The following is a 47,225-nucleotide window of genomic DNA, read 5'->3' as shown; positions in this document are numbered from 1 at the left end:
TATATGCGAGGGGGTGCGGTGTATCCCCTCAATGAATTGAGGGGGATTACAGCCCACTCGCGCTCCCCCGTTTTTCTAAAAGCCTAGCTGACGTCGCCTGCGATCTTTGTGCTAGCGACGCAAAAGCAAAACCCGCTCGCTTTGCTCTCAAAAGAGCTTCGAGATCATCTCTTCTCGCCGAGCCTGTTCTTGATGATCGTGCGCAGGCTATCGGCGGTGGTCATCTGATACGGAATCTCTTTGCCATCGATGAAGACGGTGGGCGTTCCCACGACGCCGAGCGACCTTCCGCGTTGCATGTCAGCCATGATGCGTGCGTTGACGATCTGCCCGTCCATGTCGCGCCGGAAACGTTCCACGTCGAGGCGTAGCGTGCGCGCATACTCGGCGAAAATGGCGCGTGCGTCGTCGGCCTCGGCCCAGCGCGGCTGCGCGTCGTAGAGCAGATCGTGCATCTCCCAAAAACGTCCCTGCATGCCAGCAGCTTCGGCTGCGCGCGCCGCATCGAGAGCGTTCTTGTGCATGGAAGTCAGCGGGAAGTTGCGATAGACGATCTTCAACCGGTCGCCGAATTCCGGCGCGATGCGTTTGACTTCCTTGGTCAACGCGGCACAGGATGGACACTGAAAATCGGCGAATTCTTCGAGCACCACCGAGGCTTGCGCGCCGCCGCGAAAATGGGGTGGATCGGCTCCCGGCGCGATCTCACGTGCCATGGGCGATGCGCTTGCAGCCGGTTCGGCTTTGGATACGGCGGCCATCTGCTCAGTTCGCGAGCGGAACAGAACGATTCCTCCGCCCACAGCGGCGAGCAACACCGCCGCGATGATGATGAACGGCAGTTCTTTTCGTCGGCTCATCTTCGGTCTTGCGTCAAGCGCCCACGCTCATAAGACCTTGAGCGACGTATCATGAGCGGAGCGATTGACTCATCGGGACAAGATTAACCGTTCCCGCGACGGAGTGCAATCCGCCCGTTTTGATGTTGAAGCCGATTCGACGTTCCGGTATAAAAGCCCCGAAGGGTTCGGAACCGGTGTTTCACTTGCGGCACGAGGTTTGACCGACTCCAGATGAACGAGATCTCGCACATCGGTGCATCGGATGCCGGAACGTTCTACGACCGGATCGCGCGTCTATATGATTTGACCTTCAAGGTCAACGGCTACCGCCGGTCGATCGAACGCTTTCTGCTCGCAAATCCGCTCCCGCTTCCACACAACGCGCGCATTCTTGACGCCGGATGCGGCACAGGATTGCTCACCCTCTCGCTGCTGCGCGTGCTCCATCGCCCGGCGCGCATTGCGGCTGTGGACCTTTCGGCCTCATCGCTCAACGCAGCGCGGCGGGCGGTCGCGCAACAACGCGCTTTTCGCCGCCACACGGTGGAGTTCTTCCAAGCGAACATCCTGTCGCTGCCTTTCGCCCACGGATCGTTTGATCTCATCGTCACCAGCGGCGCGCTCGAATACGTCCCGTTGGACGACGGGTTGCGCGAGCTAGCGCGCGTCCTCGCGCCAGGCGGCTATCTGGTCCACTTACCCGTGCGGCCATCTCCAGCGAGCAAACTCCTCGAACTCATCTTTCGCTTTCGCGCTCATCCATTCGACGAGATCATCGCCGCTACCAACCGTCACTTTCGCATCCTGCTCAACCATCGCTTCGCACCGTTCGAACCGATCGGCTGGACCAAGATCGCCATCCTCGCGCAGAAATCATGACGTCCGCCGCACCGAGATCAAACAACAGCGTGAATTGCTGGTTGTCTTCGTTTGGTTTATAAAAGCCAGTTCGTGGAGAACATATCCAAAGAAGGACTGACGCGCGGCATACGCCGTTGGGACCTCGTCGCCATCGCCATCAACGCGATCATCGGCGCAGGGATATTCGGCCTGCCGGCGAAAGTCTTCTCCCTCATCGGAGCATACAGCATCGTGGCGTTTGCCGTCTGCGCGCTGGTCGTCGCGCTCATCGTCCTCTGCTTTGCCGAAGTCGGGAGCCGCTTCGACGCGACTGGCGGGCCATATCTTTACGCGCGCGAGGCGTTCGGACCGACGGTTGGCTTTGAGGTCGGGTGGTTACTCTGGCTCGTGCGCGTAACGGCCTTCGCGGCAAACTGCAACCTGCTGGTCCAGTATGCGAGCTATTTCTGGCCGCCGGTCGGCTCCGGTGCATGGCGCGCCGCTCTGATCACCGGCGTCGTCCTTCTGCTCACGGTCGTCAATCTGCTCGGCGTGCGCGAGACGACGCTGGTCAGCAACCTTTTCACGATCGGCAAACTCATTCCGCTCCTGATCCTGGTCGCCGTCGGACTCTTCTTCATCGCGCCGGAGAACTACTCGTTCGATGCGCTTCCTGACTACAGCGCCTTTTCGACCTCGGTGCTGCTGCTCATCTACGCTTTCACGGGGTTCGAGATGGCCGTTATTCCGGCGGGCGAAGCGCGTCATCCGCAACGCGACATCCCCTTCGCCGTGCTCGTTGCAATCGCCATCGTCGCCGTGCTCTTCATCCTCATCCAAACGGTCTGCATCGGAACGCTGCCCGAACTGGCCGAGTCGGAAAGGCCGCTTGCCGATGCCGGCAGTCGCTTTCTGGGAGCGGCGGGCGGCGCGCTGATCTCCGCTGGCGCGATCACCTCCATCATCGGCAATCTAAACGTCGTTCTGCTCGCTGGATCGCGTATGCCGTTCGCCATGGCCGAACGCGATCAACTCCCGCGCGTGTTGGCTGCGACGCACCACAGGTTTCGCACGCCGCACGTCTCGATCCTCGTGACGGCAACAGTAGTGCTCGCGTTAACGCTTTCGGGGACGTTCATCTACGCCTTGACGGTCAGCGCGATCACGCGACTGGTGATCTATGCCGCAACGTGCGCTGCGCTGCCGGTCTTTCGCCAGCGCGAGGACGAGCTTCGCACGTCTGGATTTCGCGCTCCCGCCGGCACGTTGGTCACCGCCCTCGCGCTCGGACTGATCCTGTGGCTGCTCGCCAACAGCACGTGGCGCGAGGCGCGCGATGCGACGATTGCCGCCCTTTTGGGCCTCTTAATCTATTTCATCCACAGAAAGGTGAGAAGGACAAGGCGAGATTCTCATTCACAAAGCGACGGGGGAGAGTCAACATCCTCTTCCGCAAAGCGGTGAAACAGAGCCTCAACGCTCGGCGCTGTAAACGATGCGCCCATCGACGATGGTCAACAAGACGCGCGTCTTTTCGATCTCGCTGGGATCGATGCGAAAGATGTCCTGCGACAACATGACCATGTCAGCCAGCATGCCGGGCGCGATTCGTCCTTTCTCCTTTTCAGCGAACTCTGCATAGGCTGAGCCAACCGTGTAAGCCCGCACTGCCTCTTCCACCGTGATCTTTTGTTCAGGCACCCAGCCGTTCGGGTTCTTGCCGTCGAGCGTGCGGCGCGTCACCGCCGCGTAGACGCCGAGCAAGGGGTTGAGCGGCGCAACGGTCCAATCGGAGCCGAAGGCGAGCGTCGCGTTCGCGTCGAGCAGCGCACGAAAAGCGTAGGTCGTTTTGATCCGTTCCGGCCCGATCCGCTTTTCGGCCCAGCGGCCATCATCAATGGCGTGATAGGGTTGCATGGAAGCGATGACGCCAGCGCGCGCAAAACGCGGGATGTCTTGCGGTCTGATGTGCTGTGCGTGTTCGATGCGAAAACGCCGATCGCGCTCGCCGTTTTCGCGCGCAACTCGTTCGTAGATCGAAAGTATTTCGTGATTGGCCCGATCGCCGATGGCGTGAATCATCACTTGCAATCCCGCACGGTCAGCGCCGCGCACGCGCTCCAACATGCGTGGCATCTCGTCGCTGGCCAGCCCGCGCGTGTTCGGCGCGTCTTTGTACGGCTCGAAGAAGAGCGCCGTCGTCGAACCCAGACTTCCATCGGCGAACCCTTTGAGGCCACCGATGCGCAACATCGCCGAACCGAAAGCGGCGCGCACGCCGACCGCTCGCAACCTCTCCCATTGTGGCAGAGGTGAAACGGCGTAGATGCGCGTCTTCAACTCGCCGCGTTCGAGCAGAACTTGGTAAACGCCCACATCCGCGCCGGCGGAGACGTCTTGCACGCTGGTGACGCCGAGACTCGCTGCATGCTCGGTGGCGCGGCGCGCCGCTTCGAGTTTCTCCTCAAAACTCGGCTCCGGCATGATGCGATAGACGTAGCTCATCGCCGCATCCTTCAGGATCCCCGTCGGCTCGCCCGTTTTCGGATCGCGCACGATCTCGCCGCCTGGCGGATCGGGCGTCTGGCGCGTGATGCCAGCCAGCTTCAAAACGTAACTGTTGGCGAGCGCCATGTGCCCATCCAAACGATTGACGAAAACGGGCCGATCCTTGGTGAAAGGGTCGATCAACTCCTTGGTCGGAAGCGGCGCGCCGGGCCAACGTTCGTGATCCCAATCGCCGCCGGTGATCCAACGCCCCGACGGAAGCTTTTCCGAGTATCGTCGGATGCGCTCGGCAAATTCTTGTGGGCTATCGGCGTCGCGCAGATCGACGCTCGAGAGCTGAAACCCGCCGCTCATGAAGTGAACGTGCGCGTCATTGAAGCCGGGAAGGATCAACCGCCCGCCCGCATCGATTGCGCGCGTCGCTGGCCCGATGAGCCGTTTTATCTCTGCGTCGGAGCCAACGGCGACGATGCGGTTGCCGATGACGGCGACCGCTTCGGCCTCAGGGCGCCGTTCATCCATGGTACGAACCCGCGCGTTTGTGATCACCAGATCGGCCATGACGCCTTGACCTTCGCCTTGCGTCACAGCGGACGCCACAAGACAGACCGCGAAGAAGAACTTCAACCACATTCTCATCGGATCGAATTCGAAGCGAAGTTTAACATCTCACCGCGCATATACGCCAACCTTCGAGATCGAACGAGCAGGCTCCGGCGACGATTGATGTCAGAGCGTTCCCCTCGCCGACCTTCACTTCAAGCGACGAAACAACCGAAAGCCGTAAGCCTCCAAGCTTAAGGTGGGCAACCCCATTGGGCGCTTTGCGGAGGCGGGGTCCGGCGTGATCTCCGCGAACGAAGCGCCTTCGGCGACTTCCACTAAACCTAGAAAAGGACGGTTCGAGAGGTTGATGGCAACCAACAATTCTTCCTTGTCGCCGCGTCGCAAAAAGGTGACGATGCGCGCCTCATCCGAGTTGGCCAGCCAGACCAGTTCGCCGTGTCGCAAGGCCGTGTGCTGGCGTCGCAACGCGATCATGCTTTTGTAGAAGCGTGGGAATTCGGGCCGACGCTCCGCAATGGCCCAAAAGATCGGTTGTTTCTCGAAGAGCGCCGGCGCGCCCGATTCGGTCGTATCGCCAACTTCCATGCCGTTGTAGATCATCGGCACGCCGTCGAGCGTAAAGACCAGCGCCGACGCAGCCAGCGCCCCGCGTTCGCCGAAACGGGCGATGGCGCGCCGTTCGTCATGATTGTCAGAGAAGCGCATGTGCAGCGCGCCGCGAGGGAAACGCGCGCGCTCCTCTTCCCATGTCGCGCGCAAGGCGGTCGCTGGCGCGCGCCCCATCAACACGTCCGTCAGAGCGTTGTGCAGCGGCCAAGAGTAGTCCAGATCGAAAGCTTTGACCAAAAGGTCAGGCGAGTGCCATTCGGCCAGCATCACGATATCGGGCTTGATCTTCTCCAATTCAGCGCGTGCCATTTCCCAGAAATCGGTTGGCACCATGCCGGCGACGTCGCAGCGGTAACCGTCGATGTCGAACGCGCGCACCCAATAGCGCAGAACATCCAACATATAGGCACGCAAGCGCGGGTTGTTGTAATCGAGATCGGCGACGTCGGCCCAATCGGGAACCGGCGGGATGATGCGCCCTTGCGCATCGCGCGTGTAGAAATCTGGGTTCTTCATCATCACGCTGTCCCAAGCCGTATGATTGGCGACCATATCGAGGATGACGCGCATGCCATGCCGATGCGCTTCCGCAACCAGAAGCTTCAGGTCGTCCGCCGTACCGTAATCCGGATTGATCGCGTAGTAATCGCGCACGGCATAGGGGCTGCCGATGGTCCCCTTTTTCCGCTCTTGCCCGATGGGATGAATCGGCATCAACCACAGGATGGTCACCCCGAGCGATTGCAGCCGGTCGAGTTGCGTGATGATGGCGCGAAAATTCCCTTCGGGCGAAAAGGCCCGCGGAAAGATCTCATAGATGACCCCGTCGCGCACCCAGTCGCGCACTGGGCGCGCTTGCTCCTTGGACCAATCACGCGCAGCCCCTTGCTGCGCGCATTTCGCCGGGCGCAACGAGGCGGTTAGTGCTGCGATCAAAGCGAGCGCGAAACAGAACGTTTTCCTCGTCATTCTTCTTTGATCCTCGCTTCGTATTCCACAACGCCGCCGTTGCATTGAGTCCTTTATCGTCTTTCGTCTTCTCTGTTTCTCCGCGACGCAAATGCTTTCCGCTCGCCTTTGGCACTACCGATCGCGGCCGATTCCGCGCGTCTTAACGCTCACGTAGATCGGTGCCGCCATCGACCAACCCCGTGCTCGGCACGGGCTGCGCCGCTTCTGGCAGAGTCAACGGTTCCGTTTCGTCGGCCTGCAGGACCGCCGTCGCAGGGATGCGCGCTGGCACCTCTTTCACGCGCACAACGCAGAGCGCCGCGGCGACCAGACAGGTCGCGCCGAAAATCACCATGTAGAGTGGCGTATTCGGATTGTCCGCGCCGAACGTCGCCCGAATCAACGGACCGAAAGTGAGCGCCTGGAGTATCTCCGGGATGACGATGAAGAAATTGAAGATGCCCATGTACACGCCCATGCGTGCTGGCGGCAACGCTCCGGCCAGAATCGCGTAGGGCAGCGACAAAATGGAAGCCCAAGCGATGCCGACGCCGACCATGGATAGCATCAACAGCCACGGGTCGCTGATGAAATAGACCGAATAGAGTCCCGCCGCACCGCACAACAAGGCCAGCGCATGTACCGCCCGACGGCCCATCGCGCGGGCCAGTTTGGGCAACACAAAGGCGATGGCGAAACAAGTGATCGAATAGATCGAAAAGGTCAAGTTGCCCCACTCCTGCCCCTGAGTGTAAGCGGGCGAGCGCGCGTCGGTTGCGCCAAAGACGTGGCGCGCCACTGCCGGCACGTAGAACAGCCACATGCTGAACAGGCCTAACCACGTGAAGAACTGGACCACGGCGAGCTGCCGCATGGTCGGCGGCATTTCGCGCATGGCCGAGAAGATTTCGCTGAAATAAGCGGCCACGCCACGCTTTTCGCGGCGCCGACGTTCGAACTCGGCCATGTCTTCAGGCGGATACTCGTTCGTTGTCGCAACGGTCCACAAAACGGCGAGCAAGAAGACGACCGCGCCGATTTGGAAAGCGTATTTGACGGTGAGCGGAATACCGCTTTCGGTCGTGCCCACAATGCCCCACCGGCTGAAGAGAAAGGGGAGCGCGCCAGCAAACGTCGCGCCGAGGCCGATGAAGAAGCTTTGCATGACGAAACCAGCGGTGCGTTGCTCTTCGGGCAGCTTATCAGCGACGAACGCGCGAAAAGGTTCCATCGAGACGTTGATCGAAGCGTCGAGGATCCAAAGCAAGCCAGCGGCCATCCAGAGCGTCGAGGAGTCCGGCATGATAAAGAGCGCAGCGCTTGCCAAAATCGCGCCGACGAGAAAGTACGGGCGCCGACGTCCTAAACGGTTCCACGTGCGGTCGCTCATCGCCCCGATGATAGGTTGTACGACCAATCCGGTCATGGGCGCAGCCAGCCAAAGGAAAGGGATGCGGTCCGGATCAGCGCCGAGCTTTTCATAGATAGCGCTCATGTTGCCGAGCTGCAGTCCCCAACCGAACTGGATGCCGAAGAAGCCGAAGCTCATGTTCCAAATCTGCCAGAAACTCAAACGCGGTTTCTCCATCACTTCTTCGCTCCTCCTCACTTTGGTTGCGCAACGAAGATGCTCGCTGCACGCGCCGGAATGACGACACGGAACCTTCCGCCCGAAACGATCACATCTGGCGCAACGCCCAGTCGGTCACGTAAGCGCACGCCCTCTTCGATCCCAGCCTGTCGCGCGTCAAACTCAATGGTGGCTGGTTTCGCGTCGTTGTTGAAGACGACGACGACGGACGCTTGTGGCGTCGCGCGCGCATAAGCGTACTGCTGATCGGCGACGTAAAGGTTGATCAAACGCCCACGCCGCAACGGTTCCAATTCAGCGCGCAGACTTAACAGCCGTTGCACATGATCGAACGCTTCGTTCTCTTCGGGCGTGCGCCCCTGGCGCGTGAAAGCGTCGCGCTCGTCGCCTGGAAAGCCGCCCGGGAAATCGCGTCGGTTATCGGGATCGCCGCCGCCGCGCATGGCGATCTCGTCGCCGTAGTAAAGCTGCGGGATGCCGCGCGTCGTCAGGATAAAAGTCTGCGCCAGCTTCAACCCGGCCACCGTCGCTCCGGATTCATTCATGAAGCGCGGCATATCGTGATTACCGAAAAAGACGACGAGCATGCTAGGGTCGACGTAAAGGTGGTCGCGCGCCAACATCTGGGCCAGTTCCTTGATCGGTTTGCCTTCGGCAAAAGCGCGACGCAGCGGGAACAGGAGCGGAAAATCGAAAAGGGCATCGATCTTGGAATCGATCCCGTCGAAACGCGCCGCGCCGCCTTGAAAGAAGGAGACCAGCGCCGGATCCCCATCGTAAAGCTCGCCGACCACTGTAAAGCGCGGATATTCGCGTTTGATGGCCGTCATCCAACGGTTCCAGAAGGCGCGCGGCACGTAGGGTAAAGTGTCTTGGCGTATGCCGTCGATGCCGGTCATGCCAATCCACCAAAGCGTGTTTTGAATGATGTAGCGCGCCACCTCCTCATCGTTCTGATTGAGGTCGGGCAGGATGTCGATGAACCACCCTTCCAGCGTCGGGCGTTGCATCTGCGGCGCGGCGTTCGGGTCCTGCAACGTCCAAGCTTGAAATGGATTGACGAGGTGCTGCGCTTCGGTTCCGTTGTACCATGTCGGCGTCGGCGAATCTTTCACCCATGGATGGTATGGGCCAGTGTGGTTAGCGACTTGGTCCTGTATGACCTTGATGCCGAGGGCGTGGGCGCGCTCGACCAATTCGCGCAAGTCGGCCATGTTCCCGAAATGCTCTTCGACGCCGTAGAAATCGACCGCGCCGTAACCGTGATAGTCCGTGATCGGCGCTTTCGGCTCGCCCGGACGATCCGGATACTGCTCGCGCTCGTTCAACCGATCGTTGTTGTCATACCACGGATTGAGCCAGATCGCAGTGACGCCGAGTTCCTTGAGATACGGCAGACGGTCGATGATGCCGCGAAAATCCCCGCCGTGATAATAACGCGCGCGCCGCCGGTCATATAGGCCGCGAGATTTCGGCGGATCGTTGTTCTTCGGATCGCCATCGGCAAACCGATCGGGCATGATCAGGTATATAACGTCGTCTGGTCCAAAGCCCTGAAAGCGTCCGCGACGATCGAGCGGGGCGGAGATCTCAAACGGCACCTCGACGCTTCCTCCCGGAGCGATGATGCGCAGCGCGCGCCGACCGGGACGCGCCTCCGGCGCGACCTCGACATCGACGAAGAGATAAGTCCCCGCAGCGTTGACGCGCACCAACCCGATGAGGATGCCGCTCCCCACCGGTTCGACGCGCGCGCCCGCGAGATTGCGCCCGCGCACGAGCACGCGCACGGGATTGATCGAATGATTGGCCCACCAATTTGGCGGTTCCACCTTGAAAACTTCAGGGCGCTGGGCCAGCGCGCCAACGGCAACGACCCAGATGAAAAAAGCGACAGCGGCGATTCGCCTGAACTTATCTTCTAACATCTTCGTATGATCCGCTGAATTCCAGTCGGCGATGGGAGCGAAGAGGCGATCAATCGTTCGCCTGGCCGGTCTCCTCTTACTCTCCGTTCACTCATCAGGTCTGGGAGCGAAAGACGCAAGATCAGTCAAGCGTTCGCCCGTACAGTTCAGCCAGCTCGCGCAACCGTTCGGCGTGGCGAGTGGTGAGCGCCTCCTTTTCGTAACGCCACTGCCAGTTACCTTGCGTGCTCGCCGGCAGATTCATTCGCGCTTCGCTGCCAAGCCCGAGTACATCTTGCAACGGGACGATGGCCGTATCGGCGACGGAGGCGAACACGGCGCGGATGAAATCCCAATTGATCTCGCGCCCGTCAGTGTTCAAGTACTTCAAGCAAAAGCGTCGTTCGCGCTCGATCTGTTCAACAGTTCGCGTCGAGCCTTCGCCTGCCTTTGAGTTGAACCAGCCGACGGTGGTGTCGTTGTCGTGCGTGCCCGTGTAAACGACGACGTTGCGCACATAGTTATGCGGCAGGTCTAGGTTGCGACTGTCGCCACCGAAGGCGAACTGCAAAATGCGCATTCCGGGGAAACCGAAGCTATCGCGTAGCTCGACGACATCCGGCGTGATCACGCCCAAATCTTCAGCGATGATCGGCAGCTCGCCCAATTCGCGCGCGAGCGTTTCGAACAGCTCACGACCGGGCGCCGGCACCCACTGCCCGCGCTCGGCCGTTTTGTCTCCACCCGGAACCTCCCAACAAGCAGCGAACCCGCGAAAGTGATCGAGCCGAACGACATCGACCATCTGCAACGCCCAACGCACGCGCTCGACCCACCAGCGAAAGCCTTCAGCGCGGAGTCGCTCCCAATCATATATCGGATTGCCCCAAAGTTGCCCTGTCGCGCTGAAATAATCGGGCGGAACGCCGGCCACGACACGCGGAGCGCCGTTTTCGTCGAGCTTGAAGAGGCGCGGGTTGGCCCACACATCTGCCGAATCGTAGGCCACAAAGATCGGGATGTCGCCGATGATCCGCACGCCGCGCTGGCGGCAGTAGTCTTTGAGCGCCAACCACTGTTTGAAGAAAAGAAACTGCGCGAACTTGTGCGCCTCCACGCGATCGCGTAAGCGCACACGCGCCTCGGCCAACGCCCGTTCATCGCGCAACGCGAGACGTCGGTCCCAACGGTTCCATGCCGCTCCGCCGTGCTCGTCTTTGAGCGCGCGAAACAACGCGTAGTCGTTCAACCACGAAGCCGCCCACAAACAAAACCCGTCGAACTCTTGGCGCAGCGCGTCGGAACCGAACGTCCTGAACCGTTCGTAAACCTTTTCGAGCAAAGATCGTTTGAACTCGATGACGCGCCCGAAATCGACGCGCGTGATGGGGAACGCTGGCGCAGCGGCAATGTCACTGACTTCAAGCAGACGCTCACACACGAGCACATCGGGGCTGATGAGCAGCGTGTTTCCAGCAAAGGCCGAGAAACATTGGTAGGGGGAATCACCGTAGCCGGTCGGGCCAAGCGGCAAGACTTGCCAAAGCGTCTGCCCGCTGTCGGCGAGGAAATCAACCAGAACGCGCGCCTCCGGTCCGAGATCGCCAATGCCATAAGGCCCCGGCAAGCTGGTCGGATGAAGCAGTATGCCGCTCGCTCTCTGTTTCAAGATCACTTTTCGCCACAGAAGTTTGTTGTCAGATCAAATTTAAAGGGGCGAAGACGGCACTAACCCCCTTTGGACCAGCGCATCGCAGTTGAAACAAGGGTGTCGTCCCCGCCGACGAGGCCCGAGATCATCCTGCGCCGAGGCAAAATCTTCAACCGAGTTGCGCGTCCTCGTCAAGCTCGCCCGGCACCGATTCGTTCCCGTAGATCGAGCGGCGAGCACGGAAAGCCCGTCGCTTCCGAAACGAGCGACGCGATCCGCCAGCGCTAAACTTTCGAGAAGCCGCGCTGCACGACGCGCCGCATATGGTTTGGACGGCGCATCTTAGAGGGAACCGACCGACGCTCACATCTCATCTGACTTGTTCGGTGGACATGGGTACGCCATCGTGGAACTCGCGCGCGTCGGCGCCGCACATCTCATCGGAATCACTTGCTCGGTGGTTCTGGGTTCATTCGACCGCTTCGATGATGCTCCCGGCAGAGCCTCAGATCACTTGCTTGCCGTGGCGCGAGGACGCTTGGCCCTCAGCGTTCGCACGTGCGCGACGACGAGCGCGACATCTTCAGCGGAGAGCTTGCGTCCGAAGGCGGGCATGCGTTCTTCGCCGTTGGTGATGACCTCGGCGATACGACGGTCGCTCATCTCCCACTGCCACTCCGGATCGGTGAGATCGCTTGCTTGCAAACGCCTGCCTAACGGCGTCTCGCCACGCCCATCACTGCCGTGACAGCGCGCGCAGTTCTGAAGGTAGAGTTCCTTGCCGCGCGCCGCTTCCGGCGTTGGTTCGCACTCTTTAACTGCGCTTTCGGGTCCAGTCTTTGCGTCGTGACCTTGTTGGCTCCGGTCCAGTCGGGCGAGCGCCGCTTCGCTTAATAGCAACAAGCCGATGATAATGGCGATGACCTTGGCTCGATTCTGTTTACGCAACTCCACGCTCTTCTCCTTGGCGAACGACGAGAAGAGAGGCTCAATGAGGTTCAGTCCCGGGCCTCTCCGTCCCGCTTTCGGCCTTGATTTTTAAAGACACGCGTTGAATCTTTGTCAGTGCCCATGCGCCACCAGCGCGCCCGATTTTGCGTCCAAGTCGTGGACGTGGAACGGGACGCTTTCGAGCTTCATTTCCGCGTGGCGTCGCAAGAAGTCGGCAGCGATGTGCGTCACGCTCGGATCATCCTTGAGATCGGCGAAGGTGCGTGCGTGCTGTTGCGCCTCTTCGTTCATGCCGAGTTTGCGATAGATGAGCATCATGTTGTAGTGCGCGCCTGTGTCCTCCGGATCGATGGCGAGGATCCGCTCGTAGAATCCGCGCGCCGCCACGTAATCGCGCTTGATCTTCATCAATTCGCCCATCTGCTGCAAAGACAACCGATCGCGCGGATAGACTTCAAGCACGCGCCTTAGATCCTCTTCGGCAGCCTGCAATTCGCCTCGCTTGAGGCGGACGCGCGCTCGCTGAAACATGGCGCGCATGTTCTGCGGGTCATCGCGCAAAGCCGAGTCGATCAATTCGGCAGCTTCATCCCAACGGTCAAGCTCGATCAACGCGAGCGCCCGATTGATCTTCGCCATCGGGCGGTATTTTTCGTCCATCTCGATGACGCGCCCGAAGACTTCAGCCGCCAGCGCGAACTGCTTTTGATCGAACGCGGCGATGCCGTAGTTGTTCCAACGCCGCCAATCGGGCATGAACCCTTTGGCTTTCGGATCGGGCGTTTGCGGCTGATTCTCGCCGATGCGCAGCACTTGCTCAGCCGTCGCCATGGTCACGATCGGGTAATCGACCGATTTGCCGAGCGCGTAATCCTGATAGACGCGCGTGAAACGGCGGTAACGCACGCGCGCCGTCAATTTCACCAGCCCGCCGACCTCCTTGGGGATAGTGAAACGATATCGCGCCACATCCGAACGACCTGAATGGATCTGGTTGTTCTGCGCGATGGCGCGCGTTCGCCAGATCATGTGCTTGTCGTTAAAGGTGCCATCGGCCATCACGAGATAGGTCTTGTAGTTGTGCGCTGACTCATCCAGGTAACCATCCGGTTTGATGAAACCGGATTGGTAGAGCGTCCGTCCCGCCGCGTCCGACACCGTAAACTCAACGTATGCTTCGTAGAAGTCGCGCAGCTCGGGCGGGAATGAGTGACCGATGTTCTTGTTCGTGATGACCACATCGACGGTGATCGCGTCGCCCGGTTCGATCACGAAGCGGCTGCGATTCACTGGCGCGATGAACTGCTCTTCGCTGCTGCCGCGCGGCTGGCGCCTGATGGCGAAGATATCCACGCCGATGGCGTCGTTCTCCAAGAACCGGCGCACAGCTTCAAGCTGCTCGTTCCAGCCATAGAAATACGGGATGGCCGTGTTGGCCGCTGCCCACCGATGCGAAGCGACCGCGCCGTTTTTCGCCGACACGTCGTAGAGCTTCACCTGTTCGGGCTGCATGTGGCAAGCGCGGCAGTCCATTTTGTCGCGCACGTAGAACGGATGCGGCGACTCTTTGGAAAAAGAGGACATCTGATGTTCATCGCCGAGCGAGAAAGTGCGGATGAACTTGTAATCGTTTAATTCGCGCGGCACTTGCGATTTGTGACAAGCGGCGCAAAACCACGTTGACTTCAACACCGGACGCATCATCGCCCGCCGGTGCGACGGGATGTCGTTCAGTATATCCTGATCCGTGACGTCGAGCAGTTTGGTTCCGTCCTCGCGCACCAAAAGCGCTGGCTCGCCCATCACGTAGCCGCCGATCCCTTTGCCGTTGACCGATTGAATCGAGTGGCAGGCAATGCAGGAGACGCCCTCCTCATCGAACGGACGATCCTTGAAGACTGGATTCGACGTGAGAGCACCGGAAAAGAGCGCTGCAGGATTGTGGCACGACTCACAATGGCGCGTGAACTCAATGCCGCGCTGCGCAATGATGTCATTGACGTTCTTTTGGTAGAAGGGTTCGCGAAAAGAGTTGCGGTGGGCCGACTGCAACCACTGCGCGTGTACGTCCGTGTGACATTGCATGCAGCGCGTTGAAGAGATGAACTTTTCGGGCGGGATGAATTTGCCTGTCTCCGTGGTCGCGTTGCTCGGCGCGAAAGGGTTTGAGCCGAAGCGCCAATCGTAACTGGCCGCGACCTTGTCGTGGTGCAACGGCGCTTCGCCGCCAGCGCCGACGACGCTGCGCGTCGTCAACCAAACGAGGGCGAAGACCGCCAAAGTCACTAAACAAGCCGCCGCTTTTCTTCTGATCTCTTTGCTCTCCATGAGCCCGCTCCCGTTCAAGGTGGACAAGCAGAAACGGCTTCAAAGCGCCACGTGCGCACGCGCGAGCGCGACGGCCATGCCGACGAACGCCTACCGACGGCTCGCCTTCTTGTTGCCCGACAAAACAAAGGCACCGCGAGTGCACAGTTTTGCTCCGCGAAGCCTTTTTGTCATGCGACCGTAGCAAGACCCGCCGCTATAACTTTGGCTATAGCGCCTCAAAGTGCGCCGGATCGAGATCGCTCATCTGCGATGCGCATCATTAGTCGCAACGAACGCGAATATCAAAGCGCTCCCAAAGTCTGGATCGCTCCGGGCGCTTTCTGGCAATTTGCCCTATGGCGAAGCGCCGCTTAGCTGTTGCGTGCGGAGCTTTTCGTCGAACATGCGTTCTTGTTTCGCCTGTTTCTCCAAGGCTTCGAGCCGTTTGAACTCGTTGAGCGCGGCTTGCGCGCGCTCCATGTTCTTCAGGCGCGAGTAAGCGAGGAAGAGCTGGTAGTGCGCCTGCGTGTGCGTCGGATTGAGCGCTAGCACCGCTTCCAAGCGTCGAACCGCTTCCGGGTAGTCGCGCCGCTTGACGGCAATGCGCGCGTAGTCGTAGAGGGCGGGGACGTTCTTTGGGTCGATGGCAAGCGCCCGTTTGAGCGTTCTTTCGGCATCTTCGAGGCGGCCCTGTTCGAGATAGACGTAACCCAAGCTAGCGAGTGCGTCGAGGTGATCGGGTTGCTTGGCAACGAAGCTTTCGAGCAGTTGGCGCGCGACGTCGAAGTTGCCTGCGGCGCGATGCGCGTAGCCTCGCAAGTACTCGATGTCTTTGATGGTCGGATCGAGTTCGGCGGCGAGGTCGAAATCGGCTGCCGAAGCCACCCATTCGCCCTTGCGGTAGTGCGCGTTGGCGCGCGCGAGCACGTAAGCGGCTTGTTTCGGTTCGAGCTCGATAGCCGCCGTGTAGGCTTTGATCGCCTCTTCCCACACGCCAGCGCGGAAGTATTCGCGCCCGAGCATGTAGTGGTACTTTGAGTTGCGCGGCTCACGTTCGACGGCGTGCCGAAACTCTTCGATGGCGTTGGCGTAATCGCCCTTTGCGCTAGCGATCAGAGCCAACCTGAAATGGGTCTCCGCCGGTTTTGGATTCAAGTCGGCGGCTTCAGCTAGGTACTGCGCCGCCTCGTCGTTGCGATCCAAGTTGTAAAGGGCGATGCCGAGGTTGTAGAGCACTTCAAAGGTGCGCGGTTGAAGCTGATTGACGCGCGCGAAGAGACGAGCTGCGCGTCCATATTGCCCGTTTTGCGCGAGCGCTGTGGCGAGCGTGAAAAGAGCGCGCGGCTCGTTTCCAGCGGCACGCTCGACCAGCTCCGCAGCGGCATCGGCCTCTCGAACTCGTCCGGCGCGATAGGCGACGTTCAAAAATGCGAGCGCCAGTTGCGGATCATCCGGCGCGGCGGCGCGCGCGCGCGCAAAATGCTCCGCCGACTTGGCGAAATCTCCTGCATCGCCGTAGAGCGCCCCCAGATTGTAATGCGCTTGCAAGTGATTAGGCTCAAGGCGAAGCACGCGCTCGAACTCAGCGATGGCTTCCGCCGTCCGTCCGCGCAACGCGAGCAGGCGCCCCAAGTTGTTGCGCGCGCTCACCAGATCCGGATCGAGTTCGACGGCGCGTTTGAACTCGGCGAGCGCATCATCAGCGCGTCCCGCGCGATCGAGCACGACGCCGAGCACGTTGCGCGCAATGGCCGAACGCGGTGCCTGTCGCACGGCTTCGCGCGCGGCCCGTTCGGCGTCGCCGAGCGCGCCCCTCTCCAGCGCGTGAACGGCAGCGGTGAGCGAGCTTTGCGCCTCCGCGTTCAGTGCTCCGGACGCATCCTTTCGTTGTCCCGAAGCGACCGTCGCGAAGAGCGCGAGCGCCACAATGATTGCCTTGAACGGCAAGAGGATCGCCGCCATGCGGCGCGCTCGTTTTCGCATGTCGAAGCTTGCTTCTCGCATAAGCCTTCCGCTTCACGGCTTCGGCGCGGCTCCCGCGCGAAACTCAGCGTTCAACCGCTCTACGGTGGCAAACTCGCGCGCGGCTTCTTTATCGCGCCCGAGACGCTTAAGCGCCAACCCCAGTTGGTAGCGCGCATCGGTCCGGTCCGGGGCGAGCGCGACGGCGCTTCGCAATGGTTCCAGCGCTTCCGCTGGACGATTGGCGAGCAGCAGGGCGCGTCCGAGCGCCCATTGCGCCTCGAAGTTTTTCGGCTCGAGCGCCGTGGCGCGTCGCAGGGCGGCGATTGCATCCTCGATCTTTCCTTGTTTGACGAGGAGCGCGCCGAGTCCGAGTTGACCGTAAATGGATTGCGGTTCGCGCTGCCCGATCTCTTGATACTCACGCATGGCCGCTTCCGCATCGCCCAACGCTTCGAGCACCGTCCCGAGAAGAAAATGGGCTTCGGCGTGGCGCGGGTTGAGTCTGACGGCAGCGCGCAGGCTCCGCGCTGCTTCGGTGTAGTTGCGCATCATATATTGAACGCGCCCGAGGTAGAGGTTGGCATCGAAGCTGGCCGGATCGAGCGCCACGGCCTGCGTCAAGGATTCGAGCGCCTCGCGTTCGGCTCCGCCGCGCGAAGCGAGGATGATGCCGAGAAGCGTATGTGCCGGGGCGGCTCCCGCGTTCAGACGAAGCGCGCGCCGCGCCTCGCGTTCCGCGTCGTCGATGCGCCCGGCGTTGTAAAGCGCGAGGGCATGGAAGTAGGCCGCTTCCACCGAGTCCGCTTGACGACGCGCAAGCTCATCAAAGACCTCGACTGCTTCCTGCCACCGTTGCATTTTCAAATAAGCGAGGCCAAGATCTAACCTTACGCCGTCGAGCGTCGGATCTTGTCTGAGCGCCGTGCGAAAACCTTTCACCGCTTCCGCCAGATCACCCCGGTCGGCAGCCAACAGCGCGTTGACGTAAATGACACGCGGGTCTGACGGGCGTGCATCGAGAAGCACATCGAGTTGCGCTAAAGCTTGCGCCGTGTCGCCGAGCAGACGGTAAGCGGCGATCAGTTCGAAGCGGACCTCGTATTGTCGCGGATCGAGTTCCAGCGCGCGGCGCAGATATTTGACCGCTTCTGGCAGAAGTTTGACATCGCCCGTGCGAAGCAGAAACCTTCCCAGTTGGTAGTTGGCGACGAAGTTCTTTTCGTCCAGCTTCAACGCCGCGCGTTCGGCTTCAATCGCTTCGGCGAGCTTGCCTAGTCTCCACAAGGCGTAGCCCAGATTGGCCCAGTATTCGGCGCTCTGCGGCTGCAACGCAAGCGCACGCCGCAAATCATCGTGCGCCTCCGCGTAGCGCCCCAAGCGCATGCGCGCGAGCGCACGTTCGTTAAGCGTTTCGGCATCGTCCGGGGTGCGCGCCAGCTTGGCCGTCGCCTCGGCTTCGGTGCGTTCGGCCTTCTTCTCCGGCGAACTGAAACGTTCGACATGTGAGCGCTCCTGCTGCCCTCTCGCAAGCGCACAGCAGAGGAGAAGCGTCACCGTTGCGGCGAAGATGACACGCATCGAAAACATCGTCTAGCTCAGCGGCCTACAGATTGTAGCAGAACGCTTGCCCGAATGCCGCCCGAAATGGCACTTCCGCCGGACGGCGAGAGCGCATGACGCGCGACCGTTGCGCATCTTCGACCTACTGGTTCGGCACGTCAAGGGGGCTCTCATTTTGGACCAATGAAAACCATTCCGGTCGCTCGTCTTCAATATGACGGTTCGGCGCGCCGGGAGGTTCAGACGCCTCCGGCGCGCCGGGCTTGATTTCGGTCACAGGTTTCAGAAGAGCAATTTGGCGCGGTACTGAATGACGCGCCCGGATTGCGCATTGAACCTGATGATGCCGAAGTCGTCGTTGTTCACGTTGTTTTGCGGCACGGTGTAGTTAGCATGGTTGAAGAGGTTGAAGAACTCCATGCCGATTTGCAACTTCACCTTCTCGCTCAGCAGCGTGTTCTTGAAGACGGACATATCGGCAGTGTAGATAGCCGGGCCACGGAAGGTGTTGCGCCCCACGTTGCCGAAGAAGATCGTCGTGCCGGCAGCGTTGGTCACGCTTCGCAAAAAGCGCCGGTCGGTGGTAAAGGCCGCTGGGTTAAGCAGCCTTCCGGGCGGCACGTTGGCGAACGGGTCGCCGATAAGCGATGGCCGCACGATCTCGTTGGCCGCCACCGAATACGGGTAGCCCGTGCGCGCGTAAACGATGAAGTTGAGCTGGAATCCACCGAAGAGCTTATCGACCGCGCCACCACGATTGAAGAAGCGTTGTCCGCGACCAAACGGCAGGTCGATGATGGCATTGGCCGAAAGCAAGTGGCGAACGTCGAGCGAAGAGTTGCCGCGGTCGCTGAGCGGATCGAGCGGATTGATCGGCCCGCCGCGACTGCCGCGCTGCTCCCCAAGCCCATTAAAGATGCCGGTCGAGTTATCGATGGTGTGGCTCCAAGTGTAGGAGACCTGTCCGCCGACGTTCTGCGAGAAACGCTTCTGCAACTGGACCTGCATGCCGTCGTACCAGGATTTCGCGCCATTGGTGTAGAGCACGGCGTTGGTCAAAAACTGCCCGGCGCGATTTCGCGCTTCGGCTGAACCGCTGGTCGAAATATCCCGCGCATAAAGGAGGTTGCGCGAGCGATTGCCGACGTAACCGATGTCGAGCGAGTAGTCGCGCGCAAATTGCCACTGCAGGCTTAGCTGGTACTGGTGCACGTAGGTCGTGCGCTGCTGCGGATCGACGGCGAAGACGCCGATGAACGAAGGCAGAGTATTCGGATCAACTTGCGGCACATCGGGCGGTCCGGTCTGCAGGCTGAAAGTCGTCCGATCCGGTCCAGTGCCAGCAAACTGCTGTTGACCGAAACCAACGCTGTTCGAAAACGGTGGGTTGCGCACGCCTGGCGGATAATCCACACCATCGAGCGCGTAGAGCAACCCGTAGCCGCCGCGCAAAACGAGGTTTTTGCTCTTGTCGAGCGCGAGAGCAAAGCCAAGGCGCGGCCCGAAGTTATTCTTGTCCGTTTCCACCAAACGGTCGCCGCCGCCCGAAGCGACGACGACGCGCCGCTGTTCGATGCTGTAGAGGCTGTAGCGTCCGTCCCTTTCGGAGAAAGGCAGGAAGAGGTCGTAGCGCAAGCCGAGGTTGAGCGTCAAGCGTTCGTTGACCTTCCAGTCATCTTGCACGAATAGACCGATCTCCTGTGAACGCAAATTGAACGGACCACCGAAGATCTTACCTTTGGAGACGAACAACGCCGGCACGCCGAGCAGTATGTCAGCCTGCGCGTTGCCGCTCGTACCAAATGGGATGCCGTTGGCATCGACGTAGCATTCCCCGTTGGCGGCGCGCGATTCGGGCGGACAGTTTGGATTCGGCCCTGTGCGCGGCCGTAGCTCCGTGTTGAATGGCGGATTGTAACCGGCGAATTGGAACTGCCCCTTGAGCGCGCCAGTGCGTCCGGCATCCACTGTGTTGAGGTAGCGCAGACGAGCTTCCCCGCCGAGTTTGATCGTCTGGTCCCCTTTGATGATGGTCAGCGTATCGGCGAAGTACGGGTTCTTGCTCTTGACTTGGAAGAGCCCGCCATCGCCCGTGAATTCGTGAAAGCCCGTGCCGAAACCGCCGATCAAAGAGCCGCCCGAAGCGACCAGCGAACCATCATTAGCGTTCGGGATGCCGATGTCGCGGGCGAAAGTGGGGCTTACGCCGCACGCGCCGCCAACGCCACAGTTGAAGATGGAGATCTGAGTTTGCGTAACGCCGAAGCGGAACTCGTTGAGCAGCGTCGGGCTGAAGGTCTGCGTGCTGGTCAACACGAACTGGCGCGCGTTGCCGCGCTCTTCGCCCGCGCCGAAACCGGCGGTTGGGATATTGCCCGGAAAGAGGTTCGCGCGATTGGTCGTCAACCGTTGTTCATTGAAGCGCCCGGTGAGCGAAACTCTCTCGCTGAAACGGTGGTCGATGCGCAAACCGAAGTTGTTGATGATCTCGCGATTAGCGCGTTGCGTGAAATAGTTGCGCGCTTCGAGCGAATCGCTTGGGTTGAAGACGTTGCGCGTTGGAAGCGGAAAGGCGTTCAGGTAGTTGCGTCCGACGGTCGTTTGGCGGCTAAGCGGGATGATGCCGCCAGGGAAAGCTCTTCCTGTGCGCGGGTCACAAACCGGACCATCGTTTGGGCCATTGGTCCGTCCATCGCCGTCGCAATCGATGTTCCTGAACTCGGTGAAGTTGCCCGTGCGCGAAAGAGCCGTCGGCACGGTCGAATTGGCCGGGAAAGGCAGGTTGTTGCGCTGCCCCAAATATTCGACGAAGAAGAAGGTTCGGTCGCGCCCGCTGATGAAGACCGGACCGCCTTCGCCAAATCGCGGAAGATTGAGTGGACCGCCGAGCGTGCCGCCGAATTCGTGGATCTGTTGGACCGGTTTCTTCAGCGCATCGAGTTCGAGAACCGAAGCGCGCCGAGCCAGGGCTTCGGCAAGGCGCGTCTTCAGGACCGGATGGTAGGCGTTGAGCGCCGAATTCTGTCCGTAGTAGTAGAGGCTCCCGTGAAAATCGTTCGTGCCCGAGCGCGTCGTCACGTTGATGACAGCGCCGGAAGCGCGCCCTACGTCAGCCGGCGGAATGCTCGTCGAGACTCTGAATTCGGCAATCGCATCCGGGTTCGGAAAGATGCCGATGGTCCCGAATTGCGGTTCGTTGTTATCGACCCCATCGAGCGTGAAGTTGTTGTTGGTCGGACGTTGCCCGTTAACCGACAAAGCTGCGCTACCCGAGCGAGCAAAGCGCGACGTTTCGGTTTGTCCGTTCTCGTTGCCCTGCCCAGGGCCGCCGTTGCCCGCGCGCGGGTCGCCGTTGTTGAACGCGCGCGGGTCGCCCGCGATGCCGATGTTGATTGAACGCGACACGCCTGGCGTCAAGGTGGCCAGTTGCGTGAAGTTGCGGCCTGACAGCGGCAACTCGGTCACTTCGCGCCCGGTGATGACGCGCCCTCGCTCGCTCGATTCCGTCTGGACCAGCGGCGGTTCAGCCGTCACCGTCACCTCGCCAGCTACGCCCGCTGGCGGGAGTTGCACGTCCACCGGCAAGCGATCGCCGATCTGCAACACGATGTTCTCGCGCGTCACCGTTTGGTAGCCGGAAGCGCTGACCGTGATGCGGTAGGTTCCGATGTCGAGCAGCGGGGCCGCGTAAGTCCCATCGTCGTTTGTCGTCACTTGCCGTTCGGCGCCAGTGGCGACGTTGGTGATGGTTACGGTCGCATTGGGGATCACGCGGCCCGTTGTGTCCGTAACCGTGCCGACGATGGTCCCTCTAGTGGTCTGTGCCGGCGCCGTCAACGCCCAAGCACCGACGATCAAGCACAAAGCGACGATCTGACGAATCGACCGCCAAATGTGCAGCTTCCTCTTCTGCATAAGCGATTCTCCATTCCCCATTTTCGAAGCAACCGACATCATGCCAGCGGCTCCAGCGCCGCTCGCCAGTCTCCCTCCGTGAAGTCCTCCGGTCGTTCCTGCTGGTCCTCATCGCGTGACGAACACGGCATACCCGTGCGGCGGCGTCCAGATGGCCGTGATGCTCGCGTTTCTCCATTCCGAAGCTTTGGTCGCAAGCGCCTCCCACCACGTGCCGTTTCGGTTGGCGGCATCCACAGGCACGTTCCAATAAAAGGCCTGCATCATGACGTCGTTCTGCGCGCGCGTCGCCGAAACCACCGGCCCCATGATGAGACACACAGCGATGCATAGCCTTGCAAGGGGACGCACCAAGCCATGCCCGCGCACGTTCGTTCTATTCGCTCCGCACATGACTTCCGGCAAATTCCAACCGCTCGTTAGGCTCCTCTTAAACTGGCTAATGCAGGAGCCATAATCCATACACACACGACCAAAAGGAACCAGGCAAGTGCGACGAAACAGCTCGCTAGCGTCATCCCCATACACGCACGATCAGAAGGCATACACCTCTCTCACACATCGGTTCTTTCATCCTCCTCGAATCGATGGCCTAAAGCCTTCGACCGAAACTTTTCTGGGCGCGATTTAGGTAATGGGCGCTGACGATGAACTGCTCCCTCCCGCTGCCAAAATCCATGAAGACGACGTTCGCGCCTCTAGCTGGACAAGCGTCCGAGACATCCTCGTGGGCAAAAATGTCAGAACTTTTGTTGTTCTGACCAACGAACGAACCCGTATATATCTCAAGTTCTAGACCGGTGTCAACCCTTTTTTCCTCTCTTTTCTGTCACTTTTCTCTAAAGATTTGCGTTTCATGCGAAGTGTTCAAAGCCTTTCGATGTAGGCGAAACCAAGCAATAGACGCCTGCTCCTTGTGGCACGAGCGCCAAGGTATAACAAAAAGTAGACGCGCTGTCGGCTTCCCGCGCCCTCGGCAAAGCGTTCAAAGCGGCGCGCATGAGATGTTTTGCCCTCGCATGTGATTCGGCAGAACCTCTCGGACGTCAAGAACGCCAGATACAGACGACTCTGGAGCAACCCGAATATCACACACAGGCCTTTCAGGCATTGTCTCGTAGGCGAAGCTTCTCGTCGTTCACTCTGCGACGAGCTTTTTCGTCTCGGCGATCAGCTCGCAGTTGCGTTCGTAAGATAGACCTGTCGGATCTGTCCGGCGCGCTGGATAGACGTGACTGCGGTAAACTGTATAGGCTTCCGTGCGCAGGTGCGCAAGCATGTGATGGCCCATGCGCGTTGCGCGCTCGTGGCGAAGCGCCGAAACGTCCACGGGCGCGACGACGATTCTCTCACCCGGTCCAGGCGATGCCTCGGCAAGCACGCGCCCGTCGAAATCGACGACCTGACTTCCGCCAGGCCACGAATAAGGCGGATAGTGTCGCAGGCTCGCGCCTTGATTGGCGGCGACGACGTAGCCGATGTTCTCGATGGCACGCGCGCGGTTGATCACCGTCCACCAAGCCATCGGTTCGGTTGCGCCCCACGGATCCATGTAAGCCGAAACGCGGATGAGGATTTCCGCTCCGTTAGCGGCAAGTTGGCGAATGGTTTCAGGAAAGAGCCAATCGTAGCAGATCGCGCAGCCGATCTTACCAATGGGCGTATTTGCTACGGGAAACAGCGGCTCATCGTAGCCGTCGAGATCGTGCGGGCTGGTGTGCACTTCGTACGGGATCCACGGATTGACTTTGCGGTATTTGTAGAGGATCCCTTCCGGACCGATCAAACAAGTCGTATTGAAGACGGCGCCGGGCCATTTCGGATCGATTTCAAGCATGGAGCCGGATTGAATGTAGATGGCGTGGGCGCGCGCCGCTTCTACCAGTCGCTCGGTCTGCTCGTTCGGGATAGGCAGCGCAAGCTTCTCGCGCAGTTCAGCCAGCGTCGGGTAGATGGGGGCTGCGTGCGCGAACTCCGGAAAGACGATCAAGCGCACGGGCAAGAAAGGAGCGGCGCCGGCGACGGCGCTTTCGATCATCGCGAGCATGCGGTCGGTGTTACGCTGCATCTGGCGCCGATCGAGCGGATTCGGCATGTCGGTTTGGCAAACGGCAACGGAATAGCGTATTTGGTTCTCCATAGGTTGATCCTTGGGGAAAATAGACCCTCAGAATCTCGGACTCCAGAATGCGCTTCGCATTCTGAGAAACGTCCACGGCCTAGCATCGCCGAACGACCACACAGGCGTTATCCTTCAAGAATCCTCTTCGCGCGACTCAACACGCTCGCCAACATCACCTGCGCACGCGCGATCCGCCGAACTCACATCTTGCCAGCCCGCCCGCTCTTCATCCTCAGCCGGAGACGCGCGATTTTCAGGCGAGCTTTGAGCGCGAACTACGTTCTTTCCTCTTCACAACTTCGCCACCGTCTTTGTGACGACGCGCGTGTTGTAGCGTTCCATGTAGCGCCGATGGGCTTCGGTGTTCGGGTAACGTTCGGGCCAAGCGTACGGATAACTTTTCATGCCGTGGAACGGCAACGGCACCACTTGATCCGGGCTGGCCGAATTGATGTCCATCTCTTTGCTGAAGCCATCAGCATAGAGCAGATAGGTCCACTTCCATCCGCGCGCAAGCGGCGGCAGACGCCTAGCGTCGAACGCAAGCGCGATCTCGTCGCCCGAGCGCGAAACAACGAACATGTCATCGGTGCGGAGCAGAAGTTCGCGCACATCGCCCTCGCGCGTGTAATGTCCGGGCATCATCTTCCACGGCGAAGAGGCGGACACGCGCGCGTAATCGTAACCGAACGGCTCGCGTCCATCGGGCGAAACCTCGGCTGAAAAGCCGCGCCAACGCAGCTCGGCCCGCAACGGATCGAGATGCACCGTTTTGACGGGCGCCATCGGAGAGCTTTCGGCAACGAGCGCTTGATCCCAATAGACGCGCATGTTCGTCCGAATGCGCACTTCGTGCTCGCCCGGACGAAGCTTGTCGCCGAGTTCGACGACGATCGTCTGCGGGCGTCCAACGGGGAAGCCAAGGTCTTCGATGACGGTTCGCCATTGACCATCAGCTCGCTTCGCCTCCAACCGTGGCGGACTCAAGCTCAATCCGCGCTGCGAGGCGGCGACGTTGTCGCTCGAAAAAGCGTAATCGGTCCAGCCCGTGAGCGCGAGCGCGGTGCGACGGGTGACTCGTCCGAGGTCGAGCGTAAGCGTGTGCGGCTCGGCGTAGCCGCGAATGTCGAGCAATTTGAAGTCGTCTGGATAACGACGGTCGATGCGCTCAAGGCGGTCGCGCACATCGCATCCGTGATCGTCTGTGGCAGCCACCACCGGACGCAAGTTTTCGAGCGCATGAAGTTTATAGGGACGCGGCGGCGAAGTCATCCCTTCGTTCGGAAAGATCTCGACGTTCGCCGGATGCGCGATGGCGATCAACTGCAAACGGTCAAGGTAGAGCACTTCTTCGAGTTCGTTGGTGACGCGCAGCTCGAACAGGCCGTTGCGCGCGCGCAATTGGTCGTCGCGGATGCGCACGTACTCAACCGGATCGGGCACGTTCCACTGGCCCGGTCCCAACCAATAACCCATTTCGCCACCGCCCAAAAAATCAGTGACGAACTCGAATCGCTCGCCGTTCCAGGTGAACAGATAGGGGCATGAAGATGGCTTGCGATCTATTTCGGTGACGGTGAGCGAACGCGCGGCCACCGTCTTTGTCGGAAACTCTGTCTCCGCCTGTACGATGCCGGCAGGCCACAACACGCGCACGACGTCGGCCTCGGCGCGCGCGCCCAACCCGAAGAGCACATCGGCTGGTGCCGGAGCAGGCGTCGCCGCGTAGAGTTCCAGTTTTTGCCAGAGGCTCCCGGCGCGCATTTCGATCTTGGCCCCCACGCCGCTTCGGTTGCTCACCTTGCCGGCCAAACGAACGCGCATGGAACGCTGGCGTTCCCCGCCATCGTTGCGCAAGAAGCGTAAACGTCCGTCGGCGGCGCGCACGAGAAGGTCTTCATCGCCATCGCCATCGAGATCGCCCGTTGCGAGCGCGCGCGCCGAAGAGATCGGCACGCGCTCTTTGAACGCGCGCGCCGACAGATCATCCCAACCATCGCCGACGTTGCGCAAAAGATGGGGTCCGTCGCCGGTCCAAAAGAGGAGATCGAGAAGTCCGTCGTTGTCGTAATCGAGGAACTGTGCGGCGAGCGCACCGACAGCCGGCGCTTCCACCAAGCGAAACCGCTCGCGTCCGTCGCTGACGGCGAAGACGCCGCGTCCACTAGCGCGCCCGAAGAAAAAGTCGGTGAAACCATCCTTGTTGAAATCGCCCGCCGCCGCGCACGTGAAAGATCGTTCTGCGCCGAGACCTCGTTCTTCGCTCACATCGCGAAAAGAACCGTCGCGCTGGTTGCGAAAGAGCACGGGCGGCGCGCCCCACTGCACGAACAGCAGATCTATGTCGCGTCGGTTATCGAAATCTGTCGGCACGACCGCCACCACACGCCCGGTCGGTCCTTTGATCTTGGCCGTCTCGGAGAAATCCGTGAAGGTTCCGTCCCCGTTGTTGCGCAACAACAAGTTGGGTGCCAGCGGAAGATCATCCGGGAAGAGTTTCGCGTCGGCAGAGGCCGCCCCAAAACCGCCGATCACCAGATCCAAGTCGCCATCGTGGTCCACATCGACGAAGGCTGCGGAGAGCGACAGAAAAGAAATGGGCGGAATGCGCGCCTGTGCCGTGGTCTCGACGAACCGTCCGTTGCCTTCGTTGTGATAGAGCGAGCTTTGACCGTAGCGCAGGACGAAAAGGTCCGGGCGGCCATCGTTGTCGTAGTCGCCAGCGACGGCTCCGATGGCGACCGAATCCGCCGGCGCGCGCCCAAGTCCTGCGCGCTCCGTCACATCGACCAACCGCCCGCCGTCATTGCGCCAAAGGCGCTGTGCATCGGGCGCAAGCTCCAGCACATCCAGGTCACCGTCGCCATCGTAGTCAAACAGCGTGACGCCACCGCCCAACGAAGCGGCGATCTCGCGCAGCTTTGCTTGGTCCAAGCGATCGAACCGCCGTCCCCAAAGGGAATTTAAAACGTTCGTTGCGCGCCCCTGGCCGCTCTCTTTGGCGAACGCGACGCGCGTCGCATCGGTGAAGAGGATGCTGGGAGCTGTGCGGTCAACCAGCTCTTTTTCGGCGCCAGTCGAAGTGATGGCTTCGGCATACCGGCCCTGCTCGAGATAGGTCTGCCCGAGATTGACGCCGGCGCCGCTCTGCCTGAGCAACTGAAAGCGCTGGAGCAGACGCTGCCCTTCTTCATGTTCGCCGCGGCGCAACAAAGCCGTCGCCAGATTGTAGAGCGCCGTCGTGTTATAAGGTTCGGCTTCGAGCGCCGTGCGAAAGGCGGCGATCGCTTCGTCGTAACGTCGCTGTTGGACCAGCACTTGGCCCAGATTGACGTTGGCCCCCACATCGCGCGGGTCAAGGGCGAGCACGCGCTTGAAAGCGGCGATAGCGTCTTCTGTCCGGTTTTGTGATCGCGCGATGAGGCCCAAGATGTATTGGGGCTGTGGCGCATCGGGAGCGATCTTGGCCGCTTCTTCAGCCGCTCGGCGCGCGCCGTCGAGATCGGCGGCGTTGTAAAGCGCGATGGCCAAATTGATGCGTGCGATGTTCAAGCTTTGGTCCACTTCCAGAGCTTGCCGAAAGCGTTCCGCCGCCTGCTTGTAATCGTACTGTTCGAGCAACGCCACGCCTAGATTGTTGATCCGGTAAGCCTGCTCGCGCGCCGCAGCATCAACGCTCGCCTGCGAAACGAAACGCGACTGCTCCCGACAAAGCAGCACACCACAGGCGATCGCCCCGATGATGATCAAACGCCCGATGATTTTCATCATCTGCCTCTTCTTCTCTTCACTTCAAATACTCCAATGCCCAACACGTCCATCGAAGCCTAAAGAGCGCGCCTTGCGTCGCTTCGCAAAACAGCTTCGCGGCCCAGAGATCCCTTTGAAGACTCCAGCCTAGGACGCTTCTCGCAAGCTCAATCGCGCTGGATGCCGAGCAGCGAGCGAGCCCGTTTGTAAGGTCAACGCGCTTTGATCCTCACGTAGTGGCGTCCGCTGTAAAGTCGCACGCCATCGGCGACAGCGACCATCATCAGCGGACGCGGACGGCGCAGCCCGGTATCTTCAGCCGCGGCGACCGAAAGGAGCTGTCGCCCGCTGACGTCGAAGAGATTGAACCTCCCGTCTTCGGTGAAACCGAAACCATAAGCGCCAACATCAAGTCGTTGATCGTTGATGGTGATTCCGATGTCGGTGATCAAAAAGCCTTCGTATTTGGCGCGCACGTCCGCCGAGTAGCCTGATGTGTCGACCAGCGCGGCGATGACGTGTTGTCGCTGGCCGAAGCGCGCCGCGGCGGCGTTGCGCATCTGCGTCGGACCAGTCTGACCCTCGAAGTAGAAGCTCGACGGCACTACGCGCGCTAGCTCAGCGCTTGGCACGATCACCGGCGCTTTTTGCGCAACCGCCCCGACGGCTGAAAATGCCAGTGCAAGTCCCCATAAGATAGCCGTCCAGTCTCTTTTCATTCTCTCTCCCTCCTGCAGACGCCATCGCCAGCGCCCTTGGCGGTGCTCGGGCGCAAAGCCTTTCAGAGATTTTTTGCGACGACGCATTGAGTTGTTTGTTGGCGTACTGTACTATTTGTCCGCGCTGCTTGCAACTGTCTCCGATGGCTCTTCGGTCGATCGTTCACTGCTTCTGTTCGATGGCGCTGTTGGCCAACGCGCTCGGCGCGTCGGCGCAGACGCCACCAGCCGACCAAACGCGCACGGGCCGATCCTATGCGGCGGGCGAACCGCTCAGACGCCCGTCCGCCCCCGTTCCACAGGCACCGTCGCCCGTGCAATTTGCCGACATCACCGCGCAAAGCAGGATTGACTTCAGGCACATGGCTTCGCCAACCTCGCAAAAGTACCTGCTTGAAACCATGGGCGGCGGCGTTGCGCTGCTCGATTACGACGGCGATGGGCGCATGGACATCTTCTTCACCAACGGCGCGGCGCTTCAAGACCCAATGCCGCGCGGAGCGATGCCGGACAAACGCGAGGCGCGCTACTGGAACCGGCTCTATCGGCAGCGGCCTGACGGAACCTTCGAAGACGTCACCGAGCGCGCCGGCCTGCGCGGTGATGGTTACAGCATGGGCGTCGCCGTCGGCGACTACGACAACGATGGCGATCCGGACCTGCTGGTCACGGGTTATGAAAGAACAGCTCTTTACCGCAACAACGGCGATGGGACTTTCACCGATGTCACCAAACAGGTCGGGATCAACGCTCCGGGCTGGAGCACGAGCGCCGCATGGCTCGACTATGACCGCGACGGGCGTCTCGATCTTTTCATCGCGCGCTACATGGAGTGGGACTTCGAGCGCGGAGCGATCTACTGCGGCGAACCGCGCCCCGGCTACCGCGCCTACTGCCATCCGGACAACTTCAAAGGCGCGAGCAACCTGCTCTTTCACCAAAAAACGGATGGCACGTTTGAAGACGTGAGCGCAACGAGCAAAATATCCGTCGCCATCGGCAAAGGGCTTGGCGTAGCCGTCGCCGATTTCGACAACGACGGGTGGCCTGACATCTTCGTCGCCAACGACAGCGTTCCGCAAACGCTCTTTCGCAACCGCGGCGATGGCACTTTCGAAGACATTGGCCTTATCTCCGGCGCCGGCTACGACGAAAACGGCAAAACGTTCGCTGGCATGGGCATCGACGCCGCCGACTACGATAACGACGGTTTGATCGACGTCTTCATCACGACGTTGTCGAACGAAACTTACGCTCTTTTTCGCAACGCGGGCGATCTATCCTTCGTTTACATGACCAACATGACCAACGTCGGGCCGATCACCATGCTCTACTCCGGATGGGGGACGCGCTTTGCCGACTTCGACAATGACGGGTGGCGTGATCTATTCGTCGCACAGAGCCACGTCCTCGACACCATCGAAAAGACATCGAGCTATTTGACCTACCGCCAGTCGCCGCTGCTGATGCGTAATGTCAAAGGGCGTTTCGTCAACGTCTCGGCATCGGCGGGCGACGCTTTCAACCGCAGGTACGCCGCGCGCGGTGCCGCTTTCGGCGACCTCGATGACGATGGCGACGTGGACGTGGTCATGGTCGTGCTCGATGGCGCGCCCGTCGTGTTGCGCAATCAGGGGACAAAGAATCGTTGGGTCGGACTGCGACTGATTGGAACGCGCTCGAACCGCGATGCCAGCGGCGCGCGCGTCGTGGTAACCGATTCGGCAGGCACCCGGCAAACGTTTGACGTGAGCACGGCGGGAAGCTATCTTTCGGCCAACGATGGCCGCCTGCTCGTCGGATTGGGCGAAAATGCGCTGCAAAGCGTCGAGATCAGTTGGCCCAGCGGGCGCGTGCAAAGGGTCGAAGGGTTGACTATCAACCGCTACAACACGATTACCGAACGGTGAGGATGCTGAAGATCATGAGCGAATCGCACTTCGTTCGACGGCGCGGGCTGAATCTTTTCGTGATCCGTCGGAGCCGCCGTCTTCTAGGCGGAGCGTGCGCGGGCGCGCTTCTGTTGACTTCGATCTTGCCGACAGGGCGCGCGCAATCCAGCGCGCAACCACAAAGCACGCAAACCATGGGTGGCGTAGCCACCGGCATCGCGCGCACTTACACCTCGCGTCGCACGGTCGGCATCACCGATCCCAAAGCGCCGGTCGTCTTCGAAGAGGTAACGGCACGCACGCCGCTCGCCAAATTCCGCAACGTCTGCGGCACCCCGGCCAAAAATTACATCATCGAGACCGTCTCCGGCAGCGTTGCCATCTTCGATTACGACAACGATGGGCTGCCGGACATCTATCTATTGAACGGTTCCACCATGGACGCCATGCGCGGCAAGGAGAAACCGCCGCGGGCCGCCCTCTATCACAACCTCGGCAACTGGCGATTTGAAGATGTCACCGACAAAGCCGGCGTCGCCAACGAACGCTGGGGGATGGGACTGGCCGTTGGCGATTACAACAACGACGGTTACTTGGACATCTACGTGAGCAACTTCGGCATCTCGCGCCTCTATCGCAACAACGGCGATGGAACGTTCACGGATGTCGCTGAAAAGGTCGGCGTCGCACGCCGTGGCTGGAGTACGGGCGCGACGTGGGGTGATTACGACGGCGATGGGCGCTTGGACCTGTTCGTCCCCGGTTACGTCGAGTTCGATCTCAACAATCCGCCGCCCAGTCCCGCCGAAGCAGGCAAGCCTGGTGGCATCGCGCAGAACTTCTGTCAGTTCCGCGGCGTGCCAGTGATGTGCGGGCCTCGTGGACTGCCGGGCGAAAGCGATACGCTTTATCATCAAAAACCCGACGGAACGTTTGAGGACGTCAGCGACAAAGCGGGCGTCAACGACCCGCAGAAGTACTACGGCTTTTCATCCGTCTTCGTCCACGTCAACGAAGACGAGTGGCTCGACCTGCTGGTGGTTAACGATTCGACGCCCAAACAGCTTTACATCAACAAAGGCGACGGGACTTTCGAAGAGGTCGGTTATCCTTCCGGCATCGCTTTGAACGAGAACGGACGCGAGCAGGCCGGCATGGGCTTGGCTGTCGGCGATTACGACAACGACGGGCGCGTGGACTTCTACATCACGAACTTTTCCGACGATTCCAACACGCTCTACCACAACGACGGCGAAGGCAACTTCACCGACCTCACCTTCCAAGCCGGACTCGGCGAGCCGACCATTCCCTTTCTCGGTTGGGGCACGGCCTTCATCGACTTCGACAACGATTGTTGGAAGGACATCCTGATCGCTAATGGGCACGTCTATCCGGCGGTGGATCAATACCAGTGGGGCACGAGCTACGCGCAGCAAATGCTGCTCTTCCACAATCTCGGCACCGGACGTTTCGAGCGCGTCGGCGCGGCACCGGGCAGCGCGTTGGCAATGGCGTGGCCAGCGCGCGGCATGGCCGTTGGCGATCTAGACAATGATGGACGGCTCGATGCCGTCATCAACAACATCGACGGACCGCCGGTCATCTTGCGCAACGTTTACGACTCCAAGAACCACTGGCTCACGCTTCATCTCGTCGGCGATCCGGCGAAAAGATCGCCGCGCGATGCCATCGGTGCCATCGCTTACGTCACGGTTGGCAAGATGCGACAGCGAGCCGATGTCATTAGCGGCGCCAGCTACGCTTCGCACAACGACATGCGCCTGCATTTCGGCCTCGGCCCGACGACAAAGGTCGACAAGATCGAAATCCACTGGCCCGGCGGCGGCATCGAGACCTTTGAGAACGTCGAAGCCGATCGCATCATCACGATCGTGCAAGGCAAGGGGATCAAAAAGTAGAGGGCTTCGCGCATCGACCCATCCCGTCTGCGATCGCCAGCGACCTTCGCGCGCTCGATACGACCGCACTGACGATGCGCTTGTGACAGCGTCGAAACGGGCCTATGCTGTGGTTGTGAGCGCAAATTTACGCGCGAGCACGAGGCTGAGCGCGCCCATCAAGGTCGGCTGGTCGCCGAGCGTCGAGGGCATGATGCGCGCCGAGGGCAAGCCGCGCCGAATGCTCCGTTTGACCGGTTCTTCAAGCGCTTCAGCGATGAGCGGCCAAGCGCGCACGATGGCTCCGCCGACGACCACCACAGCCGGGCTTAAACCGACGATAAGGTTGGAGATTCCGATGCCGAGATAGTGCGCCGTTTCGGCCAACGCTTGCACGGCCGCCTCTTCGCCTGCCAACGCGCGATCGATCAGCTCATCGAAACTCATGCGTTCGCCTTTGCCGGTCGCCTTCAAGTAACGCGCAACCGCGGCGCGCCCTGAAGAGAAAGCTTCCCAACAATCGTAGTTGCCGCAGGAGCAGGCGATCGGCCCCTTTTGCCCGACGATCATGTGCCCGAACTCACCTGCCGCTCCACGTTCGCCGCGGTAGATCTGCCCATCGAAGACGATCCCGGTGCCGACGCCATCGCCGACGAAAACCAAGATGAAGTCGCGCGCATCGCTGACCTCCGGACGCCCGAACCACAATTCAGCGAGCGCTGCCGCGTTGGCATCGTTGTCGATGACGACTTGCAGGCCGGTTGCCGCAGAGACCTCCGCCGTGATCGGCCAATCGCGCCAGTTGAAATGCGGAATGTAGATGGCTCGCCCAACGTCGGGATCGACCAACCCCGGCAAACTAATGCCCACGCCGCTGATGGCCGAACTGTTACGCGCGGCCATGCGGCGCACGACGGCGACGACTTGCTTGATGAACTCGTTTCGATCCTGAATCGGATTGAGCTGCTCGCGCTCGAGAATTCGCCCAGCCAGATCGCTGGTCGCTACAGTGGTGTGCGACGGAGTCACATCGACGCCGATAGCCATCGCCCCTGCAGCGCGCAAACGCAACAACGTCGGGCGGCGACCGCCGGTCGATTTCCCCGTGCCGATCTCTTCGATCAACCCCTCGGCCTTTAGTTCTTCGACGATGGTCGAGACGGTGGAACGTTGCAGCGCCGTTTCGCGCGCGATGTCGGCGCGCGAGATCGGCTCGCGATCGCGTATGTAATTGAGGACGATCTGGCGATTGATGCCGCGAATGGTTGCGGCCCGCGCGGCTTGCGCTTTTCTCAAGTCTATTCGACGCATTTTTCGTCAAGTCACAACGATCAACGGTTTCCGTAGAACGCAATGGTTTCAATTGCAGACAATATAACCAAGGCTATAGCACAATGGCGAGCGCGCATCAAGACCGTTGGCCCGACCTGCCCCCAGCGAACGCGCTCCCGCCAGCGTTCGCTGGGTTCTAGCGGTCATGCTCGCGGTTGGGAGGTGCTGAATCGAGGGGCGCTTGGAGGCGCAAACCGTCGAGTCGTGCGGACAGCGACATCGTCTCGTAAGCGCCGTTGCGTGTTGACATCTTTCGCTCGCCGCCTTTATAGTCCGCTTCACCGAATTTGGGGAAGTTGCCATGCGCTAGGAGGTCTTGGCGATCAATGATGACTGAACCCGTTGATGATGCCCTGTTCGATCTATGGCATGAAACGACGATTCGCGTGCGCTATGCTGAAACGGATCGGATGGGCGTGGTCTACTATGCCAACTACCTCATCTGGTTCGAGATCGGCCGCACCGAGTATTGCCGCGCGCGTGGCTTCTCCTATCGCGATATGGAAGAGAACGACGACGCCTTTCTCGTTGTCGCCGAAAGTTACTGCCGCTACAAGGCGCCCGCCTACTACGACGACGAACTCATCGTGCGCACGCACATCACAGAGTTAAGACGTCGCAGCTTGCGCTTCGGTTACGAAATCGTGCGCGCCGCCGACGGTCAGATCATCGCCGAGGGAGAGACGGGGCATGTCGTCACCGATCGCGAAGGGCGCGTCCGCTCCCTCCCTGAAAACTATCGCGCGCTGCTCACTGCGCCGCCGCAGCAAGAAGCGCTGGCGGCAGCACAAGCGCGTAGCAGCGCACGTGCCGTCGCCGGGCGCGTCCCCGAAGGGAGCGCGCCGGAATAAGCCTTGCCGCATCAACCAAAACCGCAGAACGATTTTCTCCCGCGTCTCGGCACCTGGGCCAAGCGCGAGCGCGCATCCGTCCCGGCGACGCGCGCCGTGGCGATGGCATCTGAACAAGCGCTGCCTCGGAGCGATAAGCCACCGCGAGGAGTTTGGCGACCTCTGCCATGGGATAGCCCTGAGAAAGAAGCCAAAGGGCATGGCGACGTGGTTTGAGCTGGGGGACGCTTTCGTGCTTGAAGAACTGGAACAGGGTCTCAGCTGCGTCACGCTGTTCAATGTGCCAAGCGCTTCCAGCCCTTCTTACCCACTATCTTACGACTCATCCATACAAGATTGGTATGACAGGAAACTTCTCGACGCAACTGTCGACAATTTAAATAATGAAGTGTTAATCAAGGAGCGAGACCATGAGCATAAGCAAAATACTCGGTGATGGCGCAAATACGCTGGCAGCCGTGTTCGGGAGCAATGACGGTGCGGTATCTCGTCTCAACACTGTCGTGCCATTGAGTCGGACCTAAACGCTAAGCCAAATTGATTCTATCTTCGAGCATATGACTGCGTCCTTAGGTTCATCCAAACTTGATTCTGAGCGGCGCTCTCAGCAAAGAATCGCGCCACGAAACGCTCGATCGCCACGCCCGTCTCACCACTCTCCGGCTTTGATCAACTTCTTGATGCGGCGTTTGACCATTTCGCGCTTGAGTGGCGAGACGCGTTCGATGAAGAGTATGCCGTCGCAGTGGTCCGTCTCATGAAGGACGCAACGCGCGGCCAGCTCTTGTGCATCGAGTTCGAACTCACGCCCCTCCAAGTCTTGCGCGCGGACGATCGCGCGCATGGCGCGCGTTACGGGAATGTAGATGCCGGGAAACGAAAGACAGCCTTCATCACCCGTCTGCTCGCCTTCGGTCATGACGATCTGCGGGTTGATCATGACGTACCTTTGCGCAAGGTCGCGTCCGCCGGAACAATCCATCACGAACAGGCGCTTGCTCACCCCGACTTGCGGCGCGGCAAGTCCCACACCCGATGCGGCGTACATCGTCTCGAACATGTCTTCGACGAGCTGCCGCAACCCTTCGTCGAACTCGGTAACAGGGTCGCCCGGCGTTTCCAGAACCGGATCGGGATATTTGACGATCTTACGCTTGGCCATATCGCCGCTCTTCCCAGTGAATATTTTACGCGCGATCCGCAAGCGGATCACAACTTGCGATGATCAACCAACCATCCCCCAACAGATCCAGAGGTCGACCGCCTGATGCTCGTGTGAGCGGCGGGATCGAACGGATCGAAAACGTCATCAAACGATCGGCTTGGTCCTTCCACCGTCTTCGCGCAGCCAAGCGATCCAAACAGAACGCGAAAACGTCGTCGGGCGCTACCTCTCGCTCGATCAGTAAGCGCGCAATTGATCGAGATAGGCTTGAAAGTTGCGTGTCATCTCGACGAGGCTGTCGCCGCCGAACTTCTCGCGCATCGCCGCGGCGAGCACGATGGCCATCATCGCTTCGCCGATCACGCCGGCAGCCGGCACCGCTGTCGTATCGGAACGCTCGTAGGCGGCGGCGCTCTCTTCCTTGGTCTCGATGTCAACCGAGCGCAAAGGGCGCCTAAGGGTCGAAATCGGTTTCAGATAACCGCGCACGCGAAGCTCTTCGCCGTTGGTGATGCCGCCTTCTAAACCGCCCGCGCGATTGGTCCGGTGAAAGAACTTGCGCTCCGCCGCATCGTACGCGATCTCGTCGTGCACTTCCGACCCCGGTAGCGACGCAGCGCGCACTCCGATTCCGATCTCCACTGCTTTCACTGCTGGAATAGACATAAAAGCTTGCGCCAGACGCCCGTCGAGCTTCTCACGCCAGGAAACGTGCGAGCCCAGACCGACGACGACGCCGCGCCCGACGACTTCGAAGACCCCGCCCAAAGTGTCGCCTTCGCGCCGCGCTTCGTCGATGCGCGCGATCATCAGTTTTTCGACTTCGGCATCGCCGCAACGCAAAGGCGCATCGTCAGGGATGGCGGCGATGCTGGCCCAGTCTAGTTCGAGCGGTTCCGTTGGGATGCCGCCAAGTTGAATGACGTGACTCAGAATCTCCACGCCGAACTCTGCGAGCAACTGTTTGGCGACGGCGCCGCAAGCGACGCGCGCGGCGGATTCGCGCGCCGACGCTCGTTCCAAGATGTCGCGCAGATCACGCGCTCCGTACTTCAGTCCCCCTGCAAGATCGGCATGGCCGGGGCGCGGGCGCTTGAGTTGGCGTGCCTCTTCGGACGATAGGGCGCGCGGCTCAACGGCCATCACCTCTTGCCAATTGGGCCAGTCGCGGTTTTCGATCATCAAAGCGATGGGCGAGCCGAGCGCTTGTCCATGACGCACGCCGCTCAAAATCTGCACGCGGTCGCGCTCGATACGCATCCTCCCGCCGCGTCCGTAGCCCCATTGCCTGCGCTCAAGATCGCGATCGATCGCTTCGACGTTGATGGGGGTTCCGGCGGGCACGCCCTCAACGATAGCAATCAGCGCGCGCCCATGCGATTCTCCAGCGGTGGTAAAACGAAACATGATCGAGTTGATCGCCCTCTTTCAACTGAAAACTGAGGCTTGCGCCCCTTTTGATCAAATCGCCGCACCTTCTGCCGCCGACATGATCATCAGCTACAGCTTGAAGCCCTCTTTGCTATCCTCCCCGCGGCGCATCAAGCCAATTGTAACTGACGTTCGCGCAGGTATTTTATCTTATCGCGCAACTCCGCGGCGCGCTCGAATTCCAAAGCGCGGGCCGCTTCGCGCATCTCCCTCTCCAACTGCTTAATCGTCTCGTCGAGCCGTTCAGGCGAATACTCCTCGAAGGCATCGAGATCGCGCGGCACCTTGAAGTAATCGGCCTCGTAAGCCGTCACCAACGTCGCTTCGATCGGCTTGACGATGGTTCGCGGCGTGATGCCGTGCTCGCGGTTGTAAGCTTCTTGAATGGCGCGGCGTCGGCGCGTCTCTTCGATGGCGCGACGCATCGAATCCGTGACCGCGTCGGCATAGAGGATCACTTTGCCATTGACGTTGCGCGCTGCGCGCCCAATCGTTTGGATGAGCGAAGATTCCGACCGCAAGAAACCTTCCTTGTCGGCGTCGAGGATGGCGACGAGGGATACTTCCGGCAGGTCCAGTCCTTCACGCAACAGATTGATCCCAACGAGCACATCGAATTCGCCGCGCCTCAAGTCACGCAAGATACGCACGCGCTCAAGCGTTTCGATATCCGAATGCAGGTAGCGGACGCGCACGCCGACCTCGGTGAAATATTCGGTCAAATCCTCGGCCATCTTCTTGGTCAGCGTCGTCACCAGCACGCGCTCGCGCCGCTCGGCGCGCAAGCGGCATTCGTGCAGCAAGTCGTCTATTTGACCGCGCACAGGACGGACTTCGACTTCCGGATCCAGCAATCCGGTCGGCCGAATGATCTGCTCGACGACTTCGCCTCCGGTCTTGGTCAGCTCGTATGGTCCGGGAGTGGCCGAAACGTAGATCGTCTGTCCGATGCGCGCTTCGAACTCCTCGAAGTTGAGCGGACGGTTGTCGAGCGCGCTCGGCAGGCGGAAACCGTATTCGACGAGCGTCCGTTTGCGCGTCTGATCGCCGTGGTACATGCCGCGAAGCTGCGGGATCGTCTGGTGCGATTCATCGATGATGACGACCGTATCGCGCGGCAGATAATCGAGCAGCGTCGGCGGCGGTTCGCCCGGACGACGCCCCGTCAGATGGCGCGAGTAGTTTTCGATCCCGCGGCAGAAGCCCATCTCTTTGATCATCTCGAGATCGTACATCGTCCGCTGATGGAGCCTCTGCGCCTCGACGAGCTTGCCTTCAGCGATCAACTGCGCTTCCCACCATTCGAGCTCCTCGCGGATTGACCGAATCGCGCGCCGAATCGTCTGTTTCGACATCACGTAGTGCGTGCGCGGGTAGATCGGAACGCGCGCCTCGTGCCGGTGGATGATTTCGCCGAGCAATGGATCGATGGTCGATACCGCGTCTATCTCGTCGCCCCAGAACTCAACGCGATAGGCTTGATCCTGATAGCTCGGGTAGATTTCGACCGTGTCGCCGCGCACGCGAAAAGTGCCGCGCCCAAACTCTATGTCCGAACGTTCGTACTGTAATTCGACGAGCTTGCGCAGCAGTTCGTCGCGTTCCATGCGCTGGCCCGGCTCGACGAAGATCAACATGCCGTAGTAAGCATCCGGATCGCCCAAACCGTAAATGCAAGAGACGCTCGCGACGACGATGACGTCGCGGCGCTCGAAAAGCGCGCGCGTCGCCGATAACCGCAGCCGATCTATCTCCTCGTTGATCGTCGCTTCCTTCTCGATGTACGTATCAGTCGCCGGAACGTACGCTTCCGGTTGATAATAATCGTAATATGAGACGAAATATTCGACGGCGTTTTCGGGAAAGAAGTTTTTGAATTCTTGATAAAGTTGTGCGGCGAGCGTCTTGTTGTGCGCGATGACAAGCGCTGGTCGTTGCACGCGCTCGATGACTGCGGCAACGGTGAAAGTTTTTCCCGTCCCAGTTGCGCCCAGCAGAACTTGATCTTTAGCGCCTTCGTCGAGACCGCGCACGAGCGCTTCGATGGCCTGCGGTTGATCGCCTTGCGGACGAAAATCGGAGCGAAGCTTGAACGGCATAATCCCTTGACTCGATCTTTGAAGAAGACTGAGCTCTCGATTTTAACATCAAACAAGGCGGATACGCAGCAAAGGACAAAACGAGGGATCGGCTCTTGGGAGCTTTCTTGCGGAGATTAGCGAAAGCACGAAACGCGTGCCCCTAGTTCGTCTAGATCCCATGAATAAATCCTGCGCGCTGGTCGAAACGCGAAAAGCGAAACGCGCGATCCTGAACCATCCGAAATGCGGCTCTCCCCCGTTCTAGCGCGCTAATCCTTTCACAGCGGAGCGTAAATTGAAATCTGCAGCGCCAATCCCTCATCCCGTCGCCGAACGCACGCGCGCGCTGCTTTGCTGATAGATCGCCTCCATCACCGCCAAACGGACCTCTGCCGGAAGCGAAGACTCTGTGGCAAGCTCCCGCAAACGCGGAAGCACATCCGGATGATCACACAACGAGAGCAAGCGGACGATGGCGAGCTTGACCTCGTTGTTTTCCTCCTCTTGGATAGCGTGAAGAAGCGGCGCAAGCGCGCCCGTCTTCGCCATGATGAAGAGCAGCGCAAAGGCTTCGGGCGCTTCTCTTTCGCTTGTCAGCTGCGCGAGCGCTTCATCCGCCAGTCCCGAAAGCGCGAGCGCTTCGCCGATGCGCGCGCGCCGTTCGGCGTCTGCCTCGCGCACGGCGCGGGCAAACAATTCGGCTCGGCTCATCCGCCACTCCTCGGCAAGCCGAGAAAGAGAGCGCGCAGCTTTCGCGCGTCCCTCCGGCGAAGCATCATCGAAGGCAGAAGACAAAGCCCGATAGGCTGCTTCCTGCGCGTCGAAGGTCTCTGGCGAGCCAGTTTCGCTGGAAGCAACTAGCACACCTTCGAACTGCTGCGCGGAGTCGCTAGCGGTCAAGGGTTCCGCCAAAGCAGCGGGCTCCGCTTGATGGGAGTCGAGTTGCTGTTGGTCGGAAACGAGCCGAAGCGCCGTCGCTCCTTCTCCAGCCCCTTCGACGGTCTTTGGAGCATGGCTGATGCAACCGCCGAGTCGGCTTTCGTCAGTCGCGCATCCTCTGGCATCTTCGATGGTCTTTGCGGCGGTCTCGTATGAGACGCTTGTCGTCGCGCTTTCGACCGCCATGTGCTCCGCAAACGCGACCGAAGACTCGGATGGCAACGCTGCTTCAGCTTCGACCAGCTTTCTTTTTCGCTTGGCGTTCATGGCCCGCCACACCAGAGCGATCACTGCGAGCGCTGCCGAAAGGACTAGAAACCAAAGCGCCGCATCGCGTTTGGCGTGCGAGTCGCTCGCGCGAACACCAGAAGAAAGCTTCGGTTCCATGGCCACGCGCGAAGCAACGGGGCGCGAAGGTTGCTCGCCCGCTTCGGCGACCGGTTCGATCGGCGTAGCAGCCGCAAAAGGGGTCTTTTCCAAAACATGCTCCGCTTCTTGCAAGCGGGAAGAGGGTGGCCGTTCTTTGGATGGCCGCTCGGTCGAACGGGCGTTCTTCTCCTCGTTCCCCCTTTCGCTCAGAGCGGCGGGCATGCCCGAGAGAACGACTTCGAGCCTATTGAACCGTTGGTTGACGCGCGCGGCGCCATCGGGCGGGAGCCGAAAAGAGAGCACGAGATCGTCGCCGCGACGCTCAACCGAAGCGCCCGGAAACGCGCGCAACGCCGCTCCAGCGGAAAGTTCCGCTTTCGGAATGAGGACGTAGAAACGTTCGCCGCCGCGGTAGGCGGCGTAATCGCTGAGCGAAGCGTTCGAAGTGATGATCAACCTGTTGCCAGCGCTTCGCGCCCTCAATTGCCTTTTTCCCACGTCGCGTTCGACGCTTGTTTGCGCCACGCCGTCAACCGACGACGCGGCAAAAAGCAGAAGTGCAAACGCGATGTGTCGAACACGACCAACCATAAGGCAAAAGACCGCGCTTGCGGCGCGTTGCCGCTCACTACGTCGCGCGGTCGTTGACGGATGATCGGCTCAGCAGAATTCGTCGTTGAATTTGTAACCGATGCCCCACACGGTCAGGACCATCTGCGGCTTCTCGGGGTTCTCCTCGATCTTGGCGCGCAGGCGGTTGATATGGGAATCGATCGTCCGATCGTATCCGTCGTAAGCGTAGTCCCAAATCTTTTCGAGCAAATACTTGCGTGGGAAGACGCGCCCCGGATGCGAAGCGAACAGTTTCAAAAGCTCGAACTCTTTGGGCGTCAGCTCGACCTGCCGGTCCCCTACGGTCACTTCACGCTTGACCGGATCGATGCGCAACTTGCCGCGAACGATGGGCGCTTCGTCATCTTCTGCTGCATGCGCAGCGCTGCGCACGCGGCGCAAAACCGATTTCAGGCGCGCCTCGAGTTCGCGAAAGCTGAAAGGCTTGGTGATGTAATCGTCAGCTCCCATCTCTAAACCGAGCACCTTGTCGACCACATCATCCTTGGCCGTCAACATCAAGATAGGGATGTAAGGGGCCTTTTCGCGCAACTCGCGACACACGGCCAAACCGTCCATTTTCGGCAACATCAAATCGAGGATGACGGCATCGGGCCGTTCCTGCAAAGCCATTTGGACGCCTGCCACGCCATCGGTAGCGGCTTTCACTTCGTAACCAGCTCGCTTGAAGTATTCGCTCAAAGCATCCGTGATGTTCTCATCATCTTCAATGAGCAGCACGGTCGTCCGACGCTCGGTGGCATCCTTGCGGCTCTCCGCTTCGCTCCTGTTCTTCGGATTGTTGGTCGTCGCCTTCATCGGCACTATCCTCGCTCGATCAGCAGAGTTTTGCCCGTTCGCACGCGATTATGATAACACGCTCCGAGGCGGGCGAAATAGCGCCCTTCTCGGCGAAATTTCACCGAGCGCGCTCATTGCGACGCCGCCGCCCCTTGCACCAATTCCTTCAAGAGCCTTTGAAAGAGCGCTTTGACGCGCGGCGAAAGCGCGCTCTCTGCCTCTTCCACGAGCTTTCTGGCACGCGGATCGTTCAATCGAAGCAGACCTTCGGTTGCCCCCACCAAAAGCGTTTGGTTGCGCGCGTTGATCGCGCGATTGAACTGCTCGGACAGAAGCGCGAAAGCCCGTTCATCTCCCTTGCCGACGGCGCCGACCAATGTCAGGGCAGCGCTTCTCACTTCGACGGGGTTGCCCGGTTGCGCGTAACGCAATCCGATCTCCAGCGCGCGCCGGTCGCCTAATTCGGCTAGTCCGCGCAGCGCGGCGATCCGCAAGCGATCGCGCCACGATCGCTGGTCCAGCAAACGAATCAACACGCCGTATGCGGCTGGACTCTTCGTCTTGCCAAGCGCTTCGGCGGCTTCATCGATCACTGCATAGCTCTGGTCGCCCAACGCCTGTTGATAAAGCGTCGCCAGCGAAGCGTCGCCGGTCGCCGCCAAAGAACGAATCGCGCGCGCGCGCACGCGCGATTTGGCGTCGCGCGTAGCAGCAAGCAGTGCCCGGCGCGCGACCTCGCTCCGCTCGCCTTCCAACGCCGCCACCGCGTCGCGACGAACGCCCCAGAAGGCATCGCGCGTAACCGCTTCGCTGATGGCACTGACGATCTGCTGCCGCTCAGCTTCGGAAGTGGTCTTCGCCGCAAGCTTTTCTTTCAATTGCCCAAGCGCCCACGTGCGCCCGATGACGTCCGGATCGCGCTGCAACTGATAGACCAGTTCGCCGACGGGTTTATCGAACTTGAGTTCCTTGATCAACGTTCCGCCGAAATCGAAGTGAACGAGAAGCGGCGGCTCATCTGCAGCGAACTCGAATCGCTGTTCCTCTTTGGCGTCGAGCCAGACGCGCTCGACGCGTACTCCGCGTTCGGTGCCGATTTCGATCTCGACCGGCGCGCGGAAATAGTCCGTTTGCGGGTAGGGATTGTTCGGATCCGGCTTCTGCTCTTGACGCACGACCAGCGTCAAACTCTTCTTCGCTGGGTCGTAATTCTTGGTCACGCGGAAGACAGGATGTCCCATCTGATAGATCCACTGATCGAAGAACCAATCCATTGGCTGCCCCGTCGCCTCCTCGATGACGATCCTCCATTGAGCCGTCTCCACGGGTTGGTGCGCGTATTTCGTCAAATAATGGTTGATCGCGCGCCACCAGTTCTCTTCGCCGAGCACGCGCCGTAGCATGTGTAAAACAGCAGCGCCACGCGGATAGGCGTAAACGTCGAAGAGCTCATCGGCGCTGTTGTAGCGTCTGGTGACGATCGGGCGACGCAGGCCGCTGTTCCAAGCTTCGTAGTAAGAATCCTGATTCGCTTTGACCTCGGAATAGAGGAACTCGTCGCGCCCCAAGTGGTGCTCGGTCCACATCGCTTCGAAATAGGTAGCGAAGCTTTCGTTCAACCAGATATCGGCCCACGTACGACAAGTCACATAATCGCCGAACCATTGATGGGCGAGTTCATGCGAGATCAAACCGTCGCTCGTTTGATCCAGCTCGGCGCGCGCATCGTGCACGGTCGTGTCGGTCAACGTGGTCGCGGTGATGTTCTCCATTCCCCCGCCAAAATCGCGCACTACCGTCTGCGCGTACTTCGCATAGGGATAACGCACGCCCGTCTTCTCCGAGAAGAATCGGACCATGTCGGCGATGCGCGCAAAGGTGACGCGCCCTTCTTCGACTTCGTTCGGATAGACGTAGCTCGTAATCGGGATGCCATCGTAGCTGGTCTCGATTGGGGCGTATTCGCCGACGATGATCGACACGAGATATGGCGCGTGCGGTTGGTCCATGCGCCAGTGAAAGGTGCGCGTTCCATCCGGATTGTCGCGCCGCTCGACGAGTTTGCCGTTGGAAATGACGGTGAACGGCTTTTCAACCGTCGCGATCAGTTCGCTTGTCGCAAAATCGTTCGGATGGTCGAAGCAGGGGAACCAATAGTGGTTGTACTCGGTCTCGCCCTGCGACCAGATCTGTCGTGGTCGTGATGGATCCTCTGGCGTCGGTTTGATGAAAGTCAGACCACCGCCGAACGTGCCGAAGATGCCGGATGGCTGTTTTTGCGGACCGTTGGTCCGGTAGTTGACGACGACCGTCACTTTCTCGTTCGGTTGATAAGCGCGATCGAGCACGATGCGCAGCTTCTCTTTTGCGGCGTCCGCTTCAAAGCGCAGCGGGCGACCGTCGGCGAGCGTGACGCTGGCGAACGTCATGTTGGCTGCATCGAACTCGACGCGCTGTAAGTTCGGCGTGAGGGGCGAAAACGTGATCGTCGCTGTGCCCAAAGCCTGTTCCCGCTCCCAATCGAACCGCAGGTCCAGTTTGTAGTGCTGCGCATCGTAATCGCGCGCCGGAATATACTGCGCGGGCGGCAACGCGCGTTTTTGCGCGATGGCAATTGTCTGTCGCGGCGGACGCGCTTGCGCCGAAATGACGAGACTGAATGCGAGAAGAAATGAGAAGAAACGCACGTAGAAGGAGCGTCGCGGATGCATCGAATCCTCCACAATCGAAATTCTCCGCCGGTCGAGGCGTGCGGCGATCTTCTAGAAGCAAACGTCCTGTATTTTGGCATGAAAGCTGCTCGTAAGTCGAAGCGGGCAGATCGTTTCATCCGAAGCACCACGAAGTTCCGACCCCGTCTCCGTCGCGCAACGGAGACTGGCGAGAAGGATCTTCTCCCTCCGAGAAACCACCGAAGCGGCCGAGCGCAGTGCAGAGATCGCAAGGGGCTGTAGTTCGCCAAGCCGTTTCGCGTTCGAGCCAAAGAAGGGCGCGCCGTTTGCGCAAGCAAAGAGACCCATCATGAGCTGGCTTGACAAGCTCTGAAGACGGCGCGCACAATTCCTCGGCTCCATCCACCGCGCTTCGCAACGCATCGAGGAAAGATCGCATGGCCGCCCCGTTAATCGAAAGTTCGCTGAGCGGTTTGCGCCTCGCAAGACGCGGCAAGGTGCGCGACGTGTACGAAGTCGATGAAGATCACCTGCTAATCGTTGCGACCGACCGCATTTCGGCCTTCGATTGCGTGCTACCGACACCGATCCCGCGCAAGGGCGAAGTTTTAACAGCGCTCTCCCGCTTTTGGTTTCGCAAGTTGGGACACGTCGCATCGCACCATCTCGTCACGACTGAAGTCGAGCAGATGCCGCTGAACGTGCGCGCTCACGCCGATCTCCTGCGCGGTCGGTCGATGCTCGTCCGTCGCACGGAGGTCTTTCCGGTTGAATGCGTCGTGCGCGGTTACTTAGCCGGTTCCGGGTGGAAGGATTACGTGCGCACAGGTCAGATCTGCGGCCACAGTCTGCCGCAAGGCTTGCGCCAAGCCGACAAACTGCCCGAACCGATCTTTACGCCCGCGACCAAAGCCCTCGAAGGACACGACGAAAACATCACCGAAGAGCGCATGGCCGAGATGGTCGGCTGGGAGACGACCGCTCAACTGCGCGCGCTTTCGCTGCGCCTTTACGCAGAAGCCGAACAACTTGCGCGCGCGCGTGGCATCATCATCGCCGATACGAAGTTCGAGTTTGGACGCGACGCGCAGGGACGAATCCTCTGGATCGACGAGGCGTTGACGCCCGATTCGTCACGTTTCTGGCCCGCCGATCAGTATCGGCCGGGCACATCGCCGCCATCGTTCGATAAACAGTTTGTGCGGGATTATCTCGAAAGTCTCTCGTGGGACAAGCGTCCGCCCGCACCGCCATTGCCGCGCGAAATCGTCGAAGCCACCACGGCGCGCTACCTTCTGGCCTACAAGCTTCTGACGGGCGACGATTTGTAAACGCGCGGAAGCGGCGTGACCGCGCAGCTCTCCCCCGCAAGCGACGTTGATTCTGCCTCGCCGTGCGCCGCAAACCGCTATCGGGAAGAAGATGACGAGGCCGGTCGGTCGGCATTGAGCAAGGTTGGGACGAAATCTATCATCCGCTGGAGGGATCATGCAGCTACGCGCTCGTCTCGAAGCCTTGATCGAAGAGATGCTCGACGGGCAGATCATGCTCGACGAAGCGGTCGCCGAATTCGAAAAGCTCTACATTCAGAAAGCTCTCGCACGCAACAACAACCATCTGTCGCGCACAGCCGCCATCCTCGGCATTCATCGCAACACGCTCGCTAAACGCGTGGCTACATACCGAGCGCAAGAGCGTATGCTGTCGGCAAACGCGCCGCGCCGTCGTCGCTAGCGGTCCTTCCGCGGTTGACAATTCCCGGACCAGTCGTTTATTGTTAGCACTCACTTATGGCGAGTGCTAATCGCTGACGATCTCGCCGCGAAGTGAAGCGTATTCTTGCCTCGTAATGCGATAATCCCTTTCGAGAGGAGAGACATGGAAACCAACATCAGGCCGCTCCACGATCGTGTGATCGTGCGCCGCATTGAAGAGACCGAACAGGTCCGCGGCGGCATCATCATCCCCGACACAGCCAAAGAGAAGCCGCAGCAGGGCGAAGTGATCGCCGTCGGCGAAGGCAAGCGCGACAAGGACGGCAAGCGCATTCCGCTCGACGTCAAGCCGGGCGATCGCGTCCTGTTCGGTAAATACAGCGGAACGGAAGTCAAAATCGACGATGAAGAGCTGCTGATCCTTCGTGAAGACGAAATCCTCGGCATCGTCGAACGCGCCGAGACCAAACAAGGCTAGCGGCTCGCATCATCCCACAACTTTCAAAATCTTTCTGAGGAGAAAAGATCGAAAATGGCAAAATTGGTCGTTCATGGCGAGGAATCACGCGCTGCCATCCTGCGCGGCGTTAACACGCTCGCCGATGCAGTCAAAATCACGCTTGGCCCCAAGGGGCGCAACGTCGTCATCGAAAAGAAGTTCGGGTCGCCCGTCATCACCAAAGACGGCGTCACCGTCGCCAAAGAGATC

Annotated in this window: 31 protein-coding genes; 9 read left to right on the top strand and 22 right to left on the bottom strand. The window is 60.2% G+C overall.

The window, feature by feature from the left end; all coding sequences use genetic code 11:
• Positions 1 to 164 precede the first annotated feature (164 nt).
• A complete protein-coding gene (locus C4334_RS06535) occupies positions 165 to 860 on the bottom strand; it encodes a DsbA family protein (protein ID WP_352431278.1) in 696 nt (231 codons plus the stop codon).
• Positions 861 to 1,073: 213 nt separating this feature from the next.
• On the opposite strand from C4334_RS06535, the gene C4334_RS06530 reads away from it, so the two are divergent.
• Together C4334_RS06530 and C4334_RS06525 are read left to right on the top strand one after the other, a co-directional pair.
• Positions 1,074 to 1,721, top strand: coding sequence for a class I SAM-dependent methyltransferase (locus C4334_RS06530; protein WP_352431277.1), 648 nt, complete (start codon positions 1,074 to 1,076; stop codon positions 1,719 to 1,721).
• A gap of 72 nt (positions 1,722 to 1,793) precedes the next feature.
• Positions 1,794 to 3,146, top strand: a complete 1,353-nt coding sequence (locus C4334_RS06525; RefSeq protein WP_352431276.1) for an APC family permease — start codon at positions 1,794 to 1,796, stop codon at positions 3,144 to 3,146.
• 9 nt (positions 3,147 to 3,155) lie between these two features.
• Here C4334_RS06525 and C4334_RS06520 read toward each other — a convergent pair whose 3' ends face one another.
• The 14 genes from C4334_RS06520 to C4334_RS06455 all read right to left on the bottom strand — a co-directional run bounded on the left by C4334_RS06520 (position 3,156) and on the right by C4334_RS06455 (position 28,758).
• The gene (locus tag C4334_RS06520; protein WP_352431275.1) at positions 3,156 to 4,823 is read right to left on the bottom strand and encodes an amidohydrolase; all 1,668 of its coding nucleotides are present in this window, start codon (positions 4,821 to 4,823) and stop codon (positions 3,156 to 3,158) included.
• Between the two features lie 120 nt (positions 4,824 to 4,943).
• Complete coding sequence (locus tag C4334_RS06515) at positions 4,944 to 6,335, bottom strand: alpha-amylase family glycosyl hydrolase (protein ID WP_352431274.1); 1,392 nt, start codon at positions 6,333 to 6,335, stop codon at positions 4,944 to 4,946.
• A 142-nt stretch (positions 6,336 to 6,477) separates the two neighbouring features.
• On the bottom strand, positions 6,478 to 7,905 hold the full coding sequence (locus C4334_RS06510; RefSeq protein ID WP_352431281.1) for an MFS transporter: 1,428 nt from the start codon (positions 7,903 to 7,905) through the stop codon (positions 6,478 to 6,480).
• Positions 7,906 to 7,922: 17 nt separating this feature from the next.
• Positions 7,923 to 9,836 (bottom strand): alpha-amylase family glycosyl hydrolase, encoded by a 1,914-nt coding sequence (locus C4334_RS06505; RefSeq protein ID WP_352431273.1) that lies wholly within the window; start codon positions 9,834 to 9,836, stop codon positions 7,923 to 7,925.
• Between the two features lie 121 nt (positions 9,837 to 9,957).
• A complete protein-coding gene (gene malQ, locus C4334_RS06500) occupies positions 9,958 to 11,484 on the bottom strand; it encodes a 4-alpha-glucanotransferase (RefSeq protein ID WP_352431272.1) in 1,527 nt (508 codons plus the stop codon).
• Positions 11,485 to 11,976: 492 nt separating this feature from the next.
• On the bottom strand, positions 11,977 to 12,420 hold the full coding sequence (locus C4334_RS06495; protein WP_352431271.1) for a c-type cytochrome: 444 nt from the start codon (positions 12,418 to 12,420) through the stop codon (positions 11,977 to 11,979).
• A 108-nt stretch (positions 12,421 to 12,528) separates the two neighbouring features.
• Positions 12,529 to 14,745, bottom strand: a complete 2,217-nt coding sequence (locus tag C4334_RS06490) for a tetratricopeptide repeat protein (RefSeq protein ID WP_352431270.1) — start codon at positions 14,743 to 14,745, stop codon at positions 12,529 to 12,531.
• Between the two features lie 336 nt (positions 14,746 to 15,081).
• Complete coding sequence (locus C4334_RS06485; RefSeq protein ID WP_352431269.1) at positions 15,082 to 16,710, bottom strand: tetratricopeptide repeat protein; 1,629 nt, start codon at positions 16,708 to 16,710, stop codon at positions 15,082 to 15,084.
• A gap of 33 nt (positions 16,711 to 16,743) precedes the next feature.
• Positions 16,744 to 18,279, bottom strand: coding sequence for a tetratricopeptide repeat protein (locus C4334_RS06480; RefSeq protein ID WP_352431268.1), 1,536 nt, complete (start codon positions 18,277 to 18,279; stop codon positions 16,744 to 16,746).
• A 255-nt stretch (positions 18,280 to 18,534) separates the two neighbouring features.
• Positions 18,535 to 22,167, bottom strand: a complete 3,633-nt coding sequence (locus C4334_RS06475; RefSeq protein WP_352431267.1) for a TonB-dependent receptor — start codon at positions 22,165 to 22,167, stop codon at positions 18,535 to 18,537.
• Between the two features lie 108 nt (positions 22,168 to 22,275).
• On the bottom strand, positions 22,276 to 22,476 hold the full coding sequence (locus C4334_RS06470) for a hypothetical protein (protein WP_352431266.1): 201 nt from the start codon (positions 22,474 to 22,476) through the stop codon (positions 22,276 to 22,278).
• Between the two features lie 829 nt (positions 22,477 to 23,305).
• On the bottom strand, positions 23,306 to 24,307 hold the full coding sequence (locus C4334_RS06465; protein WP_352431265.1) for a nitrilase-related carbon-nitrogen hydrolase: 1,002 nt from the start codon (positions 24,305 to 24,307) through the stop codon (positions 23,306 to 23,308).
• Positions 24,308 to 24,580: 273 nt separating this feature from the next.
• Positions 24,581 to 28,060 (bottom strand): CRTAC1 family protein, encoded by a 3,480-nt coding sequence (locus tag C4334_RS06460; protein ID WP_352431264.1) that lies wholly within the window; start codon positions 28,058 to 28,060, stop codon positions 24,581 to 24,583.
• 191 nt (positions 28,061 to 28,251) lie between these two features.
• On the bottom strand, positions 28,252 to 28,758 hold the full coding sequence (locus C4334_RS06455) for a hypothetical protein (RefSeq protein WP_352431263.1): 507 nt from the start codon (positions 28,756 to 28,758) through the stop codon (positions 28,252 to 28,254).
• A gap of 143 nt (positions 28,759 to 28,901) precedes the next feature.
• On the opposite strand from C4334_RS06455, the gene C4334_RS06450 reads away from it, so the two are divergent.
• Together C4334_RS06450 and C4334_RS06445 are read left to right on the top strand one after the other, a co-directional pair.
• Positions 28,902 to 30,668 carry a CRTAC1 family protein gene (locus tag C4334_RS06450; RefSeq protein WP_352431262.1) on the top strand — a complete coding sequence of 589 codons (1,767 nt, stop codon included), beginning with the start codon at positions 28,902 to 28,904 and terminating at the stop codon, positions 30,666 to 30,668.
• A gap of 14 nt (positions 30,669 to 30,682) precedes the next feature.
• On the top strand, positions 30,683 to 32,569 hold the full coding sequence (locus C4334_RS06445; protein WP_352431261.1) for a CRTAC1 family protein: 1,887 nt from the start codon (positions 30,683 to 30,685) through the stop codon (positions 32,567 to 32,569).
• 102 nt (positions 32,570 to 32,671) lie between these two features.
• Here C4334_RS06445 and C4334_RS06440 read toward each other — a convergent pair whose 3' ends face one another.
• Entirely contained in the window at positions 32,672 to 33,859 is a 1,188-nt protein-coding gene (locus tag C4334_RS06440) for an ROK family transcriptional regulator (protein ID WP_352431260.1), read from the bottom strand.
• A gap of 347 nt (positions 33,860 to 34,206) precedes the next feature.
• On the opposite strand from C4334_RS06440, the gene C4334_RS06435 reads away from it, so the two are divergent.
• Positions 34,207 to 34,731, top strand: a complete 525-nt coding sequence (locus C4334_RS06435) for an acyl-CoA thioesterase (protein ID WP_352431259.1) — start codon at positions 34,207 to 34,209, stop codon at positions 34,729 to 34,731.
• Between the two features lie 649 nt (positions 34,732 to 35,380).
• On the opposite strand, the gene def is transcribed toward C4334_RS06435, so the two are convergent.
• The 6 genes from def to C4334_RS06405 form a co-directional block, all read right to left on the bottom strand.
• Positions 35,381 to 35,893, bottom strand: coding sequence for a peptide deformylase (gene def, locus C4334_RS06430; RefSeq protein WP_352431258.1), 513 nt, complete (start codon positions 35,891 to 35,893; stop codon positions 35,381 to 35,383).
• Positions 35,894 to 36,133: 240 nt separating this feature from the next.
• Positions 36,134 to 37,303 (bottom strand): chorismate synthase, encoded by a 1,170-nt coding sequence (gene aroC / locus C4334_RS06425; protein WP_352431257.1) that lies wholly within the window; start codon positions 37,301 to 37,303, stop codon positions 36,134 to 36,136.
• Between the two features lie 134 nt (positions 37,304 to 37,437).
• On the bottom strand, positions 37,438 to 39,426 hold the full coding sequence (gene uvrB, locus C4334_RS06420) for an excinuclease ABC subunit UvrB (RefSeq protein WP_352431256.1): 1,989 nt from the start codon (positions 39,424 to 39,426) through the stop codon (positions 37,438 to 37,440).
• A gap of 300 nt (positions 39,427 to 39,726) precedes the next feature.
• Positions 39,727 to 41,214: a hypothetical protein gene (locus C4334_RS06415; protein WP_352431255.1), complete on the bottom strand. Its 1,488-nt coding sequence runs from the start codon at positions 41,212 to 41,214 to the stop codon at positions 39,727 to 39,729.
• Between the two features lie 162 nt (positions 41,215 to 41,376).
• Positions 41,377 to 42,147 (bottom strand): response regulator transcription factor, encoded by a 771-nt coding sequence (locus tag C4334_RS06410; protein ID WP_352431254.1) that lies wholly within the window; start codon positions 42,145 to 42,147, stop codon positions 41,377 to 41,379.
• Between the two features lie 113 nt (positions 42,148 to 42,260).
• Positions 42,261 to 44,840 (bottom strand): M1 family aminopeptidase, encoded by a 2,580-nt coding sequence (locus C4334_RS06405; protein WP_352431253.1) that lies wholly within the window; start codon positions 44,838 to 44,840, stop codon positions 42,261 to 42,263.
• Positions 44,841 to 45,238: 398 nt separating this feature from the next.
• Between C4334_RS06405 and C4334_RS06400 the strand changes: the two genes are divergently transcribed.
• The 4 genes from C4334_RS06400 to C4334_RS06385 all read left to right on the top strand — a co-directional run.
• Positions 45,239 to 46,132: a phosphoribosylaminoimidazolesuccinocarboxamide synthase gene (locus C4334_RS06400; RefSeq protein WP_352431252.1), complete on the top strand. Its 894-nt coding sequence runs from the start codon at positions 45,239 to 45,241 to the stop codon at positions 46,130 to 46,132.
• Positions 46,133 to 46,289: 157 nt separating this feature from the next.
• On the top strand, positions 46,290 to 46,535 hold the full coding sequence (locus tag C4334_RS06395) for a helix-turn-helix domain-containing protein (protein WP_352431251.1): 246 nt from the start codon (positions 46,290 to 46,292) through the stop codon (positions 46,533 to 46,535).
• A gap of 144 nt (positions 46,536 to 46,679) precedes the next feature.
• Complete coding sequence (gene groES, locus C4334_RS06390; RefSeq protein WP_352431250.1) at positions 46,680 to 46,994, top strand: co-chaperone GroES; 315 nt, start codon at positions 46,680 to 46,682, stop codon at positions 46,992 to 46,994.
• Positions 46,995 to 47,048: 54 nt separating this feature from the next.
• Positions 47,049 to 47,225, top strand: a 177-nt coding sequence (locus C4334_RS06385) for a TCP-1/cpn60 chaperonin family protein (RefSeq protein ID WP_352431280.1), incomplete at its 3' end; no start/stop codon positions are given.

The organism is Pyrinomonas sp. (genome assembly GCF_040289685.1).
In the GTDB taxonomy this organism is placed as follows: Bacteria; Acidobacteriota; Blastocatellia; order Pyrinomonadales; family Pyrinomonadaceae; genus Pyrinomonas.
This window is presented reverse-complemented; position numbering and strand designations above follow the sequence as displayed.

What these genes read in the sequence shown, in the direction of transcription:
- C4334_RS06535 (WP_352431278.1), bottom strand. Translation starts at nt 860, where the DNA reads ATGAGCCGACGAAAAGAACTGCCGTTCATCATCATCGCGGCGGTGTTG.
- C4334_RS06530 (WP_352431277.1), top strand. Translation starts at nt 1,074, where the DNA reads ATGAACGAGATCTCGCACATCGGTGCATCGGATGCCGGAACGTTCTAC.
- C4334_RS06520 (WP_352431275.1), bottom strand. Translation starts at nt 4,823, where the DNA reads ATGTGGTTGAAGTTCTTCTTCGCGGTCTGTCTTGTGGCGTCCGCTGTG.
- C4334_RS06515 (WP_352431274.1), bottom strand. Translation starts at nt 6,335, where the DNA reads ATGACGAGGAAAACGTTCTGTTTCGCGCTCGCTTTGATCGCAGCACTA.
- C4334_RS06510 (WP_352431281.1), bottom strand. Translation starts at nt 7,905, where the DNA reads ATGGAGAAACCGCGTTTGAGTTTCTGGCAGATTTGGAACATGAGCTTC.
- C4334_RS06505 (WP_352431273.1), bottom strand. Translation starts at nt 9,836, where the DNA reads ATGTTAGAAGATAAGTTCAGGCGAATCGCCGCTGTCGCTTTTTTCATC.
- C4334_RS06490 (WP_352431270.1), bottom strand. Translation starts at nt 14,745, where the DNA reads ATGGAGAGCAAAGAGATCAGAAGAAAAGCGGCGGCTTGTTTAGTGACT.
- C4334_RS06485 (WP_352431269.1), bottom strand. Translation starts at nt 16,710, where the DNA reads ATGCGAAAACGAGCGCGCCGCATGGCGGCGATCCTCTTGCCGTTCAAG.
- C4334_RS06480 (WP_352431268.1), bottom strand. Translation starts at nt 18,279, where the DNA reads ATGTTTTCGATGCGTGTCATCTTCGCCGCAACGGTGACGCTTCTCCTC.
- C4334_RS06475 (WP_352431267.1), bottom strand. Translation starts at nt 22,167, where the DNA reads ATGCAGAAGAGGAAGCTGCACATTTGGCGGTCGATTCGTCAGATCGTC.
- C4334_RS06470 (WP_352431266.1), bottom strand. Translation starts at nt 22,476, where the DNA reads ATGGGGCCGGTGGTTTCGGCGACGCGCGCGCAGAACGACGTCATGATG.
- C4334_RS06465 (WP_352431265.1), bottom strand. Translation starts at nt 24,307, where the DNA reads ATGGAGAACCAAATACGCTATTCCGTTGCCGTTTGCCAAACCGACATG.
- C4334_RS06460 (WP_352431264.1), bottom strand. Translation starts at nt 28,060, where the DNA reads ATGATGAAAATCATCGGGCGTTTGATCATCATCGGGGCGATCGCCTGT.
- C4334_RS06455 (WP_352431263.1), bottom strand. Translation starts at nt 28,758, where the DNA reads ATGAAAAGAGACTGGACGGCTATCTTATGGGGACTTGCACTGGCATTT.
- C4334_RS06450 (WP_352431262.1), top strand. Translation starts at nt 28,902, where the DNA reads ATGGCTCTTCGGTCGATCGTTCACTGCTTCTGTTCGATGGCGCTGTTG.
- C4334_RS06445 (WP_352431261.1), top strand. Translation starts at nt 30,683, where the DNA reads ATGAGCGAATCGCACTTCGTTCGACGGCGCGGGCTGAATCTTTTCGTG.
- C4334_RS06440 (WP_352431260.1), bottom strand. Translation starts at nt 33,859, where the DNA reads ATGCGTCGAATAGACTTGAGAAAAGCGCAAGCCGCGCGGGCCGCAACC.
- C4334_RS06435 (WP_352431259.1), top strand. Translation starts at nt 34,207, where the DNA reads ATGATGACTGAACCCGTTGATGATGCCCTGTTCGATCTATGGCATGAA.
- def (WP_352431258.1), bottom strand. Translation starts at nt 35,893, where the DNA reads ATGGCCAAGCGTAAGATCGTCAAATATCCCGATCCGGTTCTGGAAACG.
- aroC (WP_352431257.1), bottom strand. Translation starts at nt 37,303, where the DNA reads ATGTTTCGTTTTACCACCGCTGGAGAATCGCATGGGCGCGCGCTGATT.
- uvrB (WP_352431256.1), bottom strand. Translation starts at nt 39,426, where the DNA reads ATGCCGTTCAAGCTTCGCTCCGATTTTCGTCCGCAAGGCGATCAACCG.
- C4334_RS06410 (WP_352431254.1), bottom strand. Translation starts at nt 42,147, where the DNA reads ATGAAGGCGACGACCAACAATCCGAAGAACAGGAGCGAAGCGGAGAGC.
- C4334_RS06405 (WP_352431253.1), bottom strand. Translation starts at nt 44,840, where the DNA reads ATGCATCCGCGACGCTCCTTCTACGTGCGTTTCTTCTCATTTCTTCTC.
- C4334_RS06400 (WP_352431252.1), top strand. Translation starts at nt 45,239, where the DNA reads ATGGCCGCCCCGTTAATCGAAAGTTCGCTGAGCGGTTTGCGCCTCGCA.
- C4334_RS06395 (WP_352431251.1), top strand. Translation starts at nt 46,290, where the DNA reads ATGCAGCTACGCGCTCGTCTCGAAGCCTTGATCGAAGAGATGCTCGAC.
- groES (WP_352431250.1), top strand. Translation starts at nt 46,680, where the DNA reads ATGGAAACCAACATCAGGCCGCTCCACGATCGTGTGATCGTGCGCCGC.